This window comes from Streptomyces sp. NPDC058741 (genome assembly GCF_042746715.1).
Taxonomy (GTDB): Bacteria; Actinomycetota; Actinomycetes; order Streptomycetales; family Streptomycetaceae; genus Streptomyces.
The window spans coordinates 1-55650 of the sequence record NZ_JBHYQH010000042.1 but is presented as its reverse complement, the minus strand read 5'-3'; the positions used below and the strand labels follow the sequence as shown (position 1 = coordinate 55650).

Below are 55650 nucleotides of genomic sequence, written 5' to 3'. Positions count from 1 at the left end.
TGCATGAGCGGGGCGACGACGCCGTAGGACATGCCGGTGACCCAGCCCGGGTCGGCCGTGCACCAGTAGACGTCGTCCGGGTGCAGGTCGAGGGCGTGGCGGGCGGTCGCGAAGTGGGCGACGGCCGCCTCGTGGACGTGGACGGCTCCCTTGGGCGTCCCGGTCGTGCCGCTGGTGAAGTGCAGCAGCGCCATGTCCTCGGGGGAGGTGGGCGGGATGTCGAACGTGTCGGGCGCTCCGGCCGTCAGCGCGTCGTAGGGCAGGGTGCCCGGCAGGTCCCCGGCGCCCTCGCCGACGATCAGCACGTGCTTGAGGCCGGGAAGGCCCTCGCGCTGCCCCGCGACCTTCCTGCGGTACAGCTCGGCCGTGGTGACCAGGACCCGCGCGTCGCCCAGCCGCAGCCGCTGGGCGACGGGGTCGGGCCCGAAGGCGGAGAACAGCGGGCACAGGACGCTGGTGTTCTTCAGCGTGCCCAGCACCACCGTGTACAGCTCGGGGCAGCGCCCGAGCAGGGTCGTCACCCGGTCGCCCCGGCCGAGGCCGAGCGCGCGCAGCACGTGCGCGAACCGGGCCGAGGACCGGGCCAGCTCCCGGTACGTCACGCAGGTCACCGTGCCGTCGCGGCCGACGCAGCGCAGTGCCAGGGCCTCCCCGTGCCCCGCCGCGACATGCCGGTCCACCGCCTCGTGCGCGATGTTCAGGCCCTGCCCGCCGGGCAGTCCGTCGAGTTCGGCCCGGACAGCGGACCAGGAGAACGCCGCCCGGGCCGCGTCGTAGTCGTCCAGGTTGGGCGGCACCCGGGGCGCGGGGTCCTTGCGGAGCGTCTGCCAGGACATGTCAGCCCCCTTCCACTGGGCCTGTCTCCACCATCCGTCAGAACGCGGCGGCGCGCACGGGGCCGAAGGGCCCCCGCGTCAGGCCTGCCCCCGCCGGACCACGGCCACCGGGCACCGGGCGTGGTGCAGGAGGGCCTGGCTGACCGATCCGAGCAGCAGGCCGGTGAAGCCGCCCCTGCCCCGTGCTCCGACCACGACGAGCTGCGCGTCGGCGCTCGCGTCGACGAGGGTGCGGCGCACCCGGCCGATGGCCGGCCGCTGCCGCACCGGGAGGTCCGGATACCGCTCGCGCGCCCCGGCGATGGCCTGTTCGAGGACCTGCCCGGCGTGCTTCAGCAGGTGGATCTCGTCGAAGGTGACGAACGGTGGGTCCGCCGGGCCGTCGTAGGCCTCCGGGCTGCCGGGGCGGCACACGTGTACCGCGACGAGGTCCGCGCCGCGCAGTGACGCCTCGGCGAAGGCGAAACGGACCGCCGCCTCGGACGCGGGCGCGTCGTCGACCGCCAGCAGCACCGGTCCGCCCGGGCCGGGCCGGCCCCGCACCACCAGCAGCGGGCAGCGGCCGTGCGCGGCCAGGTGGGCGGACGTCGAGCCGAGCAGCAGACTGCCGAAGGCGCTCAGCCCCCGGCTGCTGACCACGACCATCGAGGCGGTGCGCGAGGCGATCTCCAGCACCATCAGCGCCTCGCCCACCGCCACGTCACGGTCGACGTCCAGGTCCGGGGCCGCCTCGCGGGCGCGGCGCTCGGCCTCGGCCAGGGTGCCGTCCAGCAGTTCGCGCACCCCCGCCGCGGCCTGGTTCCACGGAGGCCCGGCCGGCAGTCCGTCCAGGTGCGGCGAGCCGAAGGCGTGCACCAACCGCAGCTGCGCGCCGCGCAGCGCGGCCTCGCGCGCCGCGGCCACGACCGCCTCCAGGCTCGACGGGGAGCCGTCCAGGCCGACCACCACCGGCTTCGTCATGTCAGGGCTCCTCCCACCCGCACCGTCCACGGGCCGCTACCGCTCCCGGCGTCGCGGGACCACGAACACCGGGCAGCGCGCGTGGTGCAGGACGCCCTGGCTCACCGACGCAGCGCGGCGCCGCGGAACGCGGCCTCCCGGGCCGCGTACACCACGGCGTCAAGGCTCCGCGCGCTGTCGTCCACTCCCGCGATCACCAGGTCACTCATCGCTCCTCCTCGCGCCGGGCCTCCGCCCTCGAAAGCCGGGGACCCTCCTCGGGCGCCCTCCGCTCCGCGGCCGCGGGCCGGGCCGCCGGCTCAGCTGGTCGCACGGCCCCACGGGGAGTCGATCTGCTGCCATTCCGTCTCCCAGGCGCGCTGCCGGCGCCGCTCCAGGACGACGTGCGCCCCGAAGAATCCCGCGGCGGCCGCGGTGGCGACGGCGGCGAAGGAGGCGGCGCCCATGAAGGCCGCCTCGACGGCCGCCTCACCCGGCGTCTGCGGCTCCGGTGCGAGCCGCCCCTGCCGGTCCATCCACACCACGACCTTCTCACCGGCCTTCACGCCGGCGGCCACCTGGGTTCTCCCCGTGTGGCTCGTGCCGTCCCGCGCGGTCCAGCGCACCGTTCCCATGACCTGGTCGCTGACCGTCCCGCCGCTGACGACGGGATCGGACGTGTCGCGGACCAGAGTGGCGGTGACCTCATGCCGCTCGGCGCGGCGCTGGGCGAGCGAGTCGACCGTGGCGCGGCCGCTCAGCACACCCGCCACGGGACCGGCGACGGCGACGGCGAGCCAGACCACCAGCAGGATCCAGGCCTCCAGCACGTCCTCGCGGCGGCGCAGCGGATTGCGGCGCCAGCGCCACAGGCGCGAGCGCCGGACGGTCCTGCTCGTACGCATCGTGCTCACCTCCGGCCCTCGCCTCCAGCGTCACGCCGGCGCGCACCGTCGGGGAGGGGCCTTTCGGGCACCGCTCGGGCCCCACAGGCCCCACCGGCCCGTGCGCGGGGCCGCCGCGCACGGCGCACGACGGCTAGGAGCGGCAGGTCAGGTCCGTCTCCACGGACACCACGCCGTCGACGCCTCGGCACAGCCGCTCGACGACCGGAATGAGCTGCTCGGTGTCCACGCGGCCCTTGAGGACCACCCGGCCCTCGCGCACGTCGACCGTCACGTCGGAGGGGGCGAGGCCCAGCGTGCGGACGAGGACGTCGCCGGCGATCTCGTCGCGCAGCGCGTCGTCCCGGCGCAGGAAGACCCGCAGCAGATCGCCGCGGCTGACGATGCCGACCAGCGTCTCCGACTCGTCGACCACGGGCAGCCGCTTGACCCCCTCGGCGTCCATCACCCGCGCGGCCTCGACGACCGTCCACTCCGGCCGCGCGCAGATGGCGGGAGCCGTCATCAGCTCCTCGGCCAGGAGCCCGGTGTCCGGCTGCGGTGCCCCGTCCAAGGTGTAGGTGAGCGGGGGCGGCACGGCGGGGTCGGGCCGCTCCGCGATCGTGCGCAGCAGGTCGGCTTCCGACACCACGCCGACCGGGTGGCCGAGGTCGTCGACCACGGGCAGCGCGGTCACCTCGTTCTCGGCCAGCAGTCCGACGAGGTTCTTGAACGGTGTGTCCTTGTGCACGCGGACGACGCCGTGGGTCATGAGGTCTCCGACCGTGCGGTGCTGCATGGCGCTCCTCCCTCCGGTCCGGCGACCGAATGCGGAGCACGCCGGGTCGGCGGACGCCCGCATTCCTCTCCCTCCAGGCTGACCGGCGCACGCCGGGCCCGCATGGGGCCTTCGTGCAGGGCGAGGGGGGTCCTTTCGCCCCGGCGGGCCGGGACCTTCGGTCCGTTGGTGCGGGGCTGCTCCCGGCGTGACCCTGGAGGGACAGAGCCATCGACGGAGAGGGCACGGTCATGCACGCCCACCTTGGCGACCGGCTGATCGTCGAGAGCCCGTCCACCGGCAGCGTCCGGCGCGACGGGCAGATCGTCGGCCTGCACCACGACGACGGCACACCGCCGTACGACGTCCGCTGGTCGGACACCGGCGACGTCACGCTCGTCTTCCCCGGGCCGGACGCACACGTCCTCCCCAAAGGCCAGGACGGCGAAGGGCCCCGGCCGGAAGGGCACGGGCCCGAAGCGCGCGGAGGCGAGAGCCGCGCGGAGCCCGCGCCGGGCGCACCGGCGCCGTCCGGCGGCACCTCCGCGGGGTCCGGGGACGTCGGCCGCCGCGTGGCCGCCGCGCGCAGGCGGCGCGGGCTGAGCGTGCAGGAGACCGCGCACCGCGCGCGCATGTCACCGGAGTACCTCGACTACCTGGAGACCCACACCGCCGACCCGAGCGTGGGCACCCTGCTGCGCCTCGCCGACGCGCTCGGGACCACCCTCCTCGACCTCCAGGGCGGCGACCGGGAACGACCCCCCGGGCAGGGGCAGGCGCTGTACCACCCCCAACTGCGGGACCTCGACGAGCAGGAGTGCCGGAGCCTGCTCTCCACCCACGGCGTGGGACGGATCTCGCTGACCACACCGCACGGGCCCGCCGTCTATCCCGTCAACTACGACGTGGTCGACGGCGCGATCGCCTTCCGCACCGCGCCCGAATCCGCCCCGGCCGGCGCCGCCGGCCACCGGGTGGCGTTCGAGGTCGACCACGTCGACGACGCCATGAGCCAGGGCTGGAGCGTCCTGGCGGTGGGCCGGGCCCGGGCCGTCACCGACCCCGAGGCGGTCCGCCGTCTGGAGCGGGGGGCACGCACCGGTCCCTGGGCCGGGGGACGGCGCACGCTGTGGATCTCGATCGCCGTCGACCGCCTGACCGGACGCCGCATCGTCCCGGCCGGTGGCGCGTGAGGAGCCGGGCCGCCGTGGCGGGAGAAGCCGACAGGGAGCCGTGAGGAAGATGAGAACGCGCTGTGGCCGCACGATCAACGTCACCCGCTTCGCCCCGCCCGGTCTCCCCGCCGGCATGGGGCGCGTCGTCCTGGACACCTCCTTCGCCTCGCACGACGAGGGCGAGCTGTGGGCGTCGCTCACGGCGCAGGAGGCCCGGCGGCTGGCCGGGCTGCTGCTGTTCCACGCCGCAGCGGTCGACCCGGAACCGGCCGGCCCGCCCGGAGTGGTCGAGGTGGTGCCGATCCACGGTGACGCCTACGAGATACGCGTGCGCGGCCACGTCCTGACGGCCGACCAGCCGGTCCCCGACGGCGGCAAGGACACCGCGCCCACCCCGGTGGAGCTGTTCGTGGCCGCCGTGGCCTCCTGCACGGCGCACTACGCGGGCCGCTACCTCGACCGCCACGGCGAGAGCCGCGACGGCCTGTCCGTCCGCGCGGAGTACCGCATGGCCGACGACCGGCCGGCCCGGGTCGCCGCCCTCTCGCTCACCGTCGCCGCCCCCGCCCTGCCCGCACGGCGGCAGGCCGCACTGCGGGCGGTCGTCTCCCACTGCACCGTGACCAACACCCTGGCCCGGGCGCCGGAGGTGGAACTGGAGGTCCGGTGCGCCGCCGGTGAGGAGGCCGCCCGCGAACCGGAAGCGAGCCCGGGATGAGCGGCCGCCGGGCTTCCGCTCCCGCCCGGCCGTGAAGGCACTGCGCCCCCGGCAGGGCGAGCGGACCGGCGGGCCCGTACCCGTCGGCACGTCACCGCCCGAGGCCGGGCAGGGAGCGGACGAGGACGCGCGGGAGGCGGTACAGGTCCTCGACGCCGCGGACGTCTTCCCCGCCCTGCGCAGCTCACCGCAGGGACTGACGTCGAAGACCGCCGGCGAGCGGCGTGCGGCGGACGGTCCCAACGAGCTGCCCACCGCCCGCCGCCGCCCCGCCTGGCGCCAGCTGGCCGGCCAGTTCACCGATCTCTTCGCGATCGTGCTGATGACGGCCTCCGCCATCACGTTCCTCGCCTACGCCCTGGAGGAGCCGCGCCAGGCGGGCACCGCGCAACTGGCCGTGGCCATCGCCTGCGTGGTGCTGCTGAACGCGGCGATCGGCTTCGCCCAGGAGTACTCGGCGGAGCGCACGGCCCAGACCCTGCAGGCGATGGTCCCGCACCGGTGCCGGGTGCTGCGCGACGGCCGGCCCGGCGAGGTCCCCGTGCAGGACCTGGTCCGGGGGGACGTGGTGGTGCTGGAGGCCGGGGACACGGTGCCCGCCGACTGCCGGCTCGTGGAGGCGCACGACCTGACGGTCAACAACGCGGCCATCACCGGGGAGAGCGAACCGGTGCCCCGCACGGCCGAGGCGGACGCGCCCGGCGAGGCGCTCCGGGCCCGCAACCGCGTCCACATGGGCACCGACGTGATCACCGGCACCGCCCGGGCCGTCGTCTCCGCCACCGGACAGGCCACCGAGTTCGGCCGCATCTACCGTCTGACGGCGGCCGCGCCCCGGCAGAAGACCCCCCTGCAGCGCGAGGTCACCTGGATGGCCCGCCGGGTCTCCCTCACCGCGCTCGCCGTCGGCCTGCTGCTCTTCGCCGTCCGGCTGCCCACCGGCCAGGGCACCGTCTCCTCGTTCGTCTTCGCCCTCGGCGTGATGGTGGCGCTCGTCCCCGAGGGCCTGCCCGCGACCCTGTCGGTCTCCCTCGCCCTCGGCGTCCGCCGCATGGCCCGGCACCAGGCCCTGGTGAAGAAGCTCGTGGCGGTCGAGGCGCTCGGGTCGACCACGGTGATCTGCACCGACAAGACCGGAACGCTCACCCAGGCCGAGATGACCGTCGTACGGATCTGGGCCTGGGACCGGGAGCACACCGTCACGGGCGTCGGCTACGAGCCCTCCGGAGAGGTGAGCGACCCCGGTCCGGTCCGCGCCCTGCTGCGTTCGGCCGCGCTGTGCTGCGACGCGCGGCTGCTGCCGCCGTCGGACGGCGCACACTGGCGCGTCCTGGGGGACACCACCGAAGGGGCCCTGCTGGTCGCCGCCGCGAAGGCGGGTCTGGACATGGCGGCCGAGGAGGCGGCGGCCCCCCGGACCGCCGAGCACCCCTTCGACTCCGTACGCCGGCTGATGAGCACCGTGCACGAGGAGGACGGCACCCGGCGGATCCGGGTGAAGGGCGCGCCGCTGGAGATCCTGAACCGCTGCACCCGCCTCGACGACGGCTCCGCCGCCCTGGAGCTGACCGCGGACCGGCGTGCGCGTGCCGCCGAGGTGGCCGACCGGATGGCGGCCCAGGGCCTGCGCGTGCTCGCGGTCGCCGAGCGGGAGGTGACGGGCCCGTCGGAGGACCGCGACCGGGACGAACGGGACCTCACCCTGCTGGGCCTCGCGGGCATGATGGACCCGCCCCGCGAGGAGGTGCGGGCCTCCGTCGACTCCTGCCGCCGCGCCGGCATCCGGATCGTCATGGTCACCGGCGACCACCCGCTGACGGCGGAGGCCGTGGCCCGCCGCGTGGGCATCGTGCGCGGTGACCACCCGAAGGTGGTGACCGGCGCCGAGCTGGACGCGACGGACGACACCGCGCTGGACAGCCTGGCCGCCGAGGCCGGGGAACTGCTGCTGTGCCGGGTCAGCCCCGAGCACAAGATGCGGGTGGTGACCGCCTTCCAGCGGCGGGGCGAGGTCGTCGCGGTCACCGGTGACGGGGCGAACGACGCCCCCGCCCTCAAGCACGCCGACATCGGGGTGGCCATGGGCGCCTCCGGCACCGACGTGGCCCGCGAGGCCGCCGAGATGGTGCTGCTGGACGACTCCTTCACCTCCATCGCCGTGGCCGTGCGCCTCGGGCGCGCCGTGTACCAGAACATCCGCAAGTTCCTCGTCTACCTCTTCAGCCACAACATCGGGGAACTCGCGCCCATCCTCGCCGCCACCTTCACCGGGTTCCCGCTCGTGCCGATCACCGCGGTCCAGGTGCTCGCGATCGACCTGGGCTCGGACGTCCTGCCCGCCCTGGCGCTCGGTGCGGAACCCCCGGAGTCCGATGTGATGGAACGGCCCCCCCGACCGCGCCACGAGCGCCTCTTCTCCTCGGCCGTGGTGCGCCGCATCCTCTTCCTCGGGGGCATCCAGGCGCTGGGCGTGTGCGCGGTGTTCTTCTGGCACGTGAGCAGTTCGGGCATCCCCTTCGCCGACTTCACCGCCGACGACCCCGTCTACCGGGAGGCCGTCACCCTGGTCCAGGCGGGCATCGTGGTCAGCCAGTTCTTCAACGCCCTGGCCGTGCGCACCGAGCGCGAGAGCGTTTTCAGGGCGGGTCTGTTCAGCAACCCGCGCCTGATCGCGGCCGGGCTGATCGGCATCGCCTTCATGGCCGCGATCAGCTACCTGCCGCTGCTGCAGAGCGTCTTCCACACCGCCCCCCTCAGCGCCGGCGACTGGGCCCTGCTCACCGCGGTGGGCATCCTCCCGCTCGCCGCCGACGAGCTGCGCAAGATGCGGCTGCGCGCGCGTCACACGCCCCGACCGGAAGGAGACGTGCGATGAGAGTCCTCATCGCGGGATGCGGCCGGATCGGCTCCGTCCTGGCCGTCCGGCTGGCCCACGAGAACCACGAGGTGCACGTCGTCGACCGCGACCCGGCCGGCCGCCGCCGCCTCCCGCCCGGCTTCCCCGGCCCCTACCACGTCGGCAACGGCTTCAGCCGCGACGTCCTGGAGAAGGCCGGGGTGCGGCACAGCGACGCACTGGTCGCCGTCACCTCCGGCGACAACGGCAACCTCGTCATCGCCCGCACCGCCAAGGAGACCTACCGCGTCCCCATCGTCCTCGCCGGCGTCCACGACCCGCGGCACATGAGCCTCTACGCCGGGCTGGGCATCCCGGCCGTGTGCGACGTCACCTGGTCGGTGCACCGCATCCACCAGCTGCTCCTGCACCGCGACCTGACACCCGACGTCAGCTTCGGCAACGGCGAGACCCTCCTGATGCGCTCCGCGATCCCCGCCTACCTCACGGGGCGGCGGCTCGCCGAGTTCGAGGTCGAGGGCGAGATCAGGGTGGTCGAGGTGACGCGCGGCGGCCGCTCCCTGCTGCCCCTGCACTCCACCACCGCCGCCCCGGACGACATCGTCACCTTCGCCGTCGCCGCGACGTCACTGCGCCGGCTGCGCGGCTTCCTGGACAAGGAGCTGGGGACATGAACGTACTGATCGCCGGAGCGGGGCGGCTGGGCACCCAGGTCGCCCACGTGCTCGCGGCGGCCGGCAACGACGTCACCCTGGTCGACGCCGACGAGGCCCGTCTCGACGCGCTGCGCGGACGGTTCGACGCCCGGCTGGTCATCGGCGACGGCAGTGAGGCGGCCGTGCTGGAACGGGCCGGCGCGGCCCACGCCGACCTGCTGGTCGCCGCCACCGGCCGGGACGAGGACAACCTGGTCATCAGCCTGCTGGCCAAACGCCGCTTCGCCGTGCCCCGCGTCGTCGCGCGCGTCAACGACGACGAGAACACCTGGCTGTTCGACCGCCGCTGGGGCGTGGACAGCGCTGTCCCGGCGGCCACCCCGATCGTCTCCCTCATCGAGGAGGCCACCGGGGCGGCGGACACCGTGGCCCTGCTGCGCCTGAGCAGCGCGGGCGTCGGGATCATCGAGACCGCGATCACGGCCGGGTCGAAGGCCGCCGGCCGCCCGCTCGGGGACACGCACCTGCCCGAAGGCACCCTCGTGGCCACCGTCGTCCGGGACGGCGTCCCCACCGCGCCCAGCGCCGGCATGGTGCTGCGGCCGGGTGACGAACTCCTGCTCGTCTCGCACAACGCGAGCGAGGAGGAGATCCACGCGGCCTTCCAGTGAGAGGGCCCCGGCGGAGAGGCCCCCGGGGCTCCGACCGGGGGACCGGCCGGGGGACCGGCGCGGGGTCCGGCGAGGACCACCGCGCCGGGCGCGGTTCAGTGGGCGGAATCCTTCTCCTGGTGGATCACGACGACGGGGCAGTACGCGTGCTGGGCGCAGCGCTGGCTGACGGACCCGAGCATCGCCCGGGCGAACGCGCCCCGGCCGCGGCGGCCCACGACGAGGAGCTCGGCGCCTTCCGAGGCCCGGATCAGCGCCTCCGACGGGTCGCCCTCCACGATGACCCCCCGCACCCGCGCCGGCGGCTCACCCGGGAAGACGGCGCTCAACTCCTCCGCGAAGCGCTCGCGGGCCTGCTCCAGATCGAACTCCGGATCGACCGCCGGCCCGCTCCATCCCCGGGCGGACGGCGTGTCCCAGACGTAGATCGCCTCCACGATCCCGCCGATCATCCGTGCGTGGTGCTCGGCCCACCGCAAGGCGGCATGGGAGGAGGGGGATCCGTCCACGCCCACGACCAGCCGCGGTGTCGGCTCGGAAGTATCCATGGTCGCCTCACTCAGTACTCGTTCAGCGGTCGCTGTTTCGGTACGGACCCGCGTCGGCCCGCACCTTCCACCCTTCCCCGGCACCGGCGGGCGGCAGTAGGGCCGACCGGCCCGGATCAGCCGTACGGCCCCCGGGGCGTGCGACCACCGGCGGCGGGCCGTTCGGCCCATGCCCCCGGGGGACCGGTGAGGGATCCTGGGAGCGTCGGGAGATGTCGCCCCGCAGGTGGGAGGACGCCATGCACGGCTCTGTGTACACCGTGAGCGATGTGATGACCCGTACCGTCGTCGCCCTGGCCGTCGGTGCCCCGTTCAAGGAGATCGTGCGGGCGGTGGAGGGGCGGCGCATCAGCGCGCTGCCCGTCGTCGACTCCGGCAACCGGGTGGTCGGCGTCGTCTCCGAGGGGGACCTGCTGCGCAAGGAGGAGTTCCGCGGCAGCACCCCGGAGCGGGGACCGCGGGCCCGGCCCCCGGAGGGGCTGCGGAAGGCGCAGGCGGTCACCGCGGGCGATCTCATGACCTCCCCGGCCGTCACCGTCCACCCCGACGCGACCGTCGCCCGGGCCGCCCGGATCATGGCGCGGCACAAGGTCAAGCGGCTGCCGGTCGTCGACGACGACGCTGTGCTGCGCGGGATCGTGAGCCGTTCGGACCTGCTGCGGGTCTTCCTGCGGGCCGACCGGGACATCGCCGAGGAGATCCGGCACGACGTCCTGGCCGGCCGGCTGCCCGACGGGATCGAGTCGATCCGCGTCGACGTGCACGAGGGAGTCGTCAGGCTCGCCGGCCGTGTGCCCGACACCTCCGTCGTCCCCCTGACCGTGCGCCTCGTGCGGTCCGTCGAGGGCGTGGTGGACGTGCGCTGCGACCTCACCGGGCCCCGGCACCGTCCCTCTCTCGAACCGGACGTCGCGCAGGAGGAGGAAGGCAGGAGGTCCGCGCCGCAGACACAGGCGTGAGCCTCCGGGTGGGCCGGGCGGCCCCGGGGCGGGACCGTCCGGCCCTCGTCCCGCGCCGCCGGTGGGCGGAGACTGAGAAGTGTGGGAAGGAGGGTGACATGAGCAGCATGCTGGAGCGACTGCCGGGCTGGCCCGACCTGTTCGGCTGGGTGGAGACGGGGCTTCCCGGGGCGCACGTCGCCCCCGGGCTGCACGGCATCCGCATCGAGGAGCACCTCACGGACGACGGCACGTACGTCGTACGGGCCGAACTCCCGGGTGTCGACCCCGACAAGGACGTCGAGATCACCGTCGAGGAAGGTCTGCTGACGCTGCGCGCCGAGCGTTCGGAACAGACCACGGAGAAGCGCCGCACCGAGTTCCGCTACGGCACGTTCGTCCGTTCCGTCCGGCTTCCCGCCGGGGCGAAGGGCGATGAGGCGACGGCCGAGTACAAGGACGGTGTCCTGACCATCACGGTCCCGGTCCCGGAGGCGAAGACGGGAACGAGGGCCATCCCGGTGCGGCACGTCTGAGAGCGGCGGGCGTGCGCACCACACCGTGTGCGCGGTCGGTGGGAACCGGCCGCGCACACATCTGCCCGCGTCGCCCGCCGCCCGAGCCGGCCGGCCGAAGGCCTCAGCAGAGGCGCGGCAGTTGCTCGCCCAGCGGCATGTCCACCACGCGCCGCGCACCGACCAGTGTGCGCAGCACCACCCGGCCGCCCGGTCCCGGCGGGGCCGCCTCTCCGACGCGCACCGCCTCCCGGCCCTCGGGAAGGGACCGCAGCGCGGCGAGCGCCTCGCGCGCCGCCGACGGCGCGACGAAAGCCACCAGACAGCCCTCGTTGGCGACGGTCAGCGGGTCGAGACCGAGCAGGTCGCACGCGGAGGCGACGGCGGGAGGCACCGGGACGGCACTCTCGTCGATCCGTACGGTCACCCGCGCGTCGCGGGCGATCTCGTTCAGGGCCGCGGCCAGTCCGCCGCGGGTCGGGTCGCGCAGGCTGTGCACGGCCTCGCCGAGCGGAGCCAGGGCGTCGACCAGGCGGTGCAGGGGGCGGCTGTCCGAGGCGATGTCGCTCTCGAAGCCGAGCCCTTCCCGGGTGGACAGCACGGTCGTGCCGTGCAGTCCGACGGGACCGGACAGCAGCACCACGTCCCCGGGCCGGGCGAGCGCGGCGGACGGCCGCAGCCCCAGGTGCCGCTGTCCCACGCCGGTGGTGTTGACGAAGACCCGGTCCGCGGCGCCCCGCCCCACGACCTTGGTGTCGCCGGTGACGACCGGCACACCGGCCTCGCGGGCGGCCTTGCCCAGCGACTCCAGCACGGCGCGCAGTTCGGCCAGCGGCAGCCCCTCCTCGACGATCAGGGCCACGGACAGCGCGATCGGCCGCGCACCGCGCATGGCGACGTCGTTGATGGTGCCGTGCACGGCGAGGGAGCCGATGTCGCCCCCGGGGAAGAACAGCGGGCTGACGACGAAACTGTCCGTGCTGATCACCAGATCCGGGTGGCCCGGCAGCAGCGCCGCGTCCTCCAGCACCTCCTGCTGACCGCCGAGGGCGGGCAGCACCAGGGCGTCGAGGAGTTCGGCCGTCAGCCGCCCTCCCGCGCCGTGACCGAGCAGGACGACGTCGTCCTCGTGGTGCGGGACGGGGCAGGCGGAGGTCATGACGGGACCCCTTCCTTCGTACGGCCGGCGGCGAAGAAGGCGGCGCAGGTGCCCTCGGCGGACACCATCGCCGCGCCGAGCGGACGCCGGGGCGTGCAACGGGTGCCGTAGGCGGGGCAGTCCGTGGGCAGCCGGGCTCCGGTGAGGACGGCACCGGCGATGCACTCCGGGTCCTCCACGGCGTGCACACCGCCGACGTCGAACCGCCGGGCGGCGTCGAACCGCGCGTACCGCCCGTTCAGTTCGAGGCCGCTGCCGGGCAGGCTGCCGATGCCGCGCCAGGCGCGGTCGGTCACGCGGAACACGGTGCGCACCGCGTCCCGCGCCTCGGTGTTGCCCAGGCGGCGCACGGCCCGCGCGTCCTGGTTCTCCACCTCCCAGCGCCCCTCCTCCAGCTGGCGCACGGCCATCAGCACGCCCTCCAGCAGGTCGAGCGGCTCGAACCCGGTGACGACGATGGGCACGCGGTGGCGGGCGGCGATCGGCTCGTACTCGCGCCAGCCCATCACCGCGCAGACGTGTCCCGGCGCCAGGAACGCCTGCACCTCGCAGTCGGGGTCCTCCAGCAGCGCGGTCATCGCGGGCGGCACCAGCACAGGGCTGACCAGCAGCGAGAAGTTCTCCAGCCCCAGCCGCGCGGCGTGCAGCACCGCCATGGCGTTGGCGGGCGCGGTCGTCTCGAATCCCACGGCGAGGAAGACGACCTCGCGGTCCGGGTGGTCCCGGGCGAGGCGCGCCGCGTCCATCGGCGTGTACACCACCCGTACGTCCGCGCCGCGCGCCCGCAGGGACAGCAGATCCGTGTCCGTGCCGGGCACCCGGAGCAGGTCGCCGAAGCTGGTGAGGATCACACCGGGCCGGGCGGCGAGGGCCATCGCCCGGTCCAGGGTCTCCAGCGGGGTGACGCACGCCGGGCAGCCGGGGCCGTGGATCATGCGGATGCCGGCGGGCGGCAGTTCGTCGATGCCCTGGCGGACCTGCGTGTGCGTCTGGCCGCCGCACACCTCCATGATCCGCCAGGGCGCCGAGGCGGTGCGGCGCAGCTCGTCCAGCAGGCGCCGGGCGAGCGCCGGGTCGCGGTACTCGTCGAGGTACTTCATCCCGGTTCCCGCACGCTCACCCCGCCGGACAGCGCGAGGTCGACGTCGACGACGCCCTCGACGGACCGCACCAGACGGGCGATGACCGGCACCAGCGACGTGTCCCTGAGGGTTCCCGTGAGGGTCACCACACCGTCGGCGACCTCCACCCGGACGGGCTCCAGCGGGGCCGGGAAGAGGGGCGCGAGGATCTCCTGGCGGATCTCCTCGGCGATCTCGCCGTCGGTCCGCAGGAAGACCTTGAGCAGGTCGGCCCGGCTGACCACGCCTTCGAGGAGCCCCTCGGCGTTGACCACGGGCAGCCGCTTGACCTTGCGCTGGGCCATGACGCGGGCCGCCTGGGCGAGGGTGGCGTCGGCATGGACGGTGACGGCCGGGGTGCTCATCACGTCCGCGGCGGTCATCCCTCCGGCCTTGGCCAGATCGGTCAGCCGGCGCATCTGCGTGAACCGGTCCGGATCGCTGCCGCGGAACTCCTCCTTGAGCAGCAGATCGGCCTCGGACACGACACCGATCACACGCCCCTCGCCCTCCAGGACGGGCAGGGCGCTGACCTTCCACTCCTGCATGAGCTTGATGACGTCCTTGAACGAGGCGTCACGGCCCACCGCCACGACGGTGTGGGTCATGACGTCGCTGACGATGTGCGGGCTGGTGTGCATGGTGTCCTCCTCGGGACGTCAGACGCGGTCGATGGTCAGGTCGAGGAAGTGGGTGGAGCACGAGATGCACGGGTCGTGGTTGCGGATGGCCCGCTCGCACAGGTGCGTCAGTTCCTCGTCGGTGGGATCGCCCTCGGCGAGCGCACGCTGGACGGTGCGGACGAGGTCGTCCTCGATGGCGCCCTGGTTCTGCGCCGTGGGCGGCACCAGGCACGCGTCCGTGACGGTGCCCGCGGCGTCCAGCCGGTACCGGTGGTAGAGCAGTCCGCGCGGTGCCTCGGTGGCGCCGTGGCCTGTCCCGGCGGCGGGCGGGACGTCGACGTGCGGGCGTTCCGGCGGCTCGTACGCGTCGATGATCCGCAGCGCCTCGTCGACCGCGTACACCACCTCCACCGCCCGCACCAGCGCCGAGCGGTACGGGTTGCGGCAGACGGCGCCGAGCGCGGGATCGCCGAGCCCGGCCTCCAGGGCCGCCTGACGGGCCACCGGAGACAGCCGGGCGCCGCCGACCGCGAACCGGGCGAGCGGCCCGGTGAGATGGCGCCGACCGTCGAGCCGGGAGTGCAGCGCCGTCGAGTGGGGGACCTGCTCCTCGCGCACGTGGTCGGGGAAGGCGCGGACGGGGAACGCCGTCCGGGTTCCGCCGGCGCGCAGCACGGTCGGGGTGCCGTCGTCGATGGCGTACACCGTCTGGGAGGCGAGGGCGAGGAAGTCGGCGTCGAGGGCGGCGTCCGGGAAGTCGAAGCCGGCGACCCAGCGGACCGTGTCCCAGGCGTCGTCGGCGGCCCGCCGCAGCCGCTCGGCCAGGGGCCGCAGCTCCGCCGGCGCCGGCGCGCGGTGGAAGCCGCCGAGCCGCACGTTCACCGGGTGGATCGCACGGCCGCCGAGCTGTTCGAGGAGGGCGTTGCCCGCCTGCTTCAGCCGCAGCCCCCGCTCGACGTCGGGGCGCCGGGTGCGGGCGAGACCGACGGCGCTGCCGCAGCCGAGGAAGTCCGGGGCGTGCAGCAGGTACAGGTGCAGGGCGTGGCTCTCGATCCACTCGCCGCAGTACAGCAGCCGGCGCAGATCGCCCACCCGGCGGTCCACCGCGACACCGCAGGCGTCCTCGATCGCCCGGCAGGCGCTCGTCTGGTACGCCACGGGGCAGATCCCGCACACCCGGGCGGTGATGTCGGGCGGTTCGGTGTGGGAGCGGCCGCGCAGGAACGCCTCGAAGAAGCGCGGCGGTTCGTAGATCCGCAGCCGGGCCTGCTCCACCCTGCGGCCGGCGACGCGCAGATGCAGGGCTCCCTCGCCCTCCACCCGGGCCAGGGAGCCGACCCGCAGGACGCGGGAGCCGCGGTGGGTCATGACGGCATCTCCTCGTCGAAGGCGGGGGCGTTGAAGGTGTGCAGGAGGCGTTCGACGTCGCGGTCGTCCATGCCGTCGCGGTGCAGCAGCGGGATGAGCGCGCGCAGGTTCGGCGACCCCGAGGGGCCGAAGCAGCCGTAGCAGCCGCGCCCGTAGGCCGGGCAGAGGGCCCCGCACCCGGCGTGCGTGACCGGGCCGAGGCAGGGTGTGCCGTGCGCCACGGTGACGCACACGACGCCGCGGCGCTTGCACTCGAAGCACACGCTGTGGTTCGGCACGTCCGGCTTGCGGCGGGCCAGGAAGGCGGTGATGACCTCCAGGAGCTGCCGGCGGTCGATGGGGCAGCCGCGCAGCTCGAAGTCGACGTCCACGTGGTCGGCGACGGCCGTGGAGGTGGCGAGGGTGTCGATGTAGTCGGGCCGCGCGTACACGGTGCGGGTGAACTCCTCGACGTCCGCGAAGTTGCGCAGCGCCTGGATGCCTCCGGCGGTGGCGCACGCGCCGATGGTCACCAGGAAGCGGGACTGCGCGCGGATCTCACGGACCCGCCCGGCGTCGGCGGGGGTGGTGACCGACCCCTCGACGAGCGCGAGGTCGTACGGGCCGGGCTCCACCTCGCTGGACGCCTCCAGGAAGTGCGCGATGCGCACCTTCCCGGCGAGGGCGAGGAGTTCGTCCTCGCAGTCGAGCAGCGTGAGCTGGCAGCCGTCGCAGGACGCGAGCTTGAACACGGCGAGTGTGGGGGTCATGTCACAGCTCCCTCACCGAGAGCAGGGATGCGGCGCGGTCCCAGCCGATCACGGGGCCGTCCCGGCACAGCAGCACACCGCCGAGCTGGCAGTGGCCGCAGTGCCCGGTGGCGCAGCGCATGTTCCGCTCCAGCGAGACCCGGATCCGGTCGGCGGGCACCCCGCGCTGGTTCAGGTCGCGGGCGGTGGCGCGGATCATGACCTCGGGGCCGCACACGTACGCCGTGGTGTTCTCCGGGGCGAACGCCGCGGTGTTCAGCAGCGTGGTGACCAGACCGACGTGGCCCCACCAGGACCCGGACGGCCGGTCGACCGTGGCCCGGCAGTGCGGCGGCCCGGGCGACTGGGCCCAGGCGCGGACCTGGTCGGCGTACAGGAGGTCGTCCGGGGTGCGGGATCCGACGAGGAGGTTCAGGCGGCCGTACGCCCGCCGGGCCTCCAGCGCGGCCACGACCAGCGGGCGCAGCGGCGCGAGACCGATGCCGCCCGACACGACCACGACGTCCCTACCGGCCGCCCGCTCCAGTCCCCAGCCGGTGCCGAAAGGGCCGCGCAGGCCCACCGTCGAACCCGGCGGCAGCGCGGCCAGGGCGGCCGAGACCGCGCCCACCGAACGGACCGTGTGCACGACGTCCCGGTCCCCGATGCGGGACACCGACACCGGGATCTCCCCGACCCCGAAGGCGTACACCATGGCGAACTGGCCCGGTGCGAAGGGCGCCAGGGCCGCCTCGCCGGCGGGCGCCAGCGTGAGACTGACCGTGTCGGCCGTCTCGCGCCGCACCCGGCGCAGCCGGTAGGGGACGGGGAGGCCGCTCATCGGGCGCCCCCGCTGCCGTACGGCCCGTACAGGTCCAGCAGCCGGATCCGGGAGGCCTGCAGCCGGTGCGCCACGACCCGGCCCACCCAGGTCGCGATCGCCCTGCCGAACTCGGAATCCCGCGCGCACATGGTCCGCACGGCCTCCGCGTCGAACTCCCAGGCCCGCACCGGGCTGAGTGCCTCGGCCCCCAGTTGCCACACGTGCGGCGGGAAGTGCCAGGACCAGCCGACCAGTTCGCCGTGGCCGAGGGACTCGATGACGGCGGCGCGGCGGCCGGGCACGTGCAGGTCCAGCAGCACGGTGCCGGTCCGGATGATCCAGAACCGGTCGGCGCGCTGCCCTTCCTCGAACAGGCGCTGTCCGCCGTCGAAGGAGACGTCGCGCGCGATGCTCATCAGGCGGTCGCGGTGCTCGACCGGAAGGGCCATCGACAGGGTGGTGGCGGAGGTCATCGTTCCGGCTCCTTCTGCTTCTCGCGCCGCAGGCGGTCGGCGAGCTCGCCGTGCAGTGCCGCGGCCTCCTCGGTGATGTCGATACCGACCGGGCACCAGGTGATGCACCGCCCGCAGCCCACGCAGCCGGTGCTGCCGAACTGGTCGTACCAGGTGGAGAGCTTGTGGGTGAGCCACTGGCGGTAGCGGCTGCGCGCCGAGGACCGCACGGGGCCGCCGTGGAGGTGGGAGAAGTCCACGTCGAAGCAGGAGTCCCAGCGCAGCCACCGCTCGGCGTGGTCGCCGGTGAGGTCGGTGACCTCCTCGGTGGTGGTACAGAAGCAGGTGGGGCACACCATGGTGCAGTTGCCGCAGGTCAGGCAGCGGGCCGCGACGTCGTCCCAGCGCTCGGCCTCCAGGCTCGCGCCCAGCAGGGTGCGCAGGTTCACCGGCGGCATGGACCGTCCCATCCGGTCACGGGCGCCGTCGACGGCCCGGCGCGCCGCGTCGCGCGTCCCCGTGTCGGCCGGGCGGTGCGGGAGGGCGGACAGGACCTCCCGCCCGGCCTCGCTGCCCACGCGCACGAGGAAGCGGTGACCGGCGGCGTCCAGGACCTCGGTCAGCGCCAGGTCGAACCCGGCGTCCGCCGCCGGACCGCTGCCCATGGAGACGCAGAAGCAGGTGGCACCGGGTTCGGTGCACTCGGCGACGATCAGGAAGGCCCCGGTCCGCCGCCTGGCGTACCCGCTGTCCGGGTAGCGGCCGCCGGCCAGGACACGGTCCTGGATCGCGATGGCCCGCAGATCACAGGGGCGCACCCCCAGGAAGGCGTACGAGGGCTGATCGGCGTCGGGCTCGGTGACCGACAGTCCGCCGTCCGGGGTGCGGTCGGCCTCCCAGAGCTTCTCCCGCTGGGGGTGCAGGAACGTCTTCCAGGACTGCGGACCCGCCGTATGGGCGAACACGGCGCCGTCGGCGCGCGGCACGAGGCGGTAGCGGCCCGCCTCGACCTCCGTGCCCCACCCGAAGGGCAGGTCGTCGGCCGTCGCCACCGCGTCGAGCACCACGGCACCGTCCCGGACGGTCGGCCCGATGACGGTGCGGCCACGCGCCCCGAGGAGCCGGACCAGGGCGTCGAGTCCGTCCCGGTCCAGGACGCCGTCTGCAGGGCTGTTCATCGTCGTCGCCCTCCGCATGTCGTCAGAGCCCCCTGGTGCCAGCCTGTTCCTCCGGCGGGCGCGGCACCACGGGCCGCCCGGGCACCGTCATGGGGACCTTCGGCCTCGCAGGGGCCGGCGGGAGGAGGGGCGGAAGCGGCGGGCCCCCGCCCGCAGGGGGGCGGGACGCCGCCCGCGCACGCTGGACGGGAAGGACATCCGCTTCTCGCGGATCCTGATTGCGCGGTGCGCGGCCTTCAGCCGCTTCCCCGCGTCTCGCACTGTCCTTCCCGTCACCTTCAGCACACCACGTGGGGACCGCGGCCGCCAGGGCCGGCCGGCCCCGAGGGGCCGGCCGGACGCCCCCGGGGGTGCGGTGCCGGGGCCGGCAAGGCTCAGTAGGGCATCGGACGCCCGGACGGGGTCCGCGGGTCGGGAGGGTCCGGCCGCTGCGGAGGCCGCGGACGCTTCCTCTCCTGGGTCCTCTTCATGCTGATCGCCTCGCGTGCTGACGTTTCGCCGGCATCCCAGCCTCGTGGATCCCCGGCGGACCGGTAAGGGGCGACCGGCCCTGATCCCGGGACGCAACGGGCCCCGTTCCCCGAGAGGGCCGAAGGTCCTGGGCAGGGGCCCGATCGCCCCTGCCGACCGCCCCGCCGGCGTGCCACCGTGGCAGTGATACCCCTGCTGCACGCATGGCAGCCCGCAAGATTGGCGGTGAAATCATGGAACTGCCCTTGGTCGTGGGAGTCGACGGATCCGAAGGCAGCATCCTGGCCATCGACTGGGCGGTGGACGAGGCCGTCCGCCACGGACTGCCGTTGCGGCTGGTCTACGCCTCCCTGTGGGAGCGCTACGAGGGGGCGCTGCCGTCACTGAACCGGGACCGGCCGTCGGAGAAGGTCATGGCGGACCACATCGTGGCGTCCGCCGAGGAACGCGTCAGGCGGCTCAACCCCGACCTGAAGGTGTCGGGCGAGGCGGTGGCGGCGGAAGCGGTGTCGGCCCTGCTGAGCGAGGGCGACAACGCCTCGGTCCTGGTGACCGGCTCCCGCGGCCGCGGGGAGCTGGCGGGCGCCCTGCTGGGCTCGGTGAGCCTGGCCGTGGCGGCCCGCTCCTACTGCCCGGTCGTCGTGGTCCGGGGCGACAAGGCCGGTCTCGCCGGGACCCACGGCCGGATCCTGCTCGGCGCCGGAGACCCCGACACGAGCGGCGAGGCCGTCCGGTTCGCCTTCCGGGAGGCCGAGGTGCGCGACTGCGAGCTCGACGTCGTACGAGCCTGGCGCTGCCCCGTCAGCGAGAGCGCCGATCACACGGCCCCGGCCGAGGACTCCGCGCACGAGCACGAGGCGCAGGCCTCCGACCTGGTCGACGCACTGGTCGCCGAGGAGACGGCCGATCACCCGTCCGTCCGGGTGCGCAGGGTGACGGTGGAGGGACCGGCCCGCAAGGTGCTGGTCAACCGCTCGGCCGCCGCCGACCTGGTGGTCGTCGGCGCGCGGCGCCGCTCCGGCCACTTCGGCCTCCAGCTCGGCCGGGTGAGCCACACCCTCCTGCACCACGCGGTCTGCCCGGTCGCGGTCGTGCCCCAGCGTGGCTGACCGCCGGCCCGGTCCGCCGCGCCGGCGACGCCCCGGTCTCCGGCGACACGCAGCCCGTGTCGCGGGACGCCGGGGCCGGCGTGCCCCGGGTGACACTGGTGCGGCAGGAACCTCGATCCGGGGCACCCGGCCCCGAAGCCGCGAAGGGGGCAGCGCATGCGGGCCTGGACCTGGCAGTACGAGGGATACGACCCCGCGCAGGAACGCCTGAAGGAGGCGCTGTGCACGCTGGGCAACGGCCGCTTCGCCACCCGCGGCGCGCTGCCCGAGTGCACGGCCGACGACGTGCACTACCCGGGCACCTACGCGGCCGGCTGCTACAACCGCCTCGTCTCCGTCGTCGCGGAACGCCGGGTCGAGAACGAGGACATGGTCAACCTGCCGAACTGGCTGCCCCTGCGCTTCCGGACCGCCGGCGGTGCCTGGCTCACGCCGGACACCGCGCCGGTGCTCGGCCACCGCCTGGCCCTCGTCCTGGACTCCGGACTGTTGGAGCGCGAGACCCGCTACGGCCTGGACGGCGAGCGGGTGCTGACCGTACGGCAGCAGCGCCTCGTGCACATGGCCGACCCGAACCTGGCCGCCCTGCGCACCGAGTTCACCGTCGACGGCGCCGCGACGGAGCTGGAGGTCGAGGCGGCGCTCGACGGGGGTGTGGTCAACGCCGGGGTGCGGCGCTACCGCGGTCTGGAAGGACGCCACCTGACCCACGTCCACACCGGCACCGCCACCCCCGGCACGGTGTGGCTGCGCTGCCGTACCCGCACCTCGGACATCCGCATCGGCATGGCGGCCCGGCTGACCGCCGACGCACCGGTCGCCGACAGCCACGAACACCCCCGGGCGCTCCAGCGGGTGCGCCTGCCGCTGGAACCGGGCCGCACCGTCACCGTCGACAAGACGGTGGCCCTGCACACCTCCCGCGACCCCGCGATCAGCGACCCGCTGCAGACCGCTGTCGACCGGGTGGGCACCGCGCCCGGCTTCGAGTCGCTGCTGAGGTGGCACGTCACCGCCTGGGCCCAGCTGTGGCGGCGGGCCGAGCTCGACGTCCCCGGCGAGGCGGGGGCCATTCTGCGTCTGCACCTCTTCCACGTCCTGCAGACGCTCTCGCCGCACACCGCCGACCTCGACGTGGGCGTCCCGGCCCGCGGACTGCACGGAGAGGCCTACCGGGGGCACATCTTCTGGGACGAGCTCTTCGTGCTGCCCTACCTCAACCTGCACTTCCCCGAGGTCTCCCGCGCCCTGCTCCGCTACCGCCACCGGCGCCTGGACCGCGCCCGCGCCGCCGCCCGGGCCATCGGCTGCCGCGGCGCCCTGTACCCCTGGCAGAGCGGCAGCGACGGCCGCGAGGAGACCCAGCGCCTGCACCTCAACCCCCGCTCGGGCCGCTGGCTGCCCGACCACACCCATCTGCAGCACCACGTCGGCTCGGCGATCGCCTACAACGTGTGGCAGTACTGCGAGGCCAGCGGCGACACGGAGTTCCTGCACACCAAGGGCGCCGAGATGCTGCTGCACATCGCCCGCTTCTGGGCGGACTCGGCCACCTGGGACGAGACGCTGGGCCGGCACCGGATCCGCGGCGTGGTCGGCCCGGACGAGTACCACGAGAGCTACCCCGGCGCCACGGCACCCGGCCTCGACGACAACGCGTACACCAACGTCACGGCGTCCTGGGTCCTGAGCCGCACCCTGGAGGTGCTGCACGACCTGCCGCAGCCCCGGCGGCGTGAACTCCTCGAACGCGTCGATCTGGACGGCGGCGAGCTGGAGCGCTGGGACGTCGTCTCGCGCACCCTGCACGTCCCCTTCCACGACGGCGTCATCAGCCAGTTCGAGGGCTACGGCGACCTCGTCGAACTCGACTGGGAGGGCTATCAGAAGCGCTACGACGACATCCGCCGGCTCGACCGGATCCTCGAGGCAGAGGGGGACACCGTCAACCGCTACAAGGCCTCCAAACAGGCCGACGTGCTGATGCTCGGCTACCTGTTCTCCCCGGGCGAGCTCCGGTCGCTCCTGCGCCGGCTGGGCCACCGGCTCGACGAGGACACCTGGCACCGCACCGTCGACTACTACCTGGCGCGCACCAGCCACGGCTCCACCCTCAGCGGTCTGGTCCACGGCTGGATCCTGGCCCGCGCCCGGCGCGCCGGGGCGTGGCTGTTCTGCCAGGAGGCCCTCCGCGGCGACGTCGCCGACGTGCAGGGCGGAACCACGGGCGAGGGCATCCACCTCGGGGCGATGGCCGGCACCCTCGACCTCATCCAGCGCGGCCTGACCGGGCTGGAGACCCGCCAGGGGGCGCTGTGGCTGGACCCGGTACCGCTGCCGGAGCTCTCGTCGTACGGGTTCTCCCTGCAGTACCAGGGGCACTGGGGGGTGCGGCTGCGGCTGGAGCGCGGGCTGCTGGAGGTCTCCGTGCCGCCCTCCGACCTGCCGCCGGTCGCCGTGCGGCTGCCCGACCGGACGGTGGGCGTCGAGCCCGGCGGGACGAGCCGGCTGCTGCTTCCCGACTGAGCACCGCGCGCGCCGCGGGACCGGCGCACGCGCGGATCGGGGCCGGGGCTCAGGCCTGGACGGGGCCCGTCAGCATGACGATGTCGTCGGCCGCCACGTCGTGCAGCCGGATGGCGAGGTCCTCCAGAGCCCGGCTGGCGGCGAGTTCGTCACCGATCTCGGGCACCGGCCTGTCGATGGGATTGCGCCGGGCCGTCCCCCTGCCCGTCAGGGTCGAGGTGTCGCGTGTGCTGAGTACGGCACGCGCGCGCGTGGTGTCGCCCTCTTCGGAGATGAAGATCTGCACGGTCCACTGCTTGGCTTCCATGGTGATCACTTCCGTACCGCGTACCGGAACCGCTCCTCGACTTCACCGTGCGCGCGGGCGGACCGGCGGCGCCGGTGCCGAACGGCCCTGGTGGCACCGTCCGCCGGACCGCTCACGGGGCCAGGGAGAAGTAGCTCTCCTCCTCCTGCGCGAAGTGCAGGCGCAGGACCGTGTTCAGGCCGTAGAGGCAGGAGCGGAGGTCGTCGAGCTGCTCGGGCGCCGGGCCGCCGCCCGCGGCGCGCGCGAGACGCAGATGCGTGTCGATGCGCCGGGAGAGGCGCTCGATCTCCGTGTGGGCGCGGCTCATGGTGGCGGTCGCCTCCGGGCCGCCGAGCGCGGGGGCCAGGGCCGGGTAGAGCCGGTGCTCCTCGGCGTACTCGTGCGGCAGCAGCCGCTCGGTGAGCAGCCGGTGCGCCTGCTCGACGGCGGCGAGCGCCTGCGGGCCGGGGTCGTCGGACAGCCGGTCGGCGGCGGTGCGCACCGCTTCCAGCACGTCCTGGAGGTCGTCGTGCTCGGCCGCGAAGCGGTGGATCAGGGCCTCGGCCGCCGGGGTGAGGGACGGGCGCGCGGCCCGGTCCACCCGCAGGGCCCGCAGCGCGTTGAGGATCACGGCCACGTCGATGCCCTCCTGCAGCAGCGCGCCGACGGCCGGCGGCAGCAGACCGGCGGCCGCCGCCGCCATGGCCGCCAGCGACATCAGCATGCCGCCGAGGGCGCTCTGCACGGCGATGCGCCGGGCCCGCACGGCCATGGAGACCGCGTCGGCGAGACGGTCCACGCGGTCGGTGGTCAGCACGACGTCGGCGGCCTCGGAGGCCGCGGTGGAACCGCGGGCGCCCATGGCCACGCCCACGTCCGCGGCGGCGAGGGCCGGGGCGTCGTTCACGCCGTCGCCGACCATCACGGTGACCGCGCTCTTCCGCTCGGCCCGCACGGCGGCCACCTTGTCGGCCGGGCCCAGCTCGGCGCGCACGCCGTCCAGGCCCAGGACGGCGGCGACCTCGCGGGCGGGTTCCGCGCGGTCCCCGGTGAGCATCAGCACCCGCTCGATGCCGACCGTACGCAGGTGGCGCACGGTGCGTGGGGCGTCGGGGCGCAGCGGATCGCGCAGCAGGACGGCACCGGCGCTCTGCCCGCCGACGGTCAGCCAGGCGACGGCCGCCCCGTCCAGCAGGGCCCGGTTGCCGACCGCCCGGGCCCAGCCCGGCCGGTCCTCCTCGCCGCCGGCGCGGCCGATGGACACCCGGTGCCCGTCCACCGTGCCGGTGGCGCCCCGGCCGGGTTCCTCGGTGACGCCTGCGGCGGCCGACAGAGTCAGCCCGCGCTCCCGCGCGGCGGCGACGATCGCCCGGGCGAGCACATGGGGCGAGTACTGGTCGACCGAGGCCGCCAGGCGCAGGACCTCCGAGGGCGTCCAGCCGGGCGCCGCGCTGACGTCGACGACACGCGGACGGCCGCCGGTGAGGGTGCCGGTCTTGTCCAGCAGCAGCGTGCGGGCCCGGCCCAGGTTCTCCAGCGCGCCGCCGTCCCGGACGACCACCCCGAGACGCGAGGCGCGGGAGAGACCGGAGACGATCGCGACCGGCGCGGCGAGCAGCAGCGGACACGGAGTGGCGACCACCAGGACCGCGACGGCGCGCACGGCGGAACCGCTGATCAGCCACGCCAGTCCCGCGACGGCGAGGGACAGCGGCAGGAACCAGGCCGCGTAGCGGTCCGCCAGCCGCACGACCGGGGCGCTCTCCGCCTGTGCCTGCCGGGCCAGCCGCACGATCCCGGCGTAGGTGCTGTCCTGCGCGGTCGCGGTCGCGCGCAGGTCGAAGGCACCGCCCGCGTTGACGGCGCCGCTGCGCACGGCCTTGCCCCGGCCCCGTTCGACCTGGAGGGGCTCGCCGGTGAGCACGGACTCGTCGAGGACGGCCGTGTCGCTCTCCACCGTGCCGTCGACGGGCACCACCTCACCGGGGCCGACCACGAGCGGGTCGCCGCCGACCACCTCGTCCAGGGGCACGGTGCGCACACCGTCGGCCGTGCGGCGGCGTGCCGAGCGGGGCGCGTGCTCCAGCAGGGCGCGCAGGTCGTGCGAGGCCCGCCGCCGTGCGGCGGACTCCAGGGCCCGGCCGGTGGCGAGCATCAGCCCGACGAGGGCCCCGGCCAGGTACTCGCCGACGGCCAGGGTGCCCCCGAGGGCGAACACCGCGATCACGTCCACGCCCGCGTGCCCGCGGTGCAGCGCCGCCAGCACCCACACCACCGCCGGGACGACGGCGGCCACGGTGCCCACGGCCCACAGCAGGTCGGCGAGCACGTCGTTCCCGGTGAGCCACGCGGCACCCCCGGCGGCCACCGCCGCCGCCGTGACGACCAGGAGTACGGCTTCCACGGAGGCCACCGGGGCGAGGCGCCGGCGCAGCCGGGTCGTGAAGGCGGAGACGTTCATGAGACACCTCGGTCCGTCCGGAACGGCGGCCGTCGCGCAGGCCCCCCACCATGACAGCGCGTCCGGCGGGTGCGGCGGCAGGGGCTTACGGCCCTACTCGGCCGGCCGCCCGGCCGCGTGGCGTCGCGATGAGGGCCGACCGGCCCATGCGGTGGCGACCGGGCTGGTCAAAGATGAAGAAGTGGGGCATCTCCGCCGCCCCGGTGGGCGCCCCCGCGCCCCGACGGTTCCGAGCAGTCACGCCGAACGGCCTGAGGCCCAGGGAGGCACGCTCATGAAGGGCTTCGTATTCCACGGCACCGGCAAGTCCGCCTGGGAGGACGTCCCGGACCCGGGCATCGAGGATCCCACCGACGCCGTCGTCCGGGTCGACGCCGTCACCATCTGCGGGACGGACCTGCACATCCTCAAGGGCGACGTACCCGAGGTGCCCGCCGGGACGGTGCTGGGGCACGAAGCGGTCGGCGAGGTCGTCGAGACCGGCAGCGACGTACGCACGGTACGGCCGGGCGACCGGGTCCTCGTCTCCTGCATCACCGCCTGTGGCCGCTGCCGCTTCTGCAAGCAGGCCGCCTACGGCCAGTGCCGGGGCGGCGGAGGCTGGGTCCTCGGCCACCTGATCGACGGCACCCAGGCCGAGTACGTGCGCGTGCCCTACGCCGACCTGTCCGTCCATCCCCTGCCCGGCACGCTGACCAGCCAGGACGCCGTGCTGTTCGCGGACATCTTCCCGACCGCCCACGAGGTGGGCGTGATCAACGGGGCCGTGGCGCCGGGCGACACCGTCGTCATCGTCGGGGCCGGGCCCGTCGGACTCGCCGCGGTCCTCACCGCCAAGCTGTACTCGCCCGAGCGGATCATCGCCGTGGACCTGGCCGACGCGCGGCTGGAGGCCGCCCGGCAGCTCGGCGCCGACGCCGTCGTCCCCGTGCGCGAGGGTCCCGAGCAACTGGTCTCCGACCTCACCGGGGGTCTGGGCGCCGACGTGGTCATCGAGGCCGTGGGAGTGCCGGAGACCTTCGAGATGTGCACGCGCATGGTGCGGCCCGGCGGGCGTGTGGCCAACGTCGGCGTCCACGGCAAGCCCGCGACCCTGCACCTCGAAGAGCTGTGGATCAAGAACGTGACCATCACGACCGGCCTGGTCGACACGTCCTCCACCCCCACGCTCCTGCGGATGGCGGCCTCCGGGCGCCTGCCCACCTCGCCGCTGGTGACCCACACCTTCCCCCTGGAGCGGATGGAGGAGGCGTACGAGGTCTTCGCGCACGCCGGCGAGACCGGTGCGCTCAAGGTCGTGCTCGGCGAGCCTCGCCATGACGAGCTGGCCGTCCCGGCGCCGTGACCGGCTGACCGAAGAGGGAGGCGACGGGTCGTGGAGCACCACACGCGGGTCCGGGGCGACCTGGGGCGCCGCCTCGCCGCGCGCCGCGCGGAACTCGGCCTGACACAGGAGGAGACGGCCCGGCGCGCGGGCATGGCCACCAGCTACCTGCGCTATCTGGAGGAGTCCCGCACCCCCACACCGGGGCGCGGCGCACTCCTCCAGCTCGCCGGCGCACTGGAGACCACCGTCACCACGCTCACCGGAGGCGACAGCGACCTGCCGCCCGGCCGCGGCGGGGCGGGCCGGCAACCCGCGCTCGTGACGCTCGACGCCGACACGTGCTGGAGCCGCCTGGGAACGCACGGGGTGGGCAGACTCGCCCTGGTCAGCGCCGGCGGCCCCACGGTCCTGCCCGTCAACTACACGGTCGTCGACCGCACGATCGCGTTCCGCACCGCACCCGGCACGGTCCCCGCGCAGGTGCTCGGCACGCGCGTCGCGTTCGAGGTCGACCACCTCGACGAGGCGTTCAGCCGCGGCTGGAGCGTCCTGGTACGCGGCCGGGCTCGCGGCGTCTCCAGCCCGGAGGCCCTGAAGCGGCTGCGGGACGAGGCCCACAGCGCGCCCTGGGCGGGCGGCCGGCGCGAGATGTGGATCTGCATCGACGCCGTCGAGATCAGCGGCCGCGACATCAGGGAGGGACCCCGGTAGGGGCTGCCGTCGGACGCCGCCGTCCCCGCCCGGTCACCCGTCTGGCCCGATGAGGTGATCTCACCCGGTCAGGGCCGACCGGCCCTGGTCTTTCGGCCCGGCAGCGAGCAGGATCGGGGACGCCGGTCCGCTCGGGGCCGGCCGGCGGCGCCGAACGCGGAAGGAGCCCCGGATGGCGGACAGCGAGCTGCAAGCCGGCCCGGGCACCCCGATCCGGGTGTTCCTGCTGGACGACCACGAGGTCGTACGGCGCGGGGTGCACGACCTGCTGAACGACGAACCGGACATCACCGTCGTCGGCGAGGCGGGCACCGCCGAGCAGGCCCTGGCACGCGTTCCCGCGCTGCGCCCGCGGGTGGCGGTGCTCGACGTCCGCCTGCCCGACGGCGACGGGGTGAGCGTCTGCCGGGAGCTGCGCTCGCGCATGCCGGACCTGGCCTGCCTGATGCTGACCTCGTTCGACGACGAGGAGGCGCTCCTCGACTCGATCATGGCCGGCGCGTCCGGATACGTCCTCAAGCAGATCCAGGGCTCCGACCTGGTCTCCGCCGTGCGCACCGTGGCCATCGGCCAGTCGCTGCTCGACCCGGCCGCCACGACCAAGCTCATGGCACGGCTGCGCGAGGGAGGCGAGCCGCACGAGGCGGAACCCGAGGCGCTGCCGGGTCTGACGGCCCGCGAGCGGGAGATCCTCACCCTCATCGGAGAGGGCCTCACCAACCGCCAGATCGGCCAGCGGCTCTACCTCGCCGAGAAGACCGTCAAGAACCACATCTCCCGCCTCCTCGCCAAGCTCGGCGTCGAGCGCCGCATCCAGGCCGCCGTCATCGCCACCCAGGCCCAGGACAGGCTCCGGCCCGAGGGGCACTGACCACTGATGACCGGCCGCATTGGTCAAGACCGTCGCCGGGTACCAGAATGAGGGGAAACACGACCACCGTCGGCAGGACTGGATCGAGCAGGACGTCGCCCGGCGCCCCCTGGGCCGGGCGACGTCCCGGGCGCGTTCCGGGCAGCCGGGTGCGTGGGTACGGCGAACGGGGCTGGAGGATCACCCGTGGCAAGCTCCGGCGAATCCGATCAGGCGCGCGTCCGTCTGCCGCAGCTCAGACTGGACGAGCTGCTGGAGGAGCTGCAGGCGCGGCTGGACGCGGCGCGGGGCACCCGTGACCGGGTGCACAGCCTGCTGGAGGCCGTGCTCTCGGTCGGCCGCGAACTCGACCTGGAGCAGGTCCTGCGCAGCATCGTGCAGGCCGCCGCGGTGCTCGTCGACGCCGAGTACGCGGCGCTGGGCGTGATCACCCCGGACGGCGAGCGGCTCTCGGAGTTCCTCACCGTGGGCGTCCCCGACGAGCAGATCGCCCGGATCGGCCACTACCCGGAGGGTCACGGCATCCTCGGTGAGCTGATCCGCCACCCCGAGTCGCTGCGGCTGGAGAAGATCTCCGAGCACCCGGCGTCCTACGGCTTCCCCGCCCACCACCCGCCGATGAACACCTTCCTGGGCGTCCCGATCCGGGTGCGCGACCAGATCTTCGGCAACCTCTACCTGACCGAGAAGCGCGGCGGAGCGGCGTTCGACGAGGAGGACGAGTCGGTCCTGTCCACCCTGGCGGTCGCGGCGGGCGTCGCGATCGACAACGCCCGCCTGTACGAGGAGTCGCGGCTGCGGGAGCGCTGGCTGAAGGTCAGCGCCGAGATCACGCAGAGCCTGATGTCCGGCAGCGAGCGGGCCGAGGTCCTCGGGCTGATCGCCGAACGGGCGCGGGAGATCACCGCGGCCGCTCTCGCGGTGGTCGCGGTGCCGGTGGCCGACACCGGCGCGCTCACCGTGGAACTCGCCCTCGGCGAGGGAGCCGAGGTGCACCGGGGGCGGGTGCTGCCGGTGGAGGGCAGCCTGATCGGCCGGGCCTTCTCCGGGGGCAGCCCCGTCACCAGCGCCGACCTGTCGGCCGACGAGAGGCTCTCGGCCGACCCGGCGCGCAGCACCGGACTCGGACCCGCCGTCGCCGTCCCCATCGGCACGGGCGACGGCGTCCGCGGCGTGGCGCTGCTGGTGCGCGAGACCGGCACCCCGGTGTTCACCGAGAAGGAGACCGAGCCGCTGCAGGCGTTCGCCGCGCAGGCGGCCGTCGCCATGGAGCTGGCCGAGCGCCGCCGGGACGTGGAGCAGATCGCCATGCTCCAGGACCGCGACCGTATCGCCCGCGACCTGCACGACCTCGCCATCCAGCGGCTCTTCGCCACCGGCATGACCCTGCAGAGCGCGGGCCGCTTCATCGAGCACCCCGAGGCTGCGGAGCGCGTCATGCGCGCGGTGGACGACCTTGACGAGACCATCAAGATCATCAGGTCGACGATCTTCGGGCTGCGCTCACGCGAGGACGCCGCCCGCTCCGGTCTGCGCGCCCGGGTGGTGCGGGTGGTCGGCGAGAACGCGCCCGTGCTGGGCTTCGCGCCCAGCCTGCGGATGGAAGGCCTGCTGGACACGCAGGTGCCCAAGGAGATCGCCGACCACGTGATCGCCGTCCTCTCCGAGGCGCTGACCAACATCGCACGCCACGCCCACGCCGAACGGGCCGAGGTGGCCCTGGAGACCGACGGCCGCGAGGTCCGCCTGTCGGTCACCGACGACGGCGTCGGCATCCCGCCCGGCGGCCGCCGCAGCGGCCTGCGCAACATGGCCGAACGCGCCGAGCAGCTGCACGGGACCCTCGCAGTGACCAGCCCCGCCGGCGGGGGAGTCTCCCTGGTGTGGTCCGTGCCGGTGAAGCAGCCCTGAGCGTGGCGGGAGCGCGGTAGGGCCGGTCGGCGCGTCCGCCGAGCCCCTTCCAGCCCTGTGCCGGACACCGGCCGCCGTCCAGTCCGGAGTGCGCAGGAGCAGCTCGCCGGGCGGGTGCCCCGCGGACCGGAGGCTGCCGCCGGCCCGTCCCGGCCGTCGCCCCACGACGAGGAGTGCCATGGATGGCCAGCCGACGGCCGGAGTCACACGGACGGCCCCCTCCCGGATCCGGCGGCGGTCGTGGACGCCTACCGGCTCGACCCCGCCCGGGTGCCCGCTGACCTCGGGGTCGACCCGGCGACCGGGCTCGGCGAGCGCGAGGCGGCCGAACGCCTCGCCGCACCTCGGCCCGGACCGGCTCGCCGAACCGGCTGCGCCGCCCTGGCCGGGCTGCCCGCCCCGCTCACGGCCGCCCAGCTGCTGTGGGTCCACATCATCATGGACGGCCCGCCCGCGATGGCCCTCGCCGTCGACCCCGCCCGCGACGACGTGATGCGCCGACCGCCGCGGGACCCGGGCGAGCGGATCCTCGACGCCCGCAGGCTCCGGGCCATCGGCCGGGCCGGCGCCGTGATGGCCGCGGACACCGTCCTGCTGCTGTGGCTCACGCGTACGCCGTTCGGCACGGACACCGCTCTGACCATGGCGTTCACCACGTTCGTGCTGTTCCAGCTGCTGAACGCCCTGAACGCGCGCGCGCGGACGACGGTCCGCTCCTGGGCCGCGACCAGCTGCGCAACCGCACCCTGTGGTGGTGCCTGGCCGGGGTGCCCGCCGTCCAGGTGCTGGCCGTGTACCTGCCCTGGGCCCGGGAGGTCTTCGGCACGGTCCCGCTCACCGCCGCCCAGTGGGCCCTGTGCCTCGCCACCGCCTCCGCGGTGCTCCTCGTGGAACTGGCCCTGCGCGCCGGACAGCAGGCGCGGCGGCGATGGGGCCGAACGGGCCGCGCCGGGGACGAGCGGCCCCTGCCGGCGGCCGCGCCCCGGCCCGATCCTGAAGGCGGACCCGCAATCAGGAGGTGGACAGCATGTCGCGCACCATCATGGTCGGCCTCGACGGCTCGCCCGAGAGCCGCGCCGCTGCCGAGTGGGCGGCTCGTGAGGCCACGCTGCGTCATGTGCCGGTGCGGTTGGTGCATGTCTGGGAGCCCGCCCCCGCCCACCTGGCCCAGGCCCCGCTGCTCGGCCCCGAGACGGTGCAGGAATGGACCGAGTGGATCCCCCGCGAGGCGGCCGAGGGGCTCGCGCTGCGCCACCCCGGGGTGGACGTGACCACCGTGCACAAGGGGGGCCGGCCCGCCGACGTCCTGGCGGACGCGGCGCGGGACGCCGAACTGCTCGTCCTCGGCTCCCGCGGCCTGGGCGGGATCGCAGGCTTCGTCGTCGGATCCGTGGGCCAGGCCGTCGTCGCCCGCGCCGAGGCGCCTGTCATCCTCGTGCGGGCCGGTGAGCAGGCGGCCGACGAGCACGCCATGGACCCGTCCGGCATCCCGTCCGCCGCGACCGCTTTCCGCCCGGTCCTGCTCGGCCTGGACACCCGCAGCCACGACGACGCGGTCGTCTCGTTCGCGTTCGAGGAGGCGGCCCGCCGCGACACGCCCCTGCGCGTCCTGCACGCCTGGAACCTGCCGCCGTACAACATCTACGGCCTGTCCGACGGTGTGAACCTGTACGACGAGCTGGTGCGCGCGCACGCCGAGGAGCTCACCGACGTGCTGGGGCCCTGGCGGAACAAGTACCCGGGCGTCGAGGTGGTCGAGGAGTCCCGCTGCGGCAGCCCCGCGAGCCATCTGGTGAAGGGCGCCCGCGAGGCCTCCCTGATCGTCGTGGGCCGGCGGATCCGGCACAGCCCGCTGGGTGCGCACATCGGCGCCGTCGCGCACGCGGTGATGCACCACGCCGCCGCGCCCGTGGCGGTCGTGGCGCACCCCTGACCCCGGGCCGCGGTCCCCGACCGCGCCGGCCGTCCGTCACAGACGCGCCGCGTGGTCGGGGACGTACGTCTGCAGGTCGCGCGGCGGACGCTGGTAACCCGTCGACGGCGGCCGGTCCGGGAGCGCCAGTACCTGGGGCGGCACCTCGTGGTACGGCACCGAGTCCAGCAGATGGGCGATCATGTTCAGCCGGGCGCGGCGCTTGTCGTCGCTCTCGACGACGTACCAGGGCGCCTCGGCGATGTCGGTGTGCACCATCATCTCGTCCTTCGCGCGCGAGTACGCCTCCCAGCGGGTGACCGACTCCAGGTCCATCGGTGACAGCTTCCAGCGCCTGAGCGGATCCTCCAGGCGCCGCCGGAAACGCTCCTGCTGCTCGGTGTCGCTCACGGAGAACCAGTACTTGCGCAGCAGGATGCCGTCCTCGGTCAGCATCCGCTCGAAGATCGGGCACTGGCGCAGGAAGAGCTGGTGCTCCTCCTTCGTGCAGAAGCCCATCACGTGCTCCACGCCGGCCCGGTTGTACCAGGACCGGTCGAACAGCACGATCTCCCCGGCGGCCGGCAGATGCTCGATGTACCGCTGGAAGTACCACTGGGTGCGCTGCCGCTCGGTCGGCGTCGGCAGCGCGGCGATCCGGGCGATCCGCGGATTGAGGTGCTCCGCGACCCGTTTGATGGTGCCGCCCTTGCCGGCGGCGTCCCGCCCCTCGAACACCACGACCAGCCGGGCGCCCTCGGCACGCACCCACTCCTGCAGCTTCACCAACTCCGTCTGCAGACGGAGGAGTTCCGTCTCGTACGCCTTGCGCGGCAACTTCGCCGCCCTCTTGTCCGCCATGCCGCCTCCCCGCGCTCCGCGGCGCCTCGGGCCCGTGTTCCAGCACCGTACTGTCCGGCCGGGGGCCGCGCACGGCGTGCCGGTGCGGTCCCTAGAGTTCGGGGCCTTCGAGGTCCGCCGCCACCATCACGGCCCACCGGTCGATCTGCTCGAAGTCGCGGTAGTCGCCGCCCTTCCCGGAATTGACGATCATCCGGGCGAGGCGCCCCTTGACCTGGCCCTCCAGACATCCCCCGAAGGTGACGTGGCCACGGGCGTCGATCCGGTCGGCCATGCGCCGCACGCCGGGCGCCGGCGGGATGTCCCGCTCGGACGCCGAGGGGTCCAGCGGTCCGCTGCTGAACAGCCACACCGGCCGGTCGGCCAGGGCCTTGCGGTGCCGCCGCGCGAAGCGCCGGGCGTCGCGCTGCCAGCGGCCCCCGTACAGCCCGCCGCCCAGGACGACCGCGCCGTAGGGCGAGAGGTCCGAGACCTCGGCGGCGGACCGCACGGCCGCGGCCAGTCCCTCCTTGGCCAGTACCTCACCGATGTGCTCGGCGATCTCGGCCGTCGATCCGTTGGTGGACCCGTAGGCCACCAGCACCTTCTCCTGCATCGCTCACGCACCTCCTCACAGTCCGCGCAGCCGGCGACCGGTGATCATCCGCGGTGCCGGCTCGTCGGGCTGCCGCCAGGAGTCGTCGAACCGGCAGGCGAGGTGGTCCACGACCGCGACCACGCCGTCCAACTGCCGGCACATCTCCACCGTCATGGTCACCTCACTGCGGCGCTCCAGCGTTCCGGTGAGCGTGACCACGCCTTCGTGGACGTCCACGCCGACGGACTCGGGCGTCAGCCACAGGGCGCGCACCAGCACCTCGTTGCGGATCGACGACCGGATCTCGGCGTCCGGGCGCAGGAAGACCTGCAGCAGGTCGCGCCGGGTGACGATGCCGACGAGCCGCTCCTCGTCGTCGACCACCGGCAGTCGTTCGACGCGGTGGCGCGCCATGACGCGGGCCGCCTCGGCGACGGTCGCGTCGCTGCGGACCGTGACGGCGGGACGTGACATGAGCTGCCCGGCCGTCCGCGCGTCCGCCCTCGCGCGGCGGGCCCGCGCTGCCCGCGTCCACCGCGGACGGTGGAACCGGCGCGGCGGGGCGGCCGGGCCGGAGGCCTCCGCCTGCCTGGTCATCAGATCCGTCTCGGAGATCACCCCGAGGACCTTCTCGTCGTCGTCCACCACCGGAAGGCCGCTGATCCCGTGCTCGGCGAGCAGCCGGGCCACCTCCTTGAACGGCGTACCGTGCTCGGCGCGGACGACGTCGGCCGTCATCAGGGCACCGACCTTGCTGTGCTTCATGGCGTCCCGCCTTCCTTCCGTGCTGTCCGTGCTGCGCGCGTTCACCGGAGGCGGCGCAGATAGGGGTCGTGGGCGCGGCGCGGCAGCAGCCGGATCCGGGCGTCGAGGGCGATGACCCGCTCGGGCCGCGCGAGGAGCGGATTGACGTCCGCCTCCGCCAGCTGGGGCAGATCGCCCGCCATCCGGGACAGCCGCAGCAGGAACCGCTGCAGCCCTTCCAGGTCGACCGGACGGGTGCCGTCGCGTCCGAAGAGCAGGGGGGCGCAGCGCGGCGTGGTGATCAGGTCGTGCACGTCCCGGTCGGTGAGCGGGGCCAGCCGCGCCGCGTGGTCGGCCAGCACCTCCGTGGCCGTGCCGCCCAGTCCGAACAGCACCAGCGGCCCGAACACCTCGTCCTGGACCACACCCGCGAAGAGTTCGATACCGCGCGGCGCGAGCGGCTGCACCACGGCTCCGGTCATCACGTGCCCGAAGCGGACGTCGAAGTCCCGGAAGGCGGCCCGCACCTGGGCGTCGCCGCGCAGGTCCAGATGGATCGCGCCCACGGCGGTCTTGTGCACCAGACCCGGCCAGTGGGCCTTCAGCACGACCTGCCCGTCCGGCCCCTTCAGCCGGTCGGCGGCCAGCACCGCCTCGTCCTCGGTCTCCACCCAGGCCCACGGCGACTGCGGGATGCCGTAGCAGCCCAGGAGTTCGGCACAGGTGCGCGGATCGAGCCAGGCTCCGTCGGGGTGCCGCTCCAGGAACCGGTCGACGACGGACCGGGCCCGCGCGGTGTCCACGTCGGCCAGAGCCGGGACGGTGCCGGGCGGCCGGGCCAGGCGGCGGGCGCGCTCGGCGGCGTGGGCCAGGGCGCGGGCGGCCGCCTGCGGGTCGGCGTAGGCGGGCACCCGGCCCGTGCCCGACGGCAGCAGACGGACCGGCGTCTCCTGGTCCGGCAGGACCGCCGCGATCGTGCGGGCACGGCGCTCGGCGGCCCGCGTGAGGGCCCTGACCAGGTCGTCGCCGGTCGCTGCCGCCACGGCGGTCGGTACCAGGGCGACGAGGATCGCGTCGATGCCGTCGTGCGCGGCCAGCCGGTCCAGGCAGGCCCGCAGCTGTTCCTCGGAGACCGCCGCCGTCGCGTCGACGGGGTTGCCGGTCTTCGCGCCCGGCGGCAGCACGGCCAGCAGGTCCCCGGTCAGACCGGGCGGCAGCGGCGGCAGGTTCAGCCCGGCCTCCGCGCAGGCGTCCGCGGCCAGCACCCCGGCGCCGCCCGCGTTGGTGACGACGACGATCCGCCCGGCGGTGGGCAGCGGCTGCGCGTGCAGCAGGGCGGCGGTCTCCAGCAGTTCGGGGACGGAGCGGGTGGCGGTGATCCCGGCCTGGGCGAAGAGCGCGCCCCGGGTCATCGTCGCCGTGGCGGCCGCCGCGGAGTGCGAGGCGGCGGCCCGCCGGCCGGCCTCGGTACGGCCCGCGTCCACGGTCAGGATGGGCATACGGCGGGTGACCCGGCGGGCGGTACGGGAGAACGCGCGCGGGTTGCCGAAGGACTCCAGGTGCAGCAGCGCCAGTCCGGTGCGCCCGTCGGACTCCCACCACTGGAGCAGGTCGTTGCCGCTGACGTCGTACTTGTCGCCGAGCGAGACGAAGGAGGAGACGCCGATGCCGAGCCGATCCAGCCCGCCGAGCAGGGCGATGCCGACCCCGCCGGACTGCACGGCGACCCCGGCGCTGCCCGGCGCGGGGTGGGCGGCGGCGAAGGTGGCGTCCAGACGCACGCGCTCCTCGGTGTTGGCGAGGCCGAGGCAGTTGGGTCCGACGAGCCGCATGTCGTGATCACGGCAGGCCGCCAGCAGTGCCTTCGACTGCTCGGCGGCGAGTCCGGCGGTGACCACCAGCAGCGCACGCACACCGGCCTGTCCGCACTCCTCGGCGACACGGGCGACGTCCGCCGCGGGCACCGCGATCACCACCAGGTCGGGGACCTCCGGCAGGGCCGGCACGGAAGGGTGGGCGGGGATGCCGAGGATCGTCGTCGCCGCCGGGTTGACCGCGAACAGCCTGCCCCGGTAGCGGCCCGTGATCATGTTGTGCAGTACGGCCCGCCCCACCGAGCCCGGCCGGCGTCCGGCCCCGACGACGGCGACGGACCGCGGCCGCAGCAACGGCACCAGACTCGCCACGTCCGCGGCCCGCCCGCGGCGCTCGACGCTCGTGCGGTAGTCCTCCGTGTCCTCCAGCGGGATCACGCAGTGCACCTCCGGCCCCGTGAACCGCCGCTCCGCGCGCAGTCCCAGGTCGGCGAAGACCTTCAGCATCTCGTGGTTCTCGGCAAGCGCGTCCGCGGTGAACGTCCTGACGCCGTGCGCGCGGGCCGCGGACACCAGGTGCTCCAGCAGCAGGGTGCCCACGCCGCGGTGGTGCCGGTCGTCGCCGACGGTCAGCGAGATCTCCGCGCTGTCCGCTGCTCCGTCCTCTGTCTGGTACTCGGCGATGCCGATGATCCGGCCGCCGTGCTCGGCGACCAGCGCCAGGTAGCCGGAGCCGTCCGGCCGGGCGACCCGGTCTGCGGCCTGCTCGGCGGAGCGCCGGCTCACGGAGAAGAAGCGCCGTCGCAGATTCGCGTCCGACATGCGCGCGTACAGCCGCAGGACGCCCTCCCGGTCCTCCGGCCCCGCGCGCCGTACACACACCGTCGTGCCGTCGGTGAGGAGCGCGTGCACCCGTTCACCGGAGTCCGGGATGGCGGTCATGGCGTGCCTTTCGTCGGCAGGTCTGCACTCTCAGGCTCGCCCCGGTCAGGTGGTGATCCGATGGGCCGGACGGGCACGGGGCGGGGCCCGACGGTCCCGGGGCGGCCCGTCACGGCAGCGGCTCGCCCAGTTCCGTCTCCACGGCGTCCGCCATCGCCCGCAGCACCTCCAGCGTGCGGTGCGCCTCGGCCTCGTCGACCTCGGTGATCGCGAAGCCGACGTGCACGATGACGTACGTCCCGACGCCCGCGGCGGGCGTGTAGTCGAGGCAGGCCTCGCGCCGCAACCCGCCGAAGTCGACCGTGGCCGTCCGCGGTCCGGCGTCGTCGTGGATCTCCAGAACCCGTCCCGGGATGCCCGGCACATGATGCGTTCACCTCTCCTCGGCGAGCCGGGCCGCGGCCACCGCGGCCTGGCCGTAGCTGATGCCGCCGTCGCCGACCGGAACCTCGCCCCCCACGAGCACGCGCAGTCCCAGCGCGCGCAGCCGCCGGCGTACCTCGGTCAGCAGCAGTCCGTTGACGAAGCACCCTCCGCCCAGGCAGACGGTGCGGGGCGCGCCCTCCTCGACGGCCCGTGCGACCAGGCCGGCGGTGGCGAGCGCGGGCGTGCGGTGGAAGGCGGCGGCCAGGCCGGGCACCGGCTCACCGCTCGCGCGCCGCTCCAGCAGCTCGGCCACCGTGGACGCCGAGTCGTACACCCACAGTGCGTCCACGCGCACGATCCGGTGGGCGAGCGGCGCGGCGCGCGCGGTCCCGGCCGCGGCCTCCAGCCGCACCGCCGCCTCCCCTTCGTAGCCGACCCGGTCGGCCAGCCCCAGCCCGACGGCCGTGCGGTACACGAAGGGCCGGAAGCCGACCCCCTGCACGATTCCGAGGCCTGGAAGCGGCGCACCGTCATGACCCGGACCCCGCCCTGGCGACGCGGTGGCGGACGATCTCGTCCTCGACCGAGGCGACGAGCGGCTCGACGACGGCCTGGACCTCGGGTGACAGTCCGGTGCCGAGGGAGTCGTCGGCGCCCTCCACCCCGTACACGACGAGACGCCCGGGCAGCCGCCCCAGGACACGGGCGAGTTCGACGGCCTCCCCGAGTCCCAGCCCGTGCGAGCTGGTCGCGGGCGGGCGGGCCAGCCGCTCGGAGTCCAGCTCGATCCGGTGCACCGTGCCGGGCCGGGCCGGGTGCGCGTGCGCCGCGTCCACGACCACGGCCAGCCCGGCGCCCTCCCACAGCCCGATCAGACGGCCCGGGTCACCGTCGCAGGTCGCGACCACGGTCCCGGGCGGAAGCGCGCGGCTCTCGGCCCGCTCCAGCAGCCGGGCGGCCACCGCCCAGCCCACGCCGTCGTCGCGCCGGAACTCGTTCCCGACGCCGATGACGGCGATCCGCGTGTGCGACCCCATGGCTCCACGCTGCGCCCGCCCCGCGCCCCGCCCCCAGGGCCGAACGGCCCTCACCGCCGGGCCGGACCGCCCGCGTGCGGCGCCGGCCGAGCCGGTCGAGACTGGCCCTACGGGCCGGCCGGCCCTCGTCGGCGGGACCGGCGGCCCCTGCCCCAGGGAGGCACCGTCCGTGACGCTGGCGGTCGGCAGCACCTGTCACCGTCGTGCCGTACGAGCGAGGGACCGATCCATGAGCACACCGACGCAGTACGTGTACACGTTCGCCGAGGGCAGCCGGGACATGGCCGCGCTGCTCGGCGGCAAGGGAGCCGGTCTGGCCGAGATGACCCGGCTCGGCCTGCCCGTGCCGCCCGGTTTCACCGTCACCACCGAGGCCTGCCGGACGTACCTGGAGACCGGGCAGGAGCCACCCGGACTCGGCTCCGCGGTGGCGGGCGCCCTGGCGGACCTGGAACGGGCGATGGGGCGCGAACTCGGCCGGGCCGACGACCCGTTGCTGGTGTCCGTCCGGTCCGGGGCGCGCTTCTCGATGCCCGGCATGATGGAGACCGTCCTCGACGTCGGCCTCAACGACGACTCCGTGGCCGGCCTGGCCAAGGCCTCGGGGCAGGAGCGGTTCGCCTGGGACTCCTACCGGCGGCTGCTCCAGATGTTCGGCCACACCGTCATGGGGGTCGACGCGGACCTGTTCGAGCAGGCCATCGCCGTGCACGCGGCCACACGGGACGCCGTCGGCGACCACGCGCTCGACGCGGGCGAACTGGCTGCTCTCGTCGAGGACTTCAAGGCCGTCATCCGCCGGGAGACCGGCGAGGACTTCCCCCAGGACCCCTTCGAGCAGCTCTACCGCGCCGTCCGCGCGGTGTTCGCCTCCTGGAACAGCGAACGCGCCCGCGTCTACCGCCGCCGCGAGCACATCCCCGACGACCTCGGCACCGCCGTGAACATCCAGGCGATGGTCTTCGGCAACCTCGGCCCGGACTCCGGGACCGGCGTCGCCTTCACCCGCGACCCGGCCACCGGCGAGAGCGGCGTGTACGGCGACTACCTCCCCGACGCCCAGGGCGAGGACGTCGTCGCCGGGGTGCGCAACGCCGTGCCGCTGGCCGAGTTGCAGCGCCTGGACCCCCGGGCGTACGCGGAGCTCGGCGCCCATCTGCGCACGCTGGAGGGCCACTACCGGGACCTGTGCGACGTCGAGTTCACCGTCGAGCGCGGGCGGCTGTGGATCCTGCAGACCCGCGTCGGCAAGCGCACCGCCGAGGCCGCCTTCCGGATCGCGCACGAGCTGCGCGAGGACGGGACGATCAGCGCCGACGAGGCCCTGGCCCGCGTCGGCGGCGACGAACTGACCCGGCTGATGTTCCCCCGCTTCGCCACCCGCGCCACCGACGTGCCGGTCGCCCACGGCGTGCCCGCCTCGCCCGGCGCGGCCGTCGGCGTCGTCGTCTTCGGCTCGGAGGCCGCCAAGCGCCGCGCCGCCGAGGGGCAGCACACCGTCCTGGTCCGCCGCGAGACCACCCCCGACGACCTGCCCGGCATGATCGCGGCACAGGCCGTGCTCACCAGCCGCGGCGGCAAGACAAGCCACGCCGCCGTCGTGGCGCGCGGCATGGGCAAGGTCTGCGTCTGCGGCGCCGAGGCGCTGGACATCGACACCGCGGCCCGGCAGTTCACCACGCCGGCCGGGGTGGAGGTGCACGAGGGCGACACCGTCTCCGTCGACGGCACGGCCGGGACGGTCTACCTGGGCGGCGTGCCGCTGACCGCGTCGGAGGTGAGCGGCTGCCTCGAGACGGGCGAGGGCACCGGGCCCCTCACGCACGCGGTGCTGGGCGCCCTGGGGCACGCCGACTCCGTCCGACGCCTGGAGGTCCGCGCCAACGCCGACACACCCGAGGACGCCGCACGCGCCCGCCGGCTCGGCGCCCAGGGCATCGGGCTGTGCCGCACCGAGCACATGTTCCTCGGCGACCGCAGGGCCCTGGTCGAGGCGATGATCCTGGCCCGCGACGACACCGCGCGCGAGCAGGCCCTGGCGGCGCTCCTGCCGCTCCAGCGCGAGGACTTCACCGGCATCCTGGCGGCCATGGACGGCCTGCCGGTGACGATCCGGCTGCTCGACCCGCCGCTGCACGAGTTCCTGCCCGACCGTGTCGAGCTGGCCGTCCGCCTCGCCTCCGCCGCGCACCCGGACCCGCACGACCGTGAACTCCTCGCCGCCGTCGAGCGCATGCACGAGGAGAACCCGATGCTCGGGCTGCGCGGCGTACGCCTGGGCCTGGCCGTTCCCGGCCTGGTGGCCATGCAGGTACGCGCGATCGCCGAGGCCGTCGTACGGCGGCTGCGGGACGGCGGGCGGCCCCGTGCCGAGATCATGATCCCGCTGGTCGGGACGGTGGAGGAGCTGCGGCTGGCCCGCACGGAGACGGAGCGGGTCCTCGCCGAGGTCGCCGCCGGGACCGGCACGGCCCTGGACTGCCCCATCGGCACCATGATCGAGCTGCCCCGGGCCGCCCTGACGGCGGGACGGATCGCGGAGATCGCCGACTTCTTCTCCTTCGGCACCAACGACCTCACCCAGACGACCTGGGGCCTGTCCCGCGACGACGCCGAGGCATCCTTCTTCCCCCTGTATCTGGAGAAGGGCGTCTTCGCCACGTCGCCCTTCGAGACCCTGGACCAGGAGGGCGTGGGCCGGCTCGTGGAACTGGCCGTGGTGGCCGGCCGCGCGGTCGCCCCGCGTCTGGAGACGGGCGTGTGCGGCGAGCACGGCGGCGACCCCGCGTCCATCCACTTCTTCCACCGGGCCGGCCTGGACTACGTGTCCTGCTCGCCGTTCCGGCTCCCGGCGGCGCGGCTGGAGGCGGGCCGGGCGGCGCTCACGGGCGTCACCGGCAGCGACAGCACGTGAGGACCGCGCCGGACGGTACGGACGTCAGCCCCGCAGCGCGGCGAGCGTGGCGTCCAGGTCGGCTGCCCTGGGCCGGTTGTGCGGCAGCTTGGCGAGCATTCGGGCCATGCCGCAGGTGTCGGTGAGGGCCGAGAACACCAGGCCGCCGGCGATGCCCGCGGAGAGCAGCCGCGCCTTGGGCAGGCGCCGCCCGGCGAGCAGGCCCGTGAGCACGAGGGACCCGGCGGCCAGGCGCACCTGGCGTTCCATCGCCCAGGGCGCGCGGGTGCCGGCGGGGCGGTGGACGTCGTGGCCGAGTTGCGTCCAGGTGCTGGTGCCGCCGGTGAGGGTGGCGGCCTCGACGCCTTCCGCGGCCAGGCGCCGGCAGGCCTCGGCGGAACGCGTACCGGAGGCGCAGACGACCAGCAGATCACCGCGCTCGGCGGCCTCCCTGAGCGTGGGCAGGGCGACGTCCAGGTGGTCGAGGGGGATGTTGTGGGCGTCGGGCAGGTGGCCGCTCGCGTACTCACCGGGGGTGCGTACGTCGATGACGGTCAGCTCGTGCAGACGCGCCCTGGCCTGATCGGCGGTGAGTGCGGTGTGGGACATGGACACTTCCTTCGCTTCCGGTGCGTCACCCTCGGTAGGATACCCGCCGGGGTATCGGTGAAGGGGTGCGGGGCGTGGAACTGGCGATGGCGGCCGGGGAACTGAGGGCGGTGGTCAACCGGCTGCGCCGGGCGCAGGGCCAGATCGCCGGTGTGATCAGGGTGATCGAGGAGGGCCGGGACTGCGAGGACGTGGTCACCCAGCTCGCCGCCGCGTCCCGGGCGCTGGACAGGGCGGGCTTCGCGATCATCGCCACGGGCCTGGAGAGGTGCCTGAGCGACGGCGACCTCACCGCCCCCGAGGACCGGGAGCGGATGCGGGCCCGCCTGGAACGGCTGTTCCTGTCGCTGGCCTGACGCCGTCGTGCGGCCGGCGGGCGCGCAGCCACGCTCTCCGCCGGGGGCGCGCGTCCGGCGCCCGCGCTCACACGAGGGCGGGCAGGGACACCGGCACGCCGGCCAGCGTCAGCCAGGCGGCCAGACCCGCCGGATCGATCGTGCCGCACTGGTAGCCGACGTGGCCGTCCGGCCGGACCGCGACCAGACCGCGGCCCGGGCTGTTCGCCAGGCGCAGGACGCCGACCATGGCCCCGGGCAGCGCCTGCGGCAGCGGGTGCTCCGCGTCGCGCTGCAGCAGCAGGTGCACGCCGGGCTCGGCCAGCAGCCGGTGGAGCCGCCGCGCCGCCCCTGCCGTGACGACCGTCGCGTCCGGCACCCGGTCGCCCGGGCGGGGAGCGCCCCGCAGACGGGGCGTGCCCTGCACCGACAGCGGGCTGTGCCGGTAGGTCACCCGCAGCTGCGACAGGATGCGCACGCCCTCGGCGACCAGCCGGCTCCGGCCCAGCAGGGCGGGCACCACCGGCGCCGCGTACGGCGCGGCCACCCCGCGCAGCCAGGACGGGATCCGCCCGGTCGACGCCTCCGCCCAGAACGCCGTGTGCGTGAGGGCGAGCCGGCGCTGGGCGGCCGGCCTGCGCTCCGCGTCGTAGGAGTCCAGCAGCACCGCGTCCCGCGGCCCGCCACCGGCCCCGTCCCCGGCGCGCCCGGCGGCGAAGCCCAGTTTCCAGCCGAGGTTCACGGCGTCCTGGATGCCGGCGTTCATGCCCTGGCCGGTGGCCGGCGAGTAGTTGTGCGCCGCGTCCCCGGCGAGGAAGAGCCGCCCCTGCCGGAACCGCCGGGCGAGGCCGCACCGCAGCGGCACCCGCGCGGACCACGCCACGCGCTCGACGGCCGCCTCCGTCCCCACGTCCCTCAGGAGCCGCTGCAGCTCCGCCCGCGGCACGGCCGGGCCCGGCTGCCCGAAGTTCCGGGCGCCTGCCGGAGGGGCCGCCCGGGTGGCCAGCAGCCGCCAGTCCGCCTGCTCACCGAGCGGGAAGAGGAACACCAGCCCGTCGCGGCCCGCGAACACCTGGGCACCCGAGGAGCCGGGACCGTCGGCGGCGGCCGCCAGGTCGAGGTCGGCGAGGACCACCTCCACGGCGTACGGCCTGCCCTGCCAGCCGAGGCCCGCGCAGGCGCGCACGGTACTGCCCGGTCCGTCGCAGCCGGCGACGAAGCGGCAGCCGATCTCCTCCGTGCCGTGCGGCGTGCGCAGCACGGCCGACGCCTCGTCCCCGTCGTCGCCCGCCATGACCAGCTCGGTCCCCCGCTCCACCCGCACCCCCCGGTCGGTCAGCGCCCGCGTCAGCGCCCTCTCGACGTCCGTCTGCCGTACGAGGGCCAGGTACGGGAACGCCGTCCCGGGCAGTTCGAAACCGGCCGGCCCCGCCTCGACGACGCGGTGGCCCAGGCGCAGCACGGCCGCCGGGGCGGTGTCCGCCCGTTCCAGCACGGCGTCGGCGACCCCGAGGGGGCGCAGGACCTCCAGGGTGCGGGGATGCAGGATGAGGGCCCGCGACGGCCGGAAGAACTCGGGCCGCCGCTCCACGAGCCGGACGCGCGCCCCGTGGTCGTGGGCCGTCAGAGCCAGCGTCAGCCCGGTCGGACCGGCCCCGACGACCAGGACGTCCACCGTCATCGTCGCGCCCCCGCCGTCACACGCCACCACGCCGACGTCGCCTGGTCCCCCGCCACCGCCCCAGCGCCGCCCGGCGTCAGCCCCCCGGCCGGGCGCCTCCCGGCGAGGACCTCGTCGCGGCGCACCCCCGGCAGCACGGTGTAGCCGATCGAGCCGGGCTCACTCACCAGGGCCAGCACCCGCCACAGGGAACGCGCGTAGTGCTCCGCGCGCCCCGCGCCGTCCCACTCGTACAGGCCGCGGTAGCGTCCGCGCTGGTCGTGGGCCAGCCACAGCTTCGAGGCGAAACCGGGGAAGCCGGCGAACAGCGGCGTGTTGAGCAGGCTCTCCGCCCGGAAGACCGCGTGCCCCGCGCCGCGGACCCGGCGCAGCCGGAAGACGACCACCAGCGTGCACGGGTCCTTCGCCAGCCCGCTGCCGAGGCGGGTCTCGCGGTAGACGCGGGCCGAGGTGCCGTCGGCGAAAAGGACCCGCCTGCCCACGTGCTCCGTCGGGAGACGGAGCCGGTGCCCGGCCAGCAGCGGACCGGAGGCCAGGAAACACGCCGCGACGGACCGCCACGCCGCCACGGGGGCGAGCGGCTGCTGTGCGCTCATCACGCTCTCCCTTCCCGGGTGAGCCGCGCCGGTCCCGGGACGCGGATCCGGGCCACGGCCAGGGAGCGGTACCGGCTTCACCAACGTATGACCACCGCGGCGAGCCCGCACATCGACCGCGCCCGCCCCCGGCCAGCGGGTGTCGACCGGCCGTCCTGGCTGTGCGAACGCGGGGCGAGCGCCGCGCGACCTGGGGGAGACCGGGCTGATCCACGGCCACCGCTCCCGAGTGCGCTCTGGCCGCCGCGGATCACCCCGTGTTACGAAGAACCATGACCGCACCCCTGGGATCCCGCGCACACCGGACGTACGACGCCGTCATCGTCGGCGGCGGCCACAACGGCCTGGTCGCGGCCGCCTACCTGGCCCGGGCCGGCCGCTCCGTGCTGGTGCTGGAGCGGCTCGGCCACACCGGCGGGGCGGCGGTGTCCACGCGGCCGTTCACCGGGGTCGACGCCCGCCTGTCCCGCTACTCGTACCTGGTCAGCCTGCTCCCGAAGAAGATCGTCCGGGACCTCGGCCTGGACTTCCGGGTGCGCACCCGCACGGTCTCCTCCTACACCCCCGCCGCACGCGACGGCCGCCCCACCGGGCTCCTGGTGGGCGGCGGCGAACGGCGGACCAGGGAGGCCTTCGCGCGGCTCACCGGCTCCGACCGCGAGTACCGTGCCTGGCAGGAGTTCTACGGCATGACCGGCCGCGCCGCCCGGCGGATCTTCCCGACCCTCACCGAGCAGCTGCCCACCCGCGAGGAGCTGCGCGCCCGCCTCGACGACGAGGACGCCTGGCGCACGCTGTTCGAGGAGCCGATCGGCGTCGCCGTCGAGGAGTACTTCACGGACGACCTGGTGCGCGGCGTGGTGCTCACCGACGCGCTCATCGGCACCTTCGCCGACGCCCACGACCCCTCGCTGCGGCAGAACCGCTGCTTCCTCTACCACGTGATCGGCGGCGGCACGGGCGACTGGGACGTGCCCGTCGGCGGCATGGGCGCCCTCACCGACGCCCTCGCCGACGCGGCCCGCGCGGCCGGAGCGGTCCTCGCCACCGGCCACGAGGCGCTGCGCATCGCCACGGACGGCCGGACGGCCGAGGTCACCTACCGCACGGCCGACGGCGAGGGCACGGTCGCCGCCCGGCACGTCCTGGTCAACGCCTCCCCGCAGGCCCTCGCCGACCTCACCGGCCACACGCCCCCCGCTCCCGCCGAAGGCGCCCAGCTGAAGGTCAACATGCTGCTGAAGCGGCTGCCGCGGCTGCGTGACAGCACCGTCGACCCGCGCGAGGCGTTCGCCGGCACCTTCCACATCGCCGAGGGCTACGAGCAGCTGGCCACCGCCTACGCCCAGGCCGCGGCCGGCGAGCCGCCCGCCGCGCCGCCCTCCGAGATCTACTGCCACTCGCTCACCGACCCGACGATCCTCGGGCCCGGCCTGGCCGAGCAGGGCTACCAGACCCTCACCCTGTTCGGCCTGCACACCCCGGCCCGGCTCTTCGAACGGGACAACGACGCCGTACGGGAGGACCTCCTGACGGCCACGCTCGCCCAGCTCGACGCCCACCTGGCCGAACCCCTCGCCGACTGCCTGGCCACCGACGCGGACGGGCGGCCCTGCATCGAGGCCAGGACCCCGCTCGACCTGGAGCGGGATCTCGGCCTGCCCGGCGGCAACATCTTCCACCGCCCGCTGAGCTGGCCCTACGCCCAGGACGGCACAGGCCGCTGGGGCGTGGAGACCCGGCACGCCAACGTGCTGCTGTGCGGGGCCGGCGCGGTGCGCGGGGGAGGGGTCAGCGGGGTGCCCGGGCACAACGCGGCGATGGCGGTCCTGGACAGCGGATCCGGCTGAATCGCACGCCGGTCCGGGGGCACCGCGAGCGCACGCGACAAGGTCGTCAGCACCCTCGACGGCCTGACGGAGGCCCGCTTCGACGGACCCGACGACATGCATGAGGCCGTCTTCCCCCGGTGAGGTGACCGCCTCAGTCGGCCGACGGCGCCCACCCCACCGCCTCGACGCGCGACCCGTCCGCCGGGCGCGCCTCGTCGAACAGGACGCCGTCGGCCGCCGCCACGCGCAGGGCGTCGACGTAGCAGCCGCGCCCCGAGTACCGCTGGTCCGTCGCGTACCGCCAGCGCAGGGTGAGCCCGCGTGCCGCGGGGACGCCGGCGGTGAGCCGGTGCCAGACACGGCCGGACCAGCCGGTGACCGACCCCGACGGATGCTCCAGCGGGTCAGCGCCCGGGCGTGAGGTCGTGAACGGAACCGGCCGCCACGTCGTACCGCCGTCGCGCGAGGACTCCAGCGTGAGGACGTCGGCCTTCGGTTCGGTGTCCCACCACAGCGCGCAGTGCAGCCGCGCCCCACCGGCGGAGGTGTCGAGCGCGGGCAGGGTGAGCGTGGCCGTCGCGGACGCGGCCGTCCCGGAGAACCAGGCCGCGTGGCCCCGCACCGGCCGGACGGGCACCGCCCGCGCCAGGTGGGTCGCCGCGGCCACCCGGGGCGCGGACCCCGAACGCCAGGAACGCACCGGGTGCACCGAGTTGCCCAGCACGACGAGGAACGAGTCGGTGGTCGGGTCCAGCACCAGCGAGGTGCCGGTGAACCCGGTGTGCCCGGCCGTGCGCGGCGTGGCCATCGCGCCCATGTACCAGTGCTGGTACAGCTCGAAGCCGAGGCCGTGCTCGTCCCCCGGGAACGCCGTGTTGAAGTCGGTGAACATCAGCTCCACCGACTCCGGCCGCAGGATGCGGACCCTGCCGTAGGCACCGCCGTTGAGCAGCGTACGGCCGAGGACAGCCAGGTCCCACGCGTCGGAGAACACGCCCGCGTGGCCGGCGACCCCGCCCAGGGCGAAGGCGTTCTCGTCGTGCACCTCGCCCCACACCAGCCCCCGGTCCAGCCCGGACCACGGCGGGCGCGCGTCCTCCGTCGCGGCGATCCTCGGGCGCCAGGAGGCGGGCGGGTTGTAGCGGGTGCTGCGCAGACCGAGCGGCGCGGTGATCTCCTCGCGCAGCAGGACGTCCAGGGCGCGGCCGGTGATCCGTTCCAGCACCAGCTGCAGCGAGATCAGGTTCAGATCCGAGTACAGATACGCGCTGCCCGGGGCGCTGACCGGCTTCTCGTCCCAGACGAGCCGCAGCTTGCCCTCGTGCGTCGGCGCGCTGTACAGCGGGATCCACGGGCGGAAACCCGAGGTGTGCGTCAGGAGCTGACGGATCGTCACGTCCTGTTTGCCGGCCCGGCCGAACTCGGGCAGGCAGGAGGCGACCTTCGCCTCCAGGCCCAGCCGCCCCCGCTCCACCTGCTGCACGGCGAGGAGCGAGGTGAACAGCTTGGACACCGAGGCCAGGTCGAAGACGGTGTCCTCGGCCATCGGGATCTGCTCCTCGGGCGGGAACTCCACACCGGTGTCGGTCTTCTCGTCGTAGGCCCGGTAGCGCACGGCCGTGCCGAGGGGCCGGTGCAGCGCGACGGTGCCGCCCCGCCCGGCCAGCAGGACGGCGCCCGCGTACCACGGGTGCTCGGGGGACGGCCCGAGGAAGGTCTCGGCGTCGGTGACCAGGCGGCGCAGATGGGTGTCGAGCAGTCCCGCTCGTGCGGCGGACCCGTGCCGCAGTGTGGGGCGGTGGCCCGGACGGCCGGCCGCCTGGGCGGCGCCGGCGGGTCCCCCGCCCAGCACGGTCAGCGGGGCGAGGGCGAGCGCACCGCCCAGCGCCGTCCCCGCCAGGCCCAGTTGACGTCGGGTCAGCTCTCCGTTCACCGGTCTGCCGGTCACCGCACACCCCTTCGTCCCGACCGCCACGCACGTCCCCGGAAGTATGTCCGTCGAACACCGCCGTGAACCGGACGGCGGCCCGGCGCGGCGGCGATCCGGGGCCGTGGTCCCCCGGGGCGCCGCGGCGGCGGCGGCACCCCGTCCCGCGCGGTCAGCCCCGCTCGCGCACCCGCACGACCTCCAGGTGCGGCGAGGCCAGGATGTCCCGCTCGCAGAAGGGCGACGCCACCCACTTCTCACCGGAGAACAGCCGCGTCTGGTCGGCGTGGTGCGGCGAGTCGGGATTCGACGACTGGGAGTACGTCAGCAGTGTCCGCGCCACCGGGCAGGGACTGCCGTCCCAGCCCACCGCCTGGAGATGGCTCGTCCCGGACGGCACCTCCGTGTAGCCCCCGCCTGCCGGATCCCACACCGGCTCCAGCACGTTCCATACGCCGAGCCTGCCCGCGCCGCCCGGCATCGGCAGCCGCGCGCGGTCGCGGACGACGAACTGGTGCGCCCCGAGCGGCGCGTCCAGCGCGATGCCCGCGGCCCGCAGTTCGGCCACCGCGTCGGCGAGGGCGGCGGCGAAGCCCGGAGCGTCCGTGTCAAGCGTGTTCGGGGTGCGGACCGGGTCGGCAGCCGAGTACGGCACCTTCCACAACCGCTCCGGCGGCACATACGGTTCCCGCTTCCGCCAGAACCGGTCGAAGAGCAGCGCCCCCCGGCTGCCGGTCTCCACGGTGCGGTCCCACCGCTTCAGCACCCCTCACGCCCGCGACACGTCGTCGGACTCGCCGTCGCTGCCCGTCGCCCTGCCGCCCGGCAGCGCGGCACACGCCCGCGTCACGTCCCCGGCGGCGAGATCACCCGCCGGCATCCGGTCGGCGAACTGCTGCCGCTGCAGGTCGCGCACGGTCAGACCGCCCCGGCCCGCCACCGCCGCCACCTCCTCGATCCCCCCGCGGGTAACGCGGTCGCGGCGGTGAACAGGGCCGTGGCACCGAGAACGAGTCGTCTCCAGCGGGTGCGCATCGTGCCTCCCGGCGTCGTCTTCGCCGAGGACAGGGACGGCCGGGCGCGGCAGAGCCCGCCCGGCCGTCGGTTCCACCCCTCCGGACGCACCCGTCCCATGGTTGAGCCGGCGGTGGGCGCGACGGCGTGCGCACCTTCTCGGTGAACTCGGCGACGGCGCCCGCTCGCCGGCCGGCCTGCCCGCTCGCCCGGCACGGCCCGAGCGGACCGCCGCTCCCGCCGTTCCTCAGCCCCGCGGACCGTACGCCGTCATGAAGCGGTCGCGGAAAGTGTCCATGCCCCAACGGGGCGCGTCCTCGGCCGGTTTGAGGCCGTCGGTCCAGTCCCAGTCGGCGACCCGCTCCAGGACCTTCTCGTCGTGCGCGACGATCGTCACCGGCACGTCCTTGCCGGTGTCCCCGGCGGTGACGGTCGGCCCGGGCTGGTGGTCGCCGAGGAAGACCAGCACCGTGTTCTCGTCGCCGTAGCGCTCGACCCACTCGGTGAGGCTGCGGATGGAGTACTCGATGGCCTTGCGGTACTCGGCCCGCACCTTCTGCGGGTCCTTCCACACCTCGGCGGGGTCGGTGCCCTCCTTCTTGATGCGGTGGAAGACCGAGCCGTCACCGAGGTCGTCCCAGTCGACCATGTGAGCGATCGGGGACCAGGGATTGTGGCTGGAGGCCAGGATGATCTCCGCCATGATCGGCTCACGGTCCTTCCTGCCGTGCTCCAGCCGCTCGAAGGCCTCCAAGCTGAACTGGTCGGGCACGGGCGTCCAGCTGAAGTACGGGCCGTGGTACCCGAGGTGCTCGGAGTCGTAGATGTGGTCCAGGCCGAAGAACTTCCCCTCCGGCCAGGCGCGCCGCACCCCCGGCACGATGCCGACGGTCCGCCAGGCACCCGTCTTGCGGAAGTACCGGGTGAGCGTCATGCGGTCGCTGGTGGTCAGGCTCCGGTACCGCTGCTGGTTCTTGATCCACAGCCCGGACAGGAACGTCGAGTGGGCGAGCCAGCTGCCCGCGCCCGTCACCGGTGACCGCAACCAGCCGCTGCGCGACTCGAACCCGGCCGCCTTGAGTCTGCCGGTGCCCTCCTTGAGCACGGTGTCGGTCCGCGCGGCCATCGCCGGGTCGTCGATCGCGACCCGGCCGTAGCTCTCGATGAACGTGAACAGGACGTCCTTGCCGCGCAGCTCCGTGAGCAGCCGGTCGGGCGGTGTGTCGGCGAAGGCGTCCACGGAGGCCTGCTGGTCGAAGACCCGCGCGTCCCTCAGCCCCGCCCGCACCTGCTCCACCCGGTGGCCCAGGAACTCGGCGTTGCCCTTGGTGGCCACCGGCACGCCGCCGATCTGCACGCCCAGGGTCACACAGCTGATCCACGCGGTGCCCAGGATCAGCGTCGTCCGGGCGGCGACGGGCCGGTGGCGGTCCATCAGGTGCGTCAGCCGCACCACCGCGAGCGCGGTGAGGACGAGCAGCGCGACGAACAGGACGATGACCCCGGCCACGGCCAGCAGCTGCCCGGTGCGGCCGAACGACTCGCGCAGGAAGTCCGTCGCGTCGTCGAGCAGGATCCAGTCCAGCACCAGGTCGAAGGGGCGCGCCAGGATCTGGTAGAAGCCCATGTCGACGAACTTCAGGACCGTGACCAGCCCGAGGAACACGCCGGTCGCGACCGACGCGATCCGCCGCGGCCTGGGCGGCAGCGCCAGCAGCAGCCCCGCGAGCAGCACGCCCTCGGCCGGGATCCTCACGAACGAGGCGAACTCGATCCGCTCGATCCGGTTCGGCACGAGCAGCGCGAACAGCACGAGCGCACCGGCCAGCACCGTCGTCCCGACGGACACGCCGCGTGCGATACGGGGGTGACGGCGACGCCGGCCGAACCAGCCGGGCCTGGCGACGACGCCCGATTCCGCGTCGGACGCCGGGTCCGACCGCGGGCCCGGGGCCGAGTCGGCGACCGTCCCGGGCGGGGCAGCGGTCTCCTCCTCGTCCGGACCCGCCTCACCGGCCTTGTCGCCGTCCGCGTCCCGCTCGGGCCGGTCGCCGTCACCGCCCCGACCGGTCGTGCCGTCGTCCGGTGCGCTCCCGCCCTCGGTCATGTCCGGCTGCTGGCGGGAGCGAGTGAAGAGGGACACCCGGTGGTCCTTCCGTGCGGTCGTGCGATGGCATGGCGGACAGAGCCCCGGCAGCGGGCCTGTCACCACCAGTACGTCCGTACGTCACCCCGGGTTCAATCGACCGGCCGCGCGATCACCCCTCACAGGCGGACGCGACCCGCCGCGCCCACCGGCGGACCGCTTGCCGCCCGGCGACCGTCGGTCCCCTGCGGCCCGGCTCCCTCACGTGCGCCGCCCTCCGGACGCAAGGCCCTCCTGAAAGGTCCCCCGCACGTGCCCTGTCGGCCGTGGGACGCGATCGCTAGGCTGGCCGCGGACGGACGAACCGGGAGGAGCACGGACGTGGCCGACACCACCACCCAGCAGCGCCCGCTCATGGGCTGGGACAAGCCTGATCTGGACCTCAGCAACGCGCAGTGGCAGTCCAGCGGCCGCGGCCTGGGCGATGTGCAGATCGCCTTCGTGGAAGGCTTCATCGCCATGCGGAACAGCCGCTGCCCGGAGAGCCCCTCCCTGATCTTCACGCCCGCGGAGTGGGGCGCGTTCGTGTCGGGAGCGCGAGAAGGAGAGTTCGACCTCACCTAGGGTCCGTCCTTCGGGGGCGCGACGGGGAACCGCCCGGGCTGCCGTGATCCGGCGGCCGATCCGGTGTCCCGCGCGCTTCTCCGGACACGCGACCCGAGGCGGCCTCCCGGTGCCGGCTCCGCGCCATGCCGGCCCATCTGGGGGTATTCGGGGCTGGACGGTAGCTGCGCCGCCGTACGGCGGGCGCGGGTACCGGCGAAGCGTTTCAGCGGGGCGGGCGGGCCTGGTGCAAGCGCGGCCGGACCGCCAGACGCCGGGCGGGGGCCGTCACTCTCCCCTGCCAGCGCCGGCAGCGTACGGCGTGCGGCTCAGAGAGTCGGGACTGGCGCGGTGGCCTGCGAAGGCTCCGCTTCCAGCCCCCGGCCCTACTTATCCCAGCACCCGCCCGAGGAAGCCGCGCAGGTACCCCGCGACGACGTCCAGGTGGCTCTCCAGCAGGAAGTGACCGCCGTTGATCAGGTGCACCTCCGCGTCCTTGGCGTCGCGGGCGAAGGCCTGCGCGCCGGCCGGGCCGAAGATTTCGTCGTTGCGGCCCCACACGGCGAGCACCGGGACCTCGCTGGTGCGCAGGAATTCGTGCAGCAGCGGGTAGAGCGGGCGGTTGTTCTGGTAGTCGCGGAACAGCGCCAGCTGGACCTCGTCGTTGCCCTCGCGAGAGACGAGGGCGAAGTCGTGCTCCCAGGTGTCCGGGCTGACCAGGCTCGGGTCCGGCACGCCGTGGAGGTACTGCCAGCGGATCGCGTCGACGCCCAGCGCGGCGCGGACGGCGGGTTCGGTGTCGGGGCCGGGGTTCGCCCCGTAGGCCCAGACGTCGGTCCAGAACGACTCGACGAAGCCGTCCTCGTAGCCGTTGCCGTTCTGGGTGACGAGGGCGGAGATCCGTTCGGGGTGCTGGAGGGCGAGGCGCCATCCGACGGGGGCGCCGTAGTCCTGGACGTAGAGGGCGTAGCGGTCCAGGCCCAGTCGGCCGAGCAGTCCGGAGGTGAGTTCGGCGAGGGCGTCGAAGGTGTAGGTGAACTCTCCCACGAGGGGGGCATCGGAGTGGCCGAAGCCGAGGTGGTCCGGCGCGATGACGTGGTAGTCGTCGGCCAGCATCGGGATGAGCTCGCGGAACATGAACGAGCTGGTCGGGTAGCCGTGCAGCAGCACGATCGCGGGGGCGCCGGCGGGGCCGGCTTCACGGTAGAAGATCTCATGGCCGTCGACAGTGGCGGTCCGGTGGTGCACCGAGCTCATTTCTAACCTCTTAAAGTTGTTGATCTGGTTAGTTCCTCGTGATGCAAGCACGCGTGAGCTAACCTGTCAAATAACTCGATCAGGTTAGAATGGAGTGGCACCCGATGGACACGCTGCTGGACCTGCTCAACAGCAGGCCACTGGTCAACGGCGAGGAACAGGACGCGCTCGGCGACCCGGCCGGGGGCGGACGCTGGGCGCGGGAGCACGGCGGCGAAGGCAGCCTCGCGGAACTGGCGCTGCTGCGCGAGACGCGGGACATTCTGCGGGACGTAGTGCGCGGAGAACGCTCGCCTGCCATGTTGAGCCCGCTACTCGAAGGGGTCCACCAGATCCCGGAGATCACTTCGGATGGTCTTCAGTGGACGGTCAAGACTCCGCCGCACGCCCGGCTGGCCGTCGAGGTGGTTCTCGCCTGGGCCGCCACCGAGATGCGCATGCCCGGCCGGCTACGCCCCTGCGCCAACGAAGAGTGCCAGTTGTTCCTGCTCGACCGCAGCCGCGCCAACCGTGCCCGCTGGTGCTCGATGGCCGTCTGCGGGAACCGCGAAAAAGCGCGCCGCCACTACGAACGCACCCGCTGACGCGTCCCCCGCGCCGTACGCGGCTGGCGTTCTCGCCAACGACCCTTTGCCCGAGCAAGATCGAGAACGGGGCGCCGAACCTTGGTGATCTCGGACCGGTTCTCGGAGCCCGTTCTCACTCCCAAGCGGGAGCGACCCCCTACTGAGACTTGCACAGTGCGAAGACCAGGGGCATGACGGACCCTCACGATCTCTCCGGGTCCGGCCGATCGGACGCGGACGACGTCGAACGCCGCCCCTGCCCGAAGTGCGACGCACGGCCGGGCTCGCCGTGCCGCGCGTGCTCCGGTGCGGTCGCCTCCGCCTACCACTCCGGCCGGGGGAAGAGGCTGGGGCGGGACGCGGCAGAGCCGACCGCCCCTGCGGACCATCTGACCGCGCACGGCCTGGTCCTGGAGATGCTCGCCGGGCCGCTGCCGTGGGCTCTGGCCGAGCACGCCGAGCGCGGGGCGCATCCCGAGGCCGTCGAGGCGGCGCACGCCGATCTCGCCGCCCTCCAGGCCGGCCCGCTCCAGGGCCCGCGGGCCGAACCCGAGACCGTGCGGTGGGCACGTCCTCCGATCCGAAGGCTACGGGCAGATTACTTGTCACCTGATTCGCCGCCGCTCGTTAACGGCACGTCAAGGAGCACCCCCGAGGACCCCCGTGCACCCCCGCCAGGAGTGGTGCGGGCCGTCCTGCGGCAACCGTGCCCGGGTGGTCCGCCACCACCGGCCCCACCGGGCGGCGACGCAGGGCCGATCGGGCCGCCGCCCGGCCGCCCCTTCGCAGGCCCGGGCACGTACCATGGCGGCATGTCGTTCCTCCGCCGCCGCAGTGCCACCCCCGCCGGGCCCGACTTCGACGTACTGGCCATGGATCCGGGCGACTGGCCCGGCAACCTCGGCGCGGGCCTGCTCCCCGCACCCGACGGCACCTGCCAGGGCGTCTTCCTGCGCTACGACCTGTTCGGCGGCCGCGGCCCCGCCATGATCATCGGGAACCTGCCCGAGGGCTCCCCGGCCCGCGAGGTCCCCGCGGGCGAGCCCCCCTTCGAGGTGGCCCAGCTGCTGCTGGCGCTGGAGAACGACGAGGAGGTCACCGTCGTCGGCACCGAGGACGTGCCGGTGATGCAGGGTGACAACCTGCTGATCGTGCGCCGCGTCAAGCTCTCCGAGAGCCGGATCTCCTGCGTGCAGTTCGACCGCAGCGACAACGTCCTGGTGACCATCGCCGCCTGGGACCGCCCCATCACGGACGACCTGTACACCCTCCTCAAGCCCCTGCCAGCGGAGCTCTTCCAGCAGGACTGACCCGGCAGGCCGGCATACGGGAGGGCCGCTGTGCGCCCGGCGCACAGC

General features: G+C 74.5%; 48 protein-coding genes and 3 pseudogenes (1 of these 51 only partly in view). 22 read left to right on the top strand and 29 right to left on the bottom strand.

The genetic code is table 11. From position 1 onward, the window contains the following. From acsA to ACFW6P_RS26620, 4 genes are all read right to left on the bottom strand, one after another. On the bottom strand, positions 1-836 hold the 5' portion of the coding sequence (acsA, locus tag ACFW6P_RS26635; protein ID WP_386353419.1) for an acetate--CoA ligase. 967 nt of this gene lie to the left of the window's left edge; only the first 836 of its 1803 coding nucleotides appear in the window; its start codon is at positions 834-836; the stop codon falls past the left edge of the window. A gap of 78 nt (positions 837-914) precedes the next feature. Then, a complete protein-coding gene (locus ACFW6P_RS26630) occupies positions 915-1796 on the bottom strand; it encodes a universal stress protein (protein ID WP_386425045.1) in 882 nt (293 codons plus the stop codon). 299 nt (positions 1797-2095) lie between these two features. Then, positions 2096-2680 (bottom strand): hypothetical protein, encoded by a 585-nt coding sequence (locus ACFW6P_RS26625; RefSeq protein ID WP_386353413.1) that lies wholly within the window; start codon positions 2678-2680, stop codon positions 2096-2098. A gap of 133 nt (positions 2681-2813) precedes the next feature. Further along, positions 2814-3458, bottom strand: coding sequence for a CBS domain-containing protein (locus ACFW6P_RS26620; RefSeq protein ID WP_386353411.1), 645 nt, complete (start codon positions 3456-3458; stop codon positions 2814-2816). Between the two features lie 230 nt (positions 3459-3688). Here ACFW6P_RS26620 and ACFW6P_RS26615 point away from each other — a divergent pair, with 230 nt between their 5' ends. From ACFW6P_RS26615 to ACFW6P_RS26595, 5 genes are read left to right on the top strand one after another with little or no spacing between them, the layout of a single operon-like run. Next, positions 3689-4630: a pyridoxamine 5'-phosphate oxidase family protein gene (locus tag ACFW6P_RS26615; RefSeq protein WP_386353409.1), complete on the top strand. Its 942-nt coding sequence runs from the start codon at positions 3689-3691 to the stop codon at positions 4628-4630. Positions 4631-4679: 49 nt separating this feature from the next. Continuing rightward, positions 4680-5330 (top strand): OsmC family protein, encoded by a 651-nt coding sequence (locus ACFW6P_RS26610; protein ID WP_386353407.1) that lies wholly within the window; start codon positions 4680-4682, stop codon positions 5328-5330. Between the two features lie 31 nt (positions 5331-5361). Next, positions 5362-8205 carry a cation-translocating P-type ATPase gene (locus tag ACFW6P_RS26605; RefSeq protein ID WP_386353405.1) on the top strand — a complete coding sequence of 948 codons (2844 nt, stop codon included), beginning with the start codon at positions 5362-5364 and terminating at the stop codon, positions 8203-8205. Then, positions 8202-8861: a potassium channel family protein gene (locus tag ACFW6P_RS26600; protein WP_386353403.1), complete on the top strand. Its 660-nt coding sequence runs from the start codon at positions 8202-8204 to the stop codon at positions 8859-8861. The genes ACFW6P_RS26605 and ACFW6P_RS26600 overlap by 4 nt, the downstream gene beginning before the upstream one ends. Then, positions 8858-9514, top strand: coding sequence for a potassium channel family protein (locus ACFW6P_RS26595; protein WP_386353401.1), 657 nt, complete (start codon positions 8858-8860; stop codon positions 9512-9514). Before ACFW6P_RS26600 ends, ACFW6P_RS26595 begins: the two co-directional genes overlap by 4 nt. Before the next feature lie 95 nt (positions 9515-9609). Here the strand turns inward: ACFW6P_RS26595 and ACFW6P_RS26590 are convergent, their stop codons facing one another. Then, positions 9610-10062 (bottom strand): universal stress protein, encoded by a 453-nt coding sequence (locus ACFW6P_RS26590; protein WP_386353399.1) that lies wholly within the window; start codon positions 10060-10062, stop codon positions 9610-9612. Positions 10063-10301: 239 nt separating this feature from the next. On the opposite strand from ACFW6P_RS26590, the gene ACFW6P_RS26585 reads away from it, so the two are divergent. Further along, positions 10302-11021, top strand: coding sequence for a CBS domain-containing protein (locus tag ACFW6P_RS26585; RefSeq protein ID WP_386353397.1), 720 nt, complete (start codon positions 10302-10304; stop codon positions 11019-11021). A gap of 98 nt (positions 11022-11119) precedes the next feature. After that, on the top strand, positions 11120-11536 hold the full coding sequence (locus ACFW6P_RS26580; RefSeq protein ID WP_386353395.1) for an Hsp20/alpha crystallin family protein: 417 nt from the start codon (positions 11120-11122) through the stop codon (positions 11534-11536). Positions 11537-11639: 103 nt separating this feature from the next. Here ACFW6P_RS26580 and hypE read toward each other — a convergent pair whose 3' ends face one another. The 8 genes from hypE to ACFW6P_RS26540 are packed head-to-tail and all read right to left on the bottom strand — an operon-like array spanning position 11640 to position 18967. Continuing rightward, entirely contained in the window at positions 11640-12674 is a 1035-nt protein-coding gene (gene hypE / locus ACFW6P_RS26575; protein ID WP_386353393.1) for a hydrogenase expression/formation protein HypE, read from the bottom strand. Beyond that, positions 12671-13774 (bottom strand): hydrogenase formation protein HypD, encoded by a 1104-nt coding sequence (gene hypD / locus ACFW6P_RS26570; RefSeq protein WP_386353391.1) that lies wholly within the window; start codon positions 13772-13774, stop codon positions 12671-12673. The genes hypE and hypD overlap by 4 nt, the downstream gene beginning before the upstream one ends. After that, positions 13771-14436, bottom strand: coding sequence for a CBS domain-containing protein (locus ACFW6P_RS26565; protein WP_386353389.1), 666 nt, complete (start codon positions 14434-14436; stop codon positions 13771-13773). The genes hypD and ACFW6P_RS26565 overlap by 4 nt, the downstream gene beginning before the upstream one ends. An 18-nt stretch (positions 14437-14454) precedes the next feature. Beyond that, positions 14455-15786, bottom strand: coding sequence for a Ni/Fe hydrogenase subunit alpha (locus ACFW6P_RS26560; protein ID WP_386353387.1), 1332 nt, complete (start codon positions 15784-15786; stop codon positions 14455-14457). Further along, entirely contained in the window at positions 15783-16535 is a 753-nt protein-coding gene (locus ACFW6P_RS26555) for an oxidoreductase (RefSeq protein ID WP_386353385.1), read from the bottom strand. The genes ACFW6P_RS26560 and ACFW6P_RS26555 overlap by 4 nt, the downstream gene beginning before the upstream one ends. Position 16536: 1 nt before the next feature. Continuing rightward, positions 16537-17355 (bottom strand): FAD/NAD(P)-binding protein, encoded by an 819-nt coding sequence (locus tag ACFW6P_RS26550; protein WP_386425042.1) that lies wholly within the window; start codon positions 17353-17355, stop codon positions 16537-16539. Further along, positions 17352-17810, bottom strand: a complete 459-nt coding sequence (locus ACFW6P_RS26545) for a Crp/Fnr family transcriptional regulator (RefSeq protein WP_386353381.1) — start codon at positions 17808-17810, stop codon at positions 17352-17354. The genes ACFW6P_RS26550 and ACFW6P_RS26545 overlap by 4 nt, the downstream gene beginning before the upstream one ends. Next, on the bottom strand, positions 17807-18967 hold the full coding sequence (locus ACFW6P_RS26540) for a 4Fe-4S dicluster domain-containing protein (RefSeq protein ID WP_386353379.1): 1161 nt from the start codon (positions 18965-18967) through the stop codon (positions 17807-17809). The genes ACFW6P_RS26545 and ACFW6P_RS26540 overlap by 4 nt, the downstream gene beginning before the upstream one ends. A gap of 704 nt (positions 18968-19671) precedes the next feature. On the opposite strand from ACFW6P_RS26540, the gene ACFW6P_RS26535 reads away from it, so the two are divergent. Then, positions 19672-20547, top strand: coding sequence for a universal stress protein (locus ACFW6P_RS26535; protein ID WP_386353377.1), 876 nt, complete (start codon positions 19672-19674; stop codon positions 20545-20547). 156 nt (positions 20548-20703) lie between these two features. Continuing rightward, complete coding sequence (locus ACFW6P_RS26530) at positions 20704-23073, top strand: glycoside hydrolase family 65 protein (protein ID WP_386353375.1); 2370 nt, start codon at positions 20704-20706, stop codon at positions 23071-23073. Between the two features lie 49 nt (positions 23074-23122). Here ACFW6P_RS26530 and ACFW6P_RS26525 read toward each other — a convergent pair whose 3' ends face one another. Together ACFW6P_RS26525 and ACFW6P_RS26520 are read right to left on the bottom strand one after the other, a co-directional pair. Next, positions 23123-23380 carry a DUF1876 domain-containing protein gene (locus ACFW6P_RS26525; protein WP_386353373.1) on the bottom strand — a complete coding sequence of 86 codons (258 nt, stop codon included), beginning with the start codon at positions 23378-23380 and terminating at the stop codon, positions 23123-23125. A gap of 112 nt (positions 23381-23492) precedes the next feature. Next, positions 23493-25820, bottom strand: a complete 2328-nt coding sequence (locus ACFW6P_RS26520) for a heavy metal translocating P-type ATPase (protein ID WP_386353371.1) — start codon at positions 25818-25820, stop codon at positions 23493-23495. A gap of 274 nt (positions 25821-26094) precedes the next feature. Between ACFW6P_RS26520 and ACFW6P_RS26515 the strand changes: the two genes are divergently transcribed. The 7 genes and pseudogenes from ACFW6P_RS26515 (at position 26095) to ACFW6P_RS26485 (ending at position 32573) form a co-directional block, all read left to right on the top strand. Beyond that, positions 26095-27165 carry a zinc-dependent alcohol dehydrogenase family protein gene (locus ACFW6P_RS26515; RefSeq protein WP_386353369.1) on the top strand — a complete coding sequence of 357 codons (1071 nt, stop codon included), beginning with the start codon at positions 26095-26097 and terminating at the stop codon, positions 27163-27165. 30 nt (positions 27166-27195) lie between these two features. After that, the gene (locus tag ACFW6P_RS26510; RefSeq protein WP_386353367.1) at positions 27196-27858 is read left to right on the top strand and encodes a helix-turn-helix domain-containing protein; all 663 of its coding nucleotides are present in this window, start codon (positions 27196-27198) and stop codon (positions 27856-27858) included. A gap of 172 nt (positions 27859-28030) precedes the next feature. Further along, on the top strand, positions 28031-28729 hold the full coding sequence (locus tag ACFW6P_RS26505; RefSeq protein WP_386353365.1) for a response regulator: 699 nt from the start codon (positions 28031-28033) through the stop codon (positions 28727-28729). A 186-nt stretch (positions 28730-28915) separates the two neighbouring features. Continuing rightward, positions 28916-30640 carry a GAF domain-containing protein gene (locus ACFW6P_RS26500; protein ID WP_386353363.1) on the top strand — a complete coding sequence of 575 codons (1725 nt, stop codon included), beginning with the start codon at positions 28916-28918 and terminating at the stop codon, positions 30638-30640. 438 nt (positions 30641-31078) lie between these two features. Beyond that, positions 31079-31285, top strand: a pseudogene (locus ACFW6P_RS26495) (cation transporting ATPase C-terminal domain-containing protein); the annotation flags it as partial. After that, a pseudogene (locus ACFW6P_RS26490) lies at positions 31240-31476 on the top strand (hypothetical protein); the annotation flags it as partial. The pseudogenes ACFW6P_RS26495 and ACFW6P_RS26490, both read left to right, overlap by 46 nt. A gap of 191 nt (positions 31477-31667) precedes the next feature. Then, the gene (locus ACFW6P_RS26485) at positions 31668-32573 is read left to right on the top strand and encodes a universal stress protein (protein WP_386353361.1); all 906 of its coding nucleotides are present in this window, start codon (positions 31668-31670) and stop codon (positions 32571-32573) included. A gap of 36 nt (positions 32574-32609) precedes the next feature. Here ACFW6P_RS26485 and ppk2 read toward each other — a convergent pair whose 3' ends face one another. The 7 genes from ppk2 to ACFW6P_RS26450 form a co-directional block, all read right to left on the bottom strand. Next, the gene (ppk2, locus tag ACFW6P_RS26480) at positions 32610-33413 is read right to left on the bottom strand and encodes a polyphosphate kinase 2 (RefSeq protein ID WP_386353359.1); all 804 of its coding nucleotides are present in this window, start codon (positions 33411-33413) and stop codon (positions 32610-32612) included. Between the two features lie 91 nt (positions 33414-33504). Continuing rightward, a complete protein-coding gene (locus tag ACFW6P_RS26475) occupies positions 33505-34008 on the bottom strand; it encodes a flavodoxin domain-containing protein (RefSeq protein WP_386353357.1) in 504 nt (167 codons plus the stop codon). Positions 34009-34023: 15 nt separating this feature from the next. After that, positions 34024-34755: a CBS domain-containing protein gene (locus ACFW6P_RS26470; RefSeq protein WP_386425039.1), complete on the bottom strand. Its 732-nt coding sequence runs from the start codon at positions 34753-34755 to the stop codon at positions 34024-34026. A gap of 41 nt (positions 34756-34796) precedes the next feature. After that, positions 34797-37490 carry a GNAT family N-acetyltransferase gene (locus ACFW6P_RS26465; protein ID WP_386353353.1) on the bottom strand — a complete coding sequence of 898 codons (2694 nt, stop codon included), beginning with the start codon at positions 37488-37490 and terminating at the stop codon, positions 34797-34799. Positions 37491-37599: 109 nt separating this feature from the next. Further along, the gene (locus tag ACFW6P_RS26460; protein ID WP_386353351.1) at positions 37600-37854 is read right to left on the bottom strand and encodes a HypC/HybG/HupF family hydrogenase formation chaperone; all 255 of its coding nucleotides are present in this window, start codon (positions 37852-37854) and stop codon (positions 37600-37602) included. Positions 37855-37863: 9 nt separating this feature from the next. Further along, positions 37864-38358 carry a hypothetical protein gene (locus tag ACFW6P_RS26455; RefSeq protein WP_386425037.1) on the bottom strand — a complete coding sequence of 165 codons (495 nt, stop codon included), beginning with the start codon at positions 38356-38358 and terminating at the stop codon, positions 37864-37866. A gap of 28 nt (positions 38359-38386) precedes the next feature. Continuing rightward, positions 38387-38893, bottom strand: a complete 507-nt coding sequence (locus ACFW6P_RS26450; protein WP_386353347.1) for a hydrogenase maturation protease — start codon at positions 38891-38893, stop codon at positions 38387-38389. A 229-nt stretch (positions 38894-39122) separates the two neighbouring features. Here ACFW6P_RS26450 and ppdK point away from each other — a divergent pair, with 229 nt between their 5' ends. Beyond that, entirely contained in the window at positions 39123-41807 is a 2685-nt protein-coding gene (ppdK, locus tag ACFW6P_RS26445) for a pyruvate, phosphate dikinase (RefSeq protein ID WP_386353345.1), read from the top strand. A 24-nt stretch (positions 41808-41831) separates the two neighbouring features. On the opposite strand, the gene ACFW6P_RS26440 is transcribed toward ppdK, so the two are convergent. Next, a complete protein-coding gene (locus ACFW6P_RS26440; RefSeq protein WP_386353343.1) occupies positions 41832-42395 on the bottom strand; it encodes a rhodanese-like domain-containing protein in 564 nt (187 codons plus the stop codon). A gap of 74 nt (positions 42396-42469) precedes the next feature. Here ACFW6P_RS26440 and ACFW6P_RS26435 point away from each other — a divergent pair, with 74 nt between their 5' ends. After that, positions 42470-42751 (top strand): metal-sensitive transcriptional regulator, encoded by a 282-nt coding sequence (locus tag ACFW6P_RS26435; protein WP_386353341.1) that lies wholly within the window; start codon positions 42470-42472, stop codon positions 42749-42751. Positions 42752-42818: 67 nt separating this feature from the next. On the opposite strand, the gene ACFW6P_RS26430 is transcribed toward ACFW6P_RS26435, so the two are convergent. Beyond that, complete coding sequence (locus ACFW6P_RS26430; protein ID WP_386353339.1) at positions 42819-44411, bottom strand: FAD-dependent monooxygenase; 1593 nt, start codon at positions 44409-44411, stop codon at positions 42819-42821. Next, positions 44408-45007 carry a hypothetical protein gene (locus tag ACFW6P_RS26425; protein WP_386353337.1) on the bottom strand — a complete coding sequence of 200 codons (600 nt, stop codon included), beginning with the start codon at positions 45005-45007 and terminating at the stop codon, positions 44408-44410. The genes ACFW6P_RS26430 and ACFW6P_RS26425 overlap by 4 nt, the downstream gene beginning before the upstream one ends. Positions 45008-45279: 272 nt before the next feature. Here ACFW6P_RS26425 and ACFW6P_RS26420 point away from each other — a divergent pair, with 272 nt between their 5' ends. Beyond that, positions 45280-46857 carry a phytoene desaturase family protein gene (locus ACFW6P_RS26420; protein ID WP_386353335.1) on the top strand — a complete coding sequence of 526 codons (1578 nt, stop codon included), beginning with the start codon at positions 45280-45282 and terminating at the stop codon, positions 46855-46857. A gap of 133 nt (positions 46858-46990) precedes the next feature. Here ACFW6P_RS26420 and ACFW6P_RS26415 read toward each other — a convergent pair whose 3' ends face one another. The 3 genes and pseudogenes from ACFW6P_RS26415 to ACFW6P_RS26405 form a co-directional block, all read right to left on the bottom strand. Next, positions 46991-48787 (bottom strand): serine hydrolase, encoded by a 1797-nt coding sequence (locus ACFW6P_RS26415; protein WP_386353333.1) that lies wholly within the window; start codon positions 48785-48787, stop codon positions 46991-46993. 151 nt (positions 48788-48938) lie between these two features. Beyond that, positions 48939-49751 (bottom strand): annotated as a pseudogene (locus ACFW6P_RS26410) (penicillin acylase family protein); the annotation flags it as partial. Positions 49752-50027: 276 nt separating this feature from the next. Beyond that, positions 50028-51923 carry a sulfatase gene (locus ACFW6P_RS26405; RefSeq protein WP_386425034.1) on the bottom strand — a complete coding sequence of 632 codons (1896 nt, stop codon included), beginning with the start codon at positions 51921-51923 and terminating at the stop codon, positions 50028-50030. A gap of 324 nt (positions 51924-52247) precedes the next feature. On the opposite strand from ACFW6P_RS26405, the gene ACFW6P_RS26400 reads away from it, so the two are divergent. Then, on the top strand, positions 52248-52490 hold the full coding sequence (locus ACFW6P_RS26400; protein ID WP_386425031.1) for a DUF397 domain-containing protein: 243 nt from the start codon (positions 52248-52250) through the stop codon (positions 52488-52490). Between the two features lie 369 nt (positions 52491-52859). On the opposite strand, the gene ACFW6P_RS26395 is transcribed toward ACFW6P_RS26400, so the two are convergent. Further along, on the bottom strand, positions 52860-53726 hold the full coding sequence (locus tag ACFW6P_RS26395; protein WP_386353327.1) for an alpha/beta fold hydrolase: 867 nt from the start codon (positions 53724-53726) through the stop codon (positions 52860-52862). 104 nt (positions 53727-53830) lie between these two features. Here ACFW6P_RS26395 and ACFW6P_RS26390 point away from each other — a divergent pair, with 104 nt between their 5' ends. Both ACFW6P_RS26390 and ACFW6P_RS26385 read left to right on the top strand, forming a co-directional pair. Further along, positions 53831-54310: a CGNR zinc finger domain-containing protein gene (locus tag ACFW6P_RS26390; protein ID WP_386353325.1), complete on the top strand. Its 480-nt coding sequence runs from the start codon at positions 53831-53833 to the stop codon at positions 54308-54310. A gap of 794 nt (positions 54311-55104) precedes the next feature. Further along, positions 55105-55602, top strand: coding sequence for a hypothetical protein (locus tag ACFW6P_RS26385; protein ID WP_386353323.1), 498 nt, complete (start codon positions 55105-55107; stop codon positions 55600-55602). The last annotated feature ends 48 nt before the right edge of the window (positions 55603-55650 follow it).

Excerpts from the sequence above, each read along its gene's own strand:
- ACFW6P_RS26630 (WP_386425045.1), bottom strand. The coding sequence starts at position 1,796 with ATGACGAAGCCGGTGGTGGTCGGCCTGGACGGCTCCCCGTCGAGCCTG.
- ACFW6P_RS26625 (WP_386353413.1), bottom strand. The coding sequence starts at position 2,680 with ATGCGTACGAGCAGGACCGTCCGGCGCTCGCGCCTGTGGCGCTGGCGC.
- ACFW6P_RS26620 (WP_386353411.1), bottom strand. The coding sequence starts at position 3,458 with ATGCAGCACCGCACGGTCGGAGACCTCATGACCCACGGCGTCGTCCGC.
- ACFW6P_RS26615 (WP_386353409.1), top strand. The coding sequence starts at position 3,689 with ATGCACGCCCACCTTGGCGACCGGCTGATCGTCGAGAGCCCGTCCACC.
- ACFW6P_RS26610 (WP_386353407.1), top strand. The coding sequence starts at position 4,680 with ATGAGAACGCGCTGTGGCCGCACGATCAACGTCACCCGCTTCGCCCCG.
- ACFW6P_RS26600 (WP_386353403.1), top strand. The coding sequence starts at position 8,202 with ATGAGAGTCCTCATCGCGGGATGCGGCCGGATCGGCTCCGTCCTGGCC.
- ACFW6P_RS26595 (WP_386353401.1), top strand. The coding sequence starts at position 8,858 with ATGAACGTACTGATCGCCGGAGCGGGGCGGCTGGGCACCCAGGTCGCC.
- ACFW6P_RS26590 (WP_386353399.1), bottom strand. The coding sequence starts at position 10,062 with ATGGATACTTCCGAGCCGACACCGCGGCTGGTCGTGGGCGTGGACGGA.
- ACFW6P_RS26585 (WP_386353397.1), top strand. The coding sequence starts at position 10,302 with ATGCACGGCTCTGTGTACACCGTGAGCGATGTGATGACCCGTACCGTC.
- ACFW6P_RS26580 (WP_386353395.1), top strand. The coding sequence starts at position 11,120 with ATGAGCAGCATGCTGGAGCGACTGCCGGGCTGGCCCGACCTGTTCGGC.
- hypE (WP_386353393.1), bottom strand. The coding sequence starts at position 12,674 with ATGACCTCCGCCTGCCCCGTCCCGCACCACGAGGACGACGTCGTCCTG.
- hypD (WP_386353391.1), bottom strand. The coding sequence starts at position 13,774 with ATGAAGTACCTCGACGAGTACCGCGACCCGGCGCTCGCCCGGCGCCTG.
- ACFW6P_RS26565 (WP_386353389.1), bottom strand. The coding sequence starts at position 14,436 with ATGCACACCAGCCCGCACATCGTCAGCGACGTCATGACCCACACCGTC.
- ACFW6P_RS26560 (WP_386353387.1), bottom strand. The coding sequence starts at position 15,786 with ATGACCCACCGCGGCTCCCGCGTCCTGCGGGTCGGCTCCCTGGCCCGG.
- ACFW6P_RS26555 (WP_386353385.1), bottom strand. The coding sequence starts at position 16,535 with ATGACCCCCACACTCGCCGTGTTCAAGCTCGCGTCCTGCGACGGCTGC.
- ACFW6P_RS26550 (WP_386425042.1), bottom strand. The coding sequence starts at position 17,355 with ATGAGCGGCCTCCCCGTCCCCTACCGGCTGCGCCGGGTGCGGCGCGAG.
- ACFW6P_RS26545 (WP_386353381.1), bottom strand. The coding sequence starts at position 17,810 with ATGACCTCCGCCACCACCCTGTCGATGGCCCTTCCGGTCGAGCACCGC.
- ACFW6P_RS26540 (WP_386353379.1), bottom strand. The coding sequence starts at position 18,967 with ATGAACAGCCCTGCAGACGGCGTCCTGGACCGGGACGGACTCGACGCC.
- ACFW6P_RS26535 (WP_386353377.1), top strand. The coding sequence starts at position 19,672 with ATGGAACTGCCCTTGGTCGTGGGAGTCGACGGATCCGAAGGCAGCATC.
- ACFW6P_RS26530 (WP_386353375.1), top strand. The coding sequence starts at position 20,704 with ATGCGGGCCTGGACCTGGCAGTACGAGGGATACGACCCCGCGCAGGAA.
- ACFW6P_RS26525 (WP_386353373.1), bottom strand. The coding sequence starts at position 23,380 with ATGGAAGCCAAGCAGTGGACCGTGCAGATCTTCATCTCCGAAGAGGGC.
- ACFW6P_RS26520 (WP_386353371.1), bottom strand. The coding sequence starts at position 25,820 with ATGAACGTCTCCGCCTTCACGACCCGGCTGCGCCGGCGCCTCGCCCCG.
- ACFW6P_RS26515 (WP_386353369.1), top strand. The coding sequence starts at position 26,095 with ATGAAGGGCTTCGTATTCCACGGCACCGGCAAGTCCGCCTGGGAGGAC.
- ACFW6P_RS26505 (WP_386353365.1), top strand. The coding sequence starts at position 28,031 with ATGGCGGACAGCGAGCTGCAAGCCGGCCCGGGCACCCCGATCCGGGTG.
- ACFW6P_RS26485 (WP_386353361.1), top strand. The coding sequence starts at position 31,668 with ATGTCGCGCACCATCATGGTCGGCCTCGACGGCTCGCCCGAGAGCCGC.
- ppk2 (WP_386353359.1), bottom strand. The coding sequence starts at position 33,413 with ATGGCGGACAAGAGGGCGGCGAAGTTGCCGCGCAAGGCGTACGAGACG.
- ACFW6P_RS26475 (WP_386353357.1), bottom strand. The coding sequence starts at position 34,008 with ATGCAGGAGAAGGTGCTGGTGGCCTACGGGTCCACCAACGGATCGACG.
- ACFW6P_RS26470 (WP_386425039.1), bottom strand. The coding sequence starts at position 34,755 with ATGAAGCACAGCAAGGTCGGTGCCCTGATGACGGCCGACGTCGTCCGC.
- ACFW6P_RS26465 (WP_386353353.1), bottom strand. The coding sequence starts at position 37,490 with ATGACCGCCATCCCGGACTCCGGTGAACGGGTGCACGCGCTCCTCACC.
- ACFW6P_RS26450 (WP_386353347.1), bottom strand. The coding sequence starts at position 38,893 with ATGGGGTCGCACACGCGGATCGCCGTCATCGGCGTCGGGAACGAGTTC.
- ppdK (WP_386353345.1), top strand. The coding sequence starts at position 39,123 with ATGAGCACACCGACGCAGTACGTGTACACGTTCGCCGAGGGCAGCCGG.
- ACFW6P_RS26440 (WP_386353343.1), bottom strand. The coding sequence starts at position 42,395 with ATGTCCCACACCGCACTCACCGCCGATCAGGCCAGGGCGCGTCTGCAC.
- ACFW6P_RS26430 (WP_386353339.1), bottom strand. The coding sequence starts at position 44,411 with ATGACGGTGGACGTCCTGGTCGTCGGGGCCGGTCCGACCGGGCTGACG.
- ACFW6P_RS26425 (WP_386353337.1), bottom strand. The coding sequence starts at position 45,007 with ATGAGCGCACAGCAGCCGCTCGCCCCCGTGGCGGCGTGGCGGTCCGTC.
- ACFW6P_RS26420 (WP_386353335.1), top strand. The coding sequence starts at position 45,280 with ATGACCGCACCCCTGGGATCCCGCGCACACCGGACGTACGACGCCGTC.
- ACFW6P_RS26395 (WP_386353327.1), bottom strand. The coding sequence starts at position 53,726 with ATGAGCTCGGTGCACCACCGGACCGCCACTGTCGACGGCCATGAGATC.
- ACFW6P_RS26390 (WP_386353325.1), top strand. The coding sequence starts at position 53,831 with ATGGACACGCTGCTGGACCTGCTCAACAGCAGGCCACTGGTCAACGGC.
- ACFW6P_RS26385 (WP_386353323.1), top strand. The coding sequence starts at position 55,105 with ATGTCGTTCCTCCGCCGCCGCAGTGCCACCCCCGCCGGGCCCGACTTC.